Raw genomic sequence first — 57,671 nt, forward strand, 5'->3', positions numbered from 1 at the left:
CTTTTACTTTTCCTGGTGTGTAGTTATGAATTGGTTTATTGGTAGACGTGTTATTGATTACTTTTTGTGGTTCTATTTGGATGTCGACGCTTCCTGGTTGAAAGTTTACTTTGACACTCCCTTGCGACGGAATGAATTTGATACCTAATGAAGAATAGCGTTGTCTTCCTGATTGTTTTGCTTGACTAGCAATGGGATTTCCACCATTTTCTATTCGCATTAGTTCGGTGCCTTGTTGTGCACGTCTCACAGTTCCTTCAGATACAGCTTGATGTCCTTCCGCAGCGAAGTCTTCCATTCTTTTTCTAACACTTTTTAGATCTAAGTCGGCACGTGCTTGTTCCGTGTCTATGGAAAGCTGTGGTTTTGTCGTTTTCATCGTTTGGACCGCTTTTGGTTGTTGTAGATCTAGATTGGCACTTGGTTGCTCAATCTGCTGAACTGGTTTTTGTATATTTAAATCGATTTGTGCTTTTGTTGAGTTTATTTGGAGTTTTGGGATATTCATCTTTTTTCACCCTTTAAAGAAAGCGTTTGGAACAATTTGTCCAAACGCTTTTTATTATTAACGTAAAAAATCTGTAAGTGTAGGTTGAATAATTCGAGCACCTACTGATAATGCAGCACGATGGATAGATTCTTGAGTAATCATTTCCGTGATTGCTTTTTCATAGTCGATGTCTTCGTTAGAAGAAAGTTGCTTTGTCACAATAATTTCTTGTGCTCCTAGTCTGTCTTCCATCATTTCTACTCGATTTTGACGTGCACCTATATCTGCACGGGCCGCTAAAACAGTATCCTGATTTCCACTAATTTCCTCTAAGTATTTCGCAATCTCTGGTCCTGTTGCTACAGGAGTTTTTGAACTGTCAAGTACTGACTCAATATTTTCCATCATTTTATCAATATCTTCAAACATTTTTTTTCCATTTGTATTTACTTTGATTTCTACCCCATCGTATACTTCAATATTAACGGAACCATCGACTCCAGTTTCTCCTAGTAAGTTTCCGTTATTATCATACAATGGTGATAATGTCTTCGTTCCCGAGAAAATATATTTATCTCCCACTTTCGTGTTAGCTAAATCACGAATTTGTGCTTTTAGTTGAGTTATTTCAACTTTTATCTTTTCTCGATCTTCAGGAGTTTTTGTATCATTCGCAGCATCCGTTACTAGTTCTTGTACTCGCTTCAGTGCTGATCCAACTTTATCTAGTGCATCATCAGAACTGTCTAACCAATTGTTTACTTCACCTAAATTACGTTGATATTGCTCAACTTTGTTTAAATCCGTACGGTAGCCAATTCCTTTAATAGCTACTACTGGATCTTGAGAAGGACGTGTTATTTTCTTACCTGAGTTGATCTGTTCTTGTAGTGTTGCCATTTTGTTATAGCTATTTGATAAATTTCGAAGCATATTAGTAGAAAGCATTGATTGTGTTACGCGCATGTGATTGACCTCCTATTTCTTTTTCTAGCTCCAACGCCTTGCCCCTCGGGATCAAATGTGAAATTACTGTGGTGGCTGAAGAGCTGCCTCCTCTCAATTCCCCATTTGCCTGTCAGGACAGAAGTAGGCGCTTACGCTTTTCTATTTTATAGTCCTACTCGGCCCATGCCGTTAATAATTTTATCTAATGTTTCATCTACTACTGTAATCATTCGTGCAGAGGCATTGTATGCTTGTTGGAATATAATCATATTTGTCATTTCCTCGTCTAAAGAAACGGAGCTGACGGCAGCACGATTATTTTCTACTGTTAATTTAATAGTCGCTGAATTATAAGCCAACCGATTTGCCTGTTCTCCATCTACTCCAAGTTTACCGATGATAGATTGATAGAAAGATTGCACTGTAGTATTGGTTGTGGAACCTATCGTTAAAGGAGCAAATTTCATATTACTAAGTAATAATGCATTTGCCCCATTACCTTCCTCTTTTCCAGTGGATGAAGAAGCAGCCAATAGAGATGGGTCGCTTTCAAACATTGAATCCACAGAAATAGTACTTGCTGAAATTTGACCATTTGTTTTAGAAACAAAAAAGTCTTTTCCAACATCCCCGTTTAGATCAGTGCCACCTTTGTGTATCTCATTAAACTTTTCCGCGAAAGCTACAGCCATATCATCAAGGTTTTTAAGCATTTCTGGATAAAATCCTTTTGTAGTTCCATTACTTGAATAACCATAGGAATCAATTGTTGCTAACAATTTACCCTTAGTTTTTTCTAAATCACTATAACTAATCGTTCCTCCTGCTGCATTACCCTTACTTACTACTGTAAACTGGGTAAAAGGTTCAAAACTATTATCTTCATTTAAACCATCAGCCTTTAAAGTTGCAGCATCTTTTCCATCTACAACCTCAACTAATCCGCTGTTTGTTTTAATAGATACCTTCACTGCGCCTTCAGCAATTGCCAATGCATTTCCACCGGATTTAGAATATTCTATTTCAATTGGGAAATAGGTGTTTAATTCATCTAGTAAAGTATCTCGAGCGTCATATAAATCATTTGGCAAATAACCGTTCGGTTCAATTTGTTGAATTTGCTCGTTGATGGATGCAATTTGATTCAGAATAGAGTTCACATCATTTGTTGATACCCGTATTTCATTCTTTAAATTTCCTTGAATATCCGTCAGTTGTTTGTTGATATAGTTAAATGATTCTGCAACTGCAATCCCCCGTTGAACAACTACTTTTCGAGCACCAGCATTTTCTGGATTAGCACTTAAATCCTGAAGCGATTTCCAAAATTGATCTAATGAAGTATTTAGACCAAATTCGGATGGTTCTGAAAGGATATCCTCCATTTGGGAAATTGCATTAGATTTCGCTTCCCAGTACCCTAGTTTATTGGTTTCCTGACGGTATTGACGGTCAATGAACTGATCACGAATACGTTGTACAGATTGCGCTTGTACACCTGTTCCAAGATGACCTGGTATTTTCGGAGCATTTAAACCTGTTCCTGGATAACCTAGTGTCGCTTCCATGTTCACTCGTTGACGGGAGTAGCCGAGTGTGTTGGCGTTAGAGATGTTATGTCCAGTGGTATATAGTGCGGATTGTTGTGTGTATAGTCCGCGTTTACTTGTTTCTAATCCCATGAATGTTGAGCCCATTAGGTTGCCTCCTTATGCTTGTGAATCGAAGTAGGCTTTACCTTTGGAAGGGGCTTGTACTTCGGATTTTGAGTAGTTTATTTGGTCTGGCTTTGGTCGTAATGTATCTAAGGTTAAGTTGACGAATTGTAGTGATTGTAGTGTCAGCTTTTGGTTTAGGTCGTTTTGGTATTTGAGCGATTCTACTGTTAGGAGTAGCTTGTTGCGTGCTGTTCCTAGCTGCTCTTTTTCTTCGTTTGTGTTGGTATTTTCTAAGACTAGTGCAACAGTTGGTTTGTCAGTAGGAGCAATTCCTTTTGCTCGAAGGTAATCCGTTACCTCTGTTTGACGCTGTTGTTCTAGCTGAGAAATGCCTGCTACGTGTGCCTGCTCGTCCTTGAGCAGTTGGTTTAGACTGTCCATGTCGCCAGTTTTGATTGCTTCTGTTTTTTTGTATGCTATTTCTAGTAAACTTTTGTGTAGCATGTCAAGTTTCGTAAGAGATTGCAATATCTTTTCGATGGACATGTTTTAAGCTCCTTTTACAGACGGTAATAATTAAGAATATTAGTTGCTAGCTTCTTGGCGTCTACTTGGTATGTGCCCGCATCAATTTGCGCTTTGATAGCGGCAACTCGTTCTGCTTGGTTTACCTCCACTGGAGATTTTGTTTGCATGCTTTTTGCAGCAGATGAGATTTCTAGTTGATCGGTAGTAGGTTTTGCCACCTGCTGTGTTTTTTCCACTTGTTGTTGGTTGCGTTTGTATGGGTTTACTTGGTTTAATCCAATGTTCGTGATTTTCATATGGTGATGTCCTCCCTTCTTCGATAAAAGTGTCTACCGTTTATTTCGGTTTGATCTGTAAAGTGTTTAGAGTTTTTTTAAATCACGAAAAAACTCCCACATATAGTGAGAGTTATCTATAGTCCTTATGGTATGTATTTTCTTGCGTGTTTACTTTTTCTCGGAATTCTTGCGCTGCTTCGAATTGGCGAAGGCCTGTTTTTAACTCTTCCGTACAGCTAGTGCATAGTTTTCCTTGTGTTGTTAGTTTACCACAGTTGTCGCATGGGTAGCCAAGGTTTGGAAACAAGGCTGGCTGCAGGCGACCTTTTCGCACCCATTTGTGTAGCAATGATTCTTCTACACCCGTTGCTTCGACGATTCGTTCAACGGTTGCCGCACGGTTTTCTCTCTTTCGCAAGAAACGATACACCGTCTCATATAACTTTTCTTCATTCGTGGCGCAGTTATTGCACACATCTCTTATCCCTGTATAGTTAAAAAAGTCGCCGCAGGATGGGCAATTTTTTAGTTCTCCCATGAGGATCCCTCCAAGTTCAGTTGTCTCCTCTTTTATATCGGCAGATTATCCTTTTATTAAAGTAATTGCTTCGACCCTTGTTGCTCCTGCGTCTTTTAGTAGTTTGGCAGCATGGTGGAGGGTTGCGCCGGTTGTGTATATGTCATCGAATAAAATATAGTGTTGCGCTTCTACCCTATTCATAACTTCAAAAAGTGGACTCGCTTCTAAGCGTTCCTTTCGTGTCTTTTTACCTTGTTCACTAGTTGCCGTTTTAGATAGTAGATGTTGAAAAGGAATGTCTGCACTATTTAATAGCTCGTCGACTTGTGCAAATGTTCTTTGGATTAGTTTTTCTGGATGCATCGGGATTGGGACGACAATGCCTTCATTACCTTCGAATGCTTGGTGCAATGTTTTAGCAAATACTTGTGCCAGCGCTACGTCTTGTAAAAACTTATATTGATGCAAATAGCTTTTCATCGCTTCGTTGTAAGAATAAAGTGCCGTGACGGTATCCACTGCTCCCTCGTAGCAAGTGCCTTGGAAGTCACTGAAATCGATCGTTGCATCTGACTTTTTAAAGTTGCTGAAACACCTGTCACATGTAGAGGACTCTTTTTCATATAGAAATAGCTTCCTCCATGTCGGGGATGGTTGAAATGTAGTGCCACAAATTAAACAGTTCATGAACGATTCCAACCCTCTATTGCAGTTTGTGCTTTGTCCATTTCCCGGGAGATGCCGTGATGGAAAAAGACAATATCCCCGTCTGGGTATTGGAAAGAACGACCGACACGACCGCTTATTTGAATCAGTGCACTTGATGTGAAGATTTTTTGTTCTGCTCCAACTACTGCAACCTGTACATTTTCAATTGTTATGCCTCGTTCTAGGATGGTTGTTGTGAGCAAGCCAGATATTTTCTTTTCTCTTAGTTGCATGACTAACTCTTTTCTATCGGGATGTTCAGCGTGTACTCTTGGTAAATCGCCTGGGAAATTTTCGAGCATTTCGATGGTCGGTAGGAATACGAGAAATGGAGTGTTTGTTTTTGTTTTTTCCTCAATCCATTGTTGGAGTTTATGTGGGACTTTTCCTTTGTTTAGTTGCCTAGCGTAACCCCATAGACTGTCGAATCTAGGTACGGGTAGGTCATGCCCGTGATATCTTCTGGAAAGAACAGATTGGTTCGTTGTTTGGAGTGATTTTGTTGGTGTTGCGGTGACGTAATGAATGGCGGCTTCTTGTTTTGTTGCTTTTTTCACTGCTCGTTGTAGGGTCTCATCTGCGTAATACGGGAAAGCATCTGCTTCGTCGACGAATACTACATCGAAAGCTTTTTCAAATCGGTAGAGCTGATGTGTAGTGGAGAGTATTAGTTCGGCAAATCCTTCTTGGTCGGGTGCTCCGCCGTATAAAGCATGAATCGTTGTTTTTGGAAATACTTTTTGGAAACGTGGGAATAGTTCTAGGATGACATCGGTTCTTGGGGCTGCTACGCATACTCGCTTTCCCTGCTCAAGACATCGAAAGATGGATAAGAAGAGTAGCTCGGTTTTTCCAGCTCCACAAACCGCGTGCAAGAGGTGGGATTTGTTTTGTTCTACACTTGTGAGTAGTTCTTCGCTTGCTTTTTTCTGGAGAGGGGTTAGCCTACCGCTCCATGCAAATTCATGAGCGTTCGCGCCGCGGGCATGGTCTGAGTGCCAAAGCAGCAACTCGGAACAACTACTTACCCGCCCCATTCGAATGCAGTGGCGGCAATAGGTGCAATTTTGGTTACAGCGTGCGCAGTGAAATGTGTGAAATAAGTGCTGGGTTGTGTTGTGGCATCGGTTGCAGACGTACTTCTTTAATTGACCAAAAAGGGCTTGGTTTTGTTCTTGTTCTATGCCGGGTTTGAGGTGGATGTGGCCGTTTTCGATGTGGGCGTCGATGGCTTCGCGCGGGAATGGGATGTGTTCGCGAAGCCAGATGCGGCCAGTGAGAAATTGTTGTAGCTGTTTGTCCATGGGCATTCTCCTTAGTTGGTTTTTACCCATCCTAGACCCATCGAGCCTTCACCAAGATGTGTGCCGATTACAGGGCCGAAATAGCTGATCGTGAACTCAACGTTTGGTAGATTTGCTTCTAACTCGGTTTTCCATGCGATCGCTTCTTGTTCATTGTTTGCGTGGATGATGGTCGCTTGCAGTTTTGCGTATTTGTTTGCATCTTCTTGAAGCAGGTCTGCAATACGTTTCATCGCTTTTTTACGTGTTCGAACTTTTTCAAATGGAACGATGATTTTGTTTTCGAAGTGAAGGATTGGTTTTACTTGCAGTACGTTACCAATGACACGTTCGATGCCGTTTAGACGACCGCCGCGGTGCAGATGGTCGAGGTTGTCCACCATGAAGTAGGCACGAATTGTTTGTTTCATCGTGTTTAGTTCTTGTAGGATTTCTTCTGGATGTGCTCCTTTTTTAGCCATTTGTGCGGCTTTAAGCACGTAGAAGCCTTGTACCATGCAGGAAATTTCTGAGTCGAATGTATATACGTTAAGGTTGTCCACTATTTCACCGGCTTGTTTGGCACCTGCGAGTGTTCCACTAATACCGCTCGATAGGTGGATGGAAATGACTGCGTCGTAGTTTTTGGATAGTTCTTCGAAGGTACTGACAAAATCTCCAAGGGCAGGCTGTGACGTTTTCGGTAGCGTGCGCTCATTGCGAACTTTGTCGTAGAATTCGGTTGCGTTAATGTCGATTTCTTCTTTGTAAGTGTCATTTCCGATGACAACGCTTAGTGGCACCATGCGAATGTCGAGTTTTTCGCGAATTTCTTTTGGGATATAGGCGGTGCTGTCTGTTACGATTGCTGTCTTCATTTTGTGAATCACACTCCTATTGATAAGTTTACTGAATTAGGGTAGGAAATGGAAGCAAAAAAATGCCCCAGACATGATATTTGTCATATATGCCCGGGGTGTGATTTATTCTGTTGCGGTGTCTCCGATGAAGTATACGCTTGTGACAAGCCATTTGCCGTCTTCTTTGACGAAAACAGTTACTTGACGACCGTCACGATCGAGTTTTGCACCGGTATCTGGTTGTTCTAGTGCGATGTGGATGTTCGCGAATACTTGTGCATGTGTTTTGTCGTATTTGATGATCGTTGTGTTATCAGCCGTTCGGATGGTGTCGTAGTCGTTGAATGTTTGCTCAACCACTACTTTTTCATCCTCATAGTTGAAGCCTTCTGGATTTTTGGAAATAGTGTTCATGTAGCGGTTGATGTCTTCTTCGTTGAACGCTTCCATGTATTCATCGAAGGCTTTCAGTATTGCTTCTTTTTCTTTTGCTGGTACGTTGGTTGCTTCTTCGATGTTGCCACCAGCCATTTCGAAGCCGACTTCAGATTTGTCGGTTGCGCCGTGGTCGGTTGTTTTTTGGGTGTTGGTTGGTGCGATATCGTTTACGGACCCTGTGTTTGTGTTTGTATCTTCATTACTACTGCATGCTGCTAGAAGTAGTGCAATAGTTGCGATGGCTAGTGTATGGATGATTTTCATATGTACAATTCCCTCCTGCTAGTGGATATTTTGTCATACTTAAGACGAAAACTCAATTAATTGGTTTCATGTTAGATTAGGTGGAATGTTCTGTTAGTTTGTTGTATGATTTTGGGGATGGAGGTGAACTAGACAATTGGTTATAAAACAATATGCTTTATTGAAAAGATTGCGTATCCCACATGTAAAAGAGGAGGATATTCGGAAAGATATTCACCAAATAGAGTCTGGTTTGCGCGGAGAAAATCGACTATTACAGAAATTAAACGAATTACGCTTGCCTGGACCATATCGAATTTTCTCAGATTTGAGTTTACAATCTGGAGAGTGGAAAGTTCAGATTGATTGTTTAGTAGTTACTGACCGCTGTTGCATCGTGTTAGAGTCTAAAAATATTAGTGATGACTTGTATTTTAATGAGAACTCTGATGAATTTTATAAAGTAGATAGAGCCGGTCAGGAAGTAGTTTATCGCAATCCCTATTACCAGCTTTTAAAACATATTCGATTTATGAAAGAGTTCTTCCAATTATTAAATTTTCCCCAAATGAAAGTAACAGGTGCCGTGGTATTAACCGCCAAGTCCTGTAGAATCCGCCAGAAACCAACCCATTATCCCATTTTCAAATTAGAAAGTATTATCGAGAAAATCCTACACATGTATGAATCTCCCTCTTCTTTTAGCTTGAGCAATGAACAGATAGACTCTATTGAACAAACGTTATGGAAAAAGCAATCAACTTTTATCCATCGCCCCCTTTGTGAAAGCTATCAAATTTCTCCAAATGAGTTGATCCGAGGAGTGGAGTGTCCGAAATGCGGCATGCTAGGTATGAAGCGAACAGGTAAAGTATGGACATGCTCTAGTTGCAAGCAAAAGTCTCGCGATGCCCATAAACATGCTGTTGAAGAGTACTTTTGGTTGGTGAGTAAAGAAATGAGAAATAGAGATTTCCGTGTTTTTTGCAAGGTAGATTCTGTTTATGCAGCTTCTCGTATGTTGAGTAATATGGATTTACAGATTCATAGGGCCGGGCCTAAGACATTTTATACGCAGAAAAAGGATCGATGAAAATCGATCTTTTTTTTGTTGGATGGTGGCTGGTAAGGTAGTGTGTTGAAAATATATTGCAAGATTCACTGACATTTTTTGTGAGTCGCCAGATACTATGCCAGAATCACAAAATAGAGGTTGCTTATCGCAAGATAGGATTTGAGAATCGCAAGATTGACTCCAAATCGCAAGATCCCTGTCACTTTTTGTGAATCGCAAGGTAGCACCCCCGAATCGCAAAATAGAGGCTGCTTATCGCAAGATTGACTCCAAATCGCAAGATCCCCTGACATTTTTTATGAATCGCAAGGTAACGCCTCCGAATCGCAAGATACTAGGATGGAATTGCAAAATAGAGGTTGCTTATCGAAAGATTGACTCTTCATATCGCAAGATCCCCTGTCACTTTTTGTGAATCGCAAGGTACCACCTTCGAATCGCAAGATACTATACCAGAATCGCAAAATAGGATCTGAGAATCGCAAGAATGACTCTTCATATCGCAACATTCCCTGACAATTATTGAGAATCACAAAGTAGCACCTCCGAATCGCAAGATACTATGCCAGAATCGCAAAATAGAGATTGCTTATCACATGATTGACTCTCCAAATCACAAGATCCATCTTCTCGCCCAAACAAAAATCCTCTCGCCCGCGGGCAAGAGGATTTCTTATCTGTTTATCGTACTTCAACCCAGCCGTTTTTGATGCCGGTTACTACTGCTTGGGTGCGGTCGTTTACGTTCATTTTTTGTAGAATGCTTGAAACGTGGTTTTTTACTGTTTTTTCGGAGATGAATAGTGTTTCTCCGATGGTGCGGTTACTTTGACCGTCTGTTAGTAGTTGGAGTACTTCGCATTCGCGCTTTGTTAGTAAGTGGAACGGGCGGCGAATTTCGGTTTGATGGAAGTTTCCTTTGTTTTCACGTTCGCTTAGGCGACGGAATTCTGATACTAGGTTACGTGTTACTTTTGGATGTAAGTATGAGCCGCCTTTTGCTACTACTTTAATTGCAGAGACTATTGCGTTTGCATCCATTTCTTTTAGCATGTATCCAAGTGCGCCAGTTTTTAGGGCATGAGATACGTATGTTTCGTCATCGTGAATGGATAGGATGATTACTTTTGCATCAGGAAATTTTTCTAATAGCTCTGCTGTTGCTTCTACACCATTTTTGGTCGGCATATTAATATCCATAAGTACTACATCTGGAATGTATTGCTCGTAAAGGCGAAGCACGTCATTGCCGTCGTCACCTTCTGCTACTACTTCGAATGTGTCTTCGAAATCTAGAATGCGTTTTACTCCTTCACGGAATAGTTGGTGATCATCTATAATTATAATTTTTGTCATGTATATTTCCTCCTAATAAAAACCCAATAGTTATTCTTCTTTTATGGGAATGCCGAACAGAATAGTGGCGCCTTTTCCTGGGGAAGAAATGATTTTCATCGTTCCTTCCAGCAAGTCCACTCGTTCTTGCATTCCGATTAAACCAAATGATTTTTCTTTTACAACTTGTGGATCAAAGCCGACCCCATTATCTTTGACGATAATATTCAACTTTTGTTGCAACCATTCTACTTTTACCCATGCTTCCGTGAACTTTCCGTGCTTAATACTGTTCGTTAAACATTCTTGAACTAGTCGGAAAATGGCTACTTCGAAATTGGTTTGCATACGTTTTTCTTCTCCGAAAGCTTGGAAATTAATCTTTTTCGTTGGATTGTATTCCTCAATTGTAGATATGTATTTTCTAAGTGTCGGAATTAGTCCTAAATCATCGAGTGCCATTGGGCGAAGATCGTAAATGATTCGCCGAACTTCTGAAAGTGCATTTCGAACCATTGTCTTTAGTTCGATAATTTCTTTCATCGCTTCTGCTCCACCACGCTGCTCGTATGTAAGATTGATTAAATCTGTTCTAAGTAATACGTTGGCAAGCATTTGTGCAGGACCATCATGTATTTCGCGAGAAAGTCGTTTACGCTCTTCCTCTTGAGCTTCGATAATTTTTAAAGTAAAATCTTGTTTAATCTTTGCGTTTTCTAAAGCCTCTCCTACGTCCTTTAAGTCAGATGTTAAATAGTTCATCACTATATTTACTTGGTTGACTAGTTGATCGGCACGCTCAATCATTTCTAAAAGCCCTTGTAATCTGCGTTCTAATTCATCTCTTCGTAGCCTTAACTGCTTTTCTTCATTGCGCTTTATGAGGAGCTTTATTTGAATATCGTTAGCAGTTTCGTAAGCACTACGTACCTGCGGCTCATCGTATGAGTCAAAGTTTTTTGAGACTTCCGCTAATCGGTTACGAGCTATTCTAGAATTCGCTTCCAGCGTATCTCCTTCTAAAATAACGACTTCGATGTTGCTTCGAATTATTTCTAGCTCCACTTTCATTTCTTCGAAGCTTTGTCGACTTTGTTCGCTTATAATGAATATATCCCTTTTCGAATGATCCATCACTTCGACCATTCGATCGAAAATAACATCTAACGATTGAGTATTCAAATTCTTTTTCGTCATCTGTTTTTTTCTCCTTTAAGCATGTAAATGAGTCTCCATTTTTTTCTCCTTTAAGCATGTAAATGAGTCTCCATTCATAAATGCTGACAAACTTTATTATAGCACTTAATAACTAAAAATAAATTAAAATTACTTTACAAGTATATTTCAAATGATACAGGGAGGAAATTTTTATGAGAAATGATTACCATACAGTCAAAGGTTACGGGGAGAGCGAGACCATCATTCAAAAGTCACGCTTTCTCACATATGTTGAACGAGCCGAAACCGAGCAGGATGCACAGGATTTCATTAATAATATCAAACAACTGCATAGAGATGCCACTCATAACTGTTCAGCATACATAATTGGGGAGCATGATAATGTCCAAAAAGCGAACGATGATGGTGAGCCAAGCGGGACTGCCGGTGTACCTATGCTTGAAGTGCTAAAAAAACAAGGGTTAAAAGATACAGTAGTAGTCGTCACACGCTATTTTGGAGGCATCAAACTTGGTGGTGGAGGTCTTATTCGGGCATATGGAAAAGCAACAACTGAAGGGATTGCCGCAGCAAAAGTAGTAGAGCGAAAGTTGCATCATTTGATGAAAGTACAGGTAGATTATACATGGCTAGGTAAGGTAGAAAATGAAGTAAGAAATTCTTCCTATCCCCTAAAAAAAATAAATTATGCAGATTCCGTCGAATTTTTTGTTTACACAGAAGCAAATGAGGAAATCACATTTACTAACTGGATCATCGAAATGACGAACGGCCAAGCAAAAATTGAAGTTATTAACAAAGAATTTTTGGAATTTGATGTGAATTGAATTATACTTTTACATAAGAGGTGATGAAATGAAAAAGTTATCCATATTAATCCTATTGCTTTTTAGTTTAAGTGTTGCTCCTATGATTTCATCGGCAGCCTGTACCACTCCTGTGTATTGGGACGGTGTGGAGCTCAAGTCAGGTCAAATAGGGCGAGTGCTCATTCAAAAACCAACGACTATTTACAAAAATGTAAACGGAAATTTCGAGTTTTCAAGAACGGTACATCCTGGTGAAAATTATCGAGTCTATGCAAATAAGTCTACCTATTACCATCTAGGCGGTGGCTTAGTTATCAAGGATGATGCATCGATTTTGTATCAAACTCCATCCAAGCAAAAATTGAGTTGTGTAAAGAATACCTCTACATCGTTAACGATTGGAGATTCGACAACAGCTGTTTCAACAAAGCTTGGAACAGCGCAAAAAAAGGTGACCAATGAATTTGGAGCTTCCACTTCTATTTATCATCAAAACTATCAAAACTTTTATGCTATCAGTTTATTAAACAATAAAATTGCATCTCTTTATACTAAAGATAAGCAGTATAAGGTCCATGGTGTAGGAATCTCCAATACAGTTAGCGAACTAGAAAATAAATTAGGTACGAATTATCAAACGACCGGCAACACATATCCCGTCGAAATTATCACGTATCAATTACCAAAATACGAAGCTAACTTTTTTATCGATGTACATAATGACAGTAAGATTTCTGCCATTCTCTTAGTAGATTATCAATTAATGAATAAAAATCCGAATTTATATCCGAAGAAATCCGCTTCTTTGGAAGCTAGTTATGAATCGTTGTTATTTGAATTAATTAATGCAGAAAGAAAAGTTCAAGGAGTTCCTGTTTTGCAAAATGCTTCAAAAGTGGCTACGGTTGCTAGAAAGCATAGTGTAGATATGGGGACCAATGAGTATTTCAGTCATGAGAATTTACAGGGGCAATCCCCGTTTGATCGACTTGCAAATGGTGGTGTGACTTTTAGGAATGCTGGGGAAAATATAGCAACCGGATATACGAATGCTTATTTTGCTCACGAGGCGTTGATGAATTCCCTTGGACACCGTAAGAATATTGTAAGCACTGCGTATACACATGTTGGTGTGGGAGTTTTCTTTGCTAAGTGGACGTATGGGTCTATTCCATATTATACGGAGAATTTTATTAAGCCTTAACTAGATTAGTATAAAACCTATTGGAATGTTTACAGAGGTCTTTGGAGAGACTTATTGCTATATCATTACCGATTGAATTTATAAGAGAGACTGGTTCATGACTGTCGTCACGAACCAGTCTCTCTTTTTTTCGGTAATCTTATTGCGTCTGCCTATCCGTCGCCCTCCTTCAACAGTACAAGTAAGGTTAAGATCTTTTGGGATAATTAGTGAAAAGATACTTTCCAATTCATAAAGGAAGCACCTGAAGATGAAATTTCAGGTGCTTCTACGCTTCTCTATAGGATAAATAATAACTATTTTTTGGTCATATACCCTTTAACCAGTAGAAAATACTTAGCAAATTTAAGAAGGTATTCGGCATGTAGAAAGACTTATATGAAGATTTTAACAATTAAAGATTAAGTTAGTTTGAATTTTTAAGTAACACTTTATGAATTTTCTTTTGATATTTTATTTGATACCTAGTCTTACTTTTCATTTTTTCAATGTTAAATTTTCCTATAATATAACGAACATCTTTGTATTCTTAAATTAAGTTTTCAAATTTAATATCCTTAAGATAATTTTGAAACCATTGGTATTCTTGAAGAGATTTAATATTCTTCTCTATTTCTTCTTCTGTTACATCCTTTGTAAAGGAAAATAGCAGTGTACCTAGTGAACCTAATAACTCAAACAGCGGTCCCAAGAATGACACCTCCTAATATAACTTCTACTCTATTTTATACGATTGATTTTAAAAAAGGTTTCTTTCTAAATCAACTACTGAATTCCTAACCGCAAACTAAAAAGAGCATCTCCCCGTCATTAAATGACTTAGGAGATTGCTCTTTTTTAGTACTTCTCGATTGTTGTACCTTGGTAATAATGTTTCAAAATGCGGTCGTATGTCCAACCTGCGTCAGCTCGGGCTTTTGCTCCCCATTGGCTCATGCCGATGCGGTGACCGAAGCCTTTACCTTTTACGGTAACGGTATCGATACCGCCGGTTGTTCCAGTTGTTGATACGATGCCTTCATTTGTTTGAATGTTAACATTACCACTTGGAATAGTTTCTACACCAGTTGCAGTTTGTACAGATGTACCTGTTAAGGAAGAGATATCCGTTGTTCCATTTGTTTGTTGCACGGAAACTTCCGTTATGCCAGATGGTTTAGTGAAACTAATATCATACCAACTAGATTTTAAGGATGCATTGTTTGCATCTAAAAATACGTTTCTCATAACTGTTTCGTTGCCTGTGATCGTTTTTTCTCCTGAATTAGTAATAGCTGTTACAGCTGTTACTTCTCCGTTAGAGCCACCTTTTGTTAGCTTTACATCTAACAAAACATCGGTGCTGCTAAATCCGAACTTCTTCAGGATATTTGCTTTCGATATAGAAACTGTCCAGTTATCGTATGGTGACTTTTCAATGGAATCGTCTACAGATACGAATTGTGGTACTTGGGCAGTGTCCCAAACCTCGCCGATATTCGCTGTTTTACCACCACTTGCAGCGTAGTAATATGCTTGTACGAGCTTGCCGTTTGATTTCACTACTAAATCTTTTGTTGCATCAACAGCTGAATTGGTGCTTTTTTGTTCAGATGTATAGCCTTTGTACATTTGGTCTTTTGTTGTACTACTTAAAATGCCTGCTTTACTTAATGTATAGCTTCTAGCTGCAACTGTTTGTGCTTTTAATGCTTCTTGATGCCAAGATGCATACGATTCGTTTGGAATAACTCCTTTTAAATAGTTTTCCAAATCTAGTCGATTCACTATTTGCACAGTTGCACCAGATTTTACAACGTTAAAGCTTCCGCGAAACTGAGTGCCAGTTGGTGTTTTTCCAAGTGGAAGTGATGAAACTTCCGCTACCTTTGCATAAGTAGCCGGTACCCAAGAAGAAGCACCCTGTTCGTCTGTAATCGAATACCATACTTCACCATTTGCATTTGTAAATTCATTTACGAAGTTTGCACCTTGGAAAGCTTTATAGGATTTTACTGTTTCATAGTCAGCAGTTGCACCTTTTTTTCCATCGACATCTGATGTGAAGACAACCATTTTTTCATTGCCAGTTAACGCATGTAAAGCAAATCCGTTCGCTGAGAACATAGAAGCTCCAGATTGATAAATCGATACTTCGCCGTTCACTTGTGAAAAAGTAACCGGTGTGTTCGGTAATGCGAAAAACATTTCTTTTGTCGTTAGGTTTTCTAGCTTATAAATACCAGTTAGATTAAGCGAAGTGGAGGAAGCGTTGTGCACTTCGACTCGAACTTGCTTTGAATAACTTTCTTGCTTGTAGGCAAATGCAGTATTGGAAACTGCTAAACTAAGTGCAACTACTGATAGACCAGTTATTAGTTGTTTAAACAATTATTTCACCTCAGTAAGCGTACTTAGCACCCAACCTTTATTTCCTTTAGCGGTTTGTACATTGTACCATATTTCACCATTAGCATTTTTGAAGGAATCTAAATATTTTAAAGAAGTTCCTTTTGCTACTAATTCAAGTGATTTGTAGTTCGTTGTAGCACCTTTTCTAACGTTCACTGCTTGTTTAGCTACTACTTCAGAAGGCACGACATTGCTCGGTTTTGTTGTTGTAACATCACCAGAGAATACCCAGCCTTTTACGGTAGCAGATATTTCTACGCGGTACCAAATACCAGTAGCCGCTTTATGTTGATCGATTACTTTTAGTCCTTTATTTGCTCCGAAAGTTGCTAATACTTTGTAGTCACGAGTTGCACCACTATGCACTTTTACACTACTGCCAGTCGTATATACAGTTGCTGGTAGACCAGTAGAAGGATCTGGTGTAGTCGTTGGTGGTGGCGTTACAACCGTTCCACCTTCTGCAACTGCTTTTTGTAATTGTTTAATAATCGCATCTTGTTCAGCCACTTTTTTTTCTAGTGCAGTTACTTTTGTATTAATAGGATTTAGTTGGGCTTGTACCCATTCAACAGAAGCAAGTAAAAGGTTGGAATTTGCTTTTGTCGCACTAGGCACTGTAATTGTAAGCAGTAAGCTTAAACCTAGCACTGCACCAACCGTTGCTAAAAGTTTCTTTTTCATCGTATACATTTCTCCCTCTTATTGTTTGAAATAGTTTTCTAATCCTTTTCGAATTCCTGTTGCTGCTTTTTTCTGGAATGCAGCGGAAGCTAGTTGTGCTTCTTCTGTTGGGTTCGATATAAAAGCAAGCTCTACAAGAACAGAAGGAAGTTCGTTCATACGATTTACATAAAATACTTGTTCTTTTACTCCACGATTATACGTACCTATTGCTTTTACTAAATCCGATTGAATGCTCTTAGCTAGCGTTAAGCTGCGCGGTCCGTTAAAGTTAACCGTCGCATTATAATACGTCGTCGTACCTTTAGAAGAAGCATTAAATGCATCAGCATGAAGACTAATGAATGCATCATAATCCGATTTATTTGCAATATCTGTGCGTTGTTTTAACTCTAAGAAGACATCTGTACTTCTTGTTAAGACTACTTCTGCTCCAGCAGCTTCTAACTCTGCTTGTAATGCTTTAGCAGTTGCAAGCACAACGTCTTTTTCTCTCTTTCCATTTGGTCCGACTGCTCCAGGATCTTTTGCACCGTGTCCAGCATCCAAGATGATTTTCTTACCTGCTAATCCTTTTGGTACAACTTTGATCGTCAATTCTTTATCATAATCACGAATTGTATACGTGTAATTAGGATCGAATGTGATCAATAAAACAGAAGTTCCACCAGAAACTTTCTCTACTTTCATACTTTTCACACCAGTAACGGAGGATTTAATCTCGTTTATATTTGATAGATTACCAAATATGCGTAAAACATTCGCAGAAGGCGTTGAATAAGTAATATCGAATTTAGATGGTTTGGTCCATACCATATAGTTTTGACCATTTCTTACTTCTGTTCGACCATTCGATAATTGGATCGGTGAAGCATCTGAAAGCATAGAAGCTTGAATCCATCCGCGTTTTTCACTTTGTGTTTCAATATTTACCCAACCATTCAATGTACGAAGCACTCTTACTGGTGTGTTTACATAAATTGTGTCTACTTTTTTCGCAGTAGCACTTGCTCCGTTGTATACAGTAGCTGTTTTCGTCCCATATTTAGTTGGAATATTGTCATTTACTTCAAAGTCTGGGATCCAGCCTTCTTTACCACCAGCATTAATCTGAATCCAAGTAGTACCGTCTGTAGCCTTCAATTTGTTTAATACGGTAAAACTTGTGTTTTTAGCAAGACCTTGTAGAACTGCAGAATTATAATTGCTGTTTGCGTATAATAAAGCATTTGCTCTCTTAATCGTCCCTTTTTCACCTGCACCAGGTGTAACGATCGGTGTTTCTTCAACAGAATCTCCGATGGATACAACGGATTGATGCAACCAAGCTTCTCCACTTGTCGTGTTTACTTTATACCATTTTTCCGATTTAGCGTCTGTTGCATATTGACTTGAATCAAATACATCATTTTGTCTCGCTTGAGTCACCACATCGAACGTAATTGCTGGGCCTGAACGCATATTTGCTACAGGTACAGAAACTCTTAAGCTATTTTTCTCATCTACAATATTGGCATCAGTAGAAGGTGTTTCAGGTGTTGGATTTTCGGGTACAGTAGAAACAGTTTCAAATGCATCTGAAGGTATCCAACCTTTTTTCCCTACTGCATAGGTCACTTGATACCATTTTTCCTTGGAAGCGTTTGTAAACTCTTGGTGGATAGATAGTTTCGTTCCAACTTGAATTGTCGCTACCGTTTTATAGCTTTTCGTTGCTCCAGAGTGAACAGTAGATGTTTTACTCACTACTTTGCTTGCTATCGATGAATCTTCGAATGCAGAAGCAAGTACCCAGCCCTTTTTGCCAGTTGCATAAGTAACCTGCAACCATTTTTCTTTGGATGCATTTGTAAACTCTTGATGGATTACGAGAGTTGTCCCAGGTTTTACTGTGGAAACGACTGCGTAACTTTTAGTTGCCCCTTTATGAACAGTTGTTTGTTGTACAACTTTCATAGAAGTTGCTGTTTCACCAGCTGTAGCGTTTAATACAAATAAATCCGATGTTACCCAGCCTTTTTTACCGTTATATTCAACGTTAAACCATACTTCATTTTGGGCATTTGTAAATGCACTTAGTACTTTCAATGAAGTTCCTGCTGGAATTGTAGCAACTACTTTATAAGAAGTTGTTGCACCACTTCTCATATTCGACGCATTTTTCCCTATTTTTTGTGTCGTTCCCACATAAGAAATACCAGTAGATGTGGAAGCTGCTTTGACTGCAGTTTGAGCAATTGGTTTAACTGGCTCATTAATAACTACACCACTTTCACCAGCTGTAACATTTATTTCGAATAATTCGGATGTTACCCAGCCTTTTTTACCGTTATATTCTACATTAAACCAGACTTCTTTTTCCGCATTTGTAAATGCATCTAGTATTTCCAAAGAAGTGCCTGCTGGGATTGTAACAACTTTGCTATAGGAAGTTGTTGCACCACTTCGCATATTCGCAGCGTATTTCCCTATTTTTTGTGTGGTACCTGCTATTTGTTGAATTTCGTCTAAAACTAGAGATGAATTCGAAGCGGCATATGCAGTTGGTGATTCACTCGCAAGAAGATTAAGTGGCAAAAGAACAGAAGTTGCTAAGACAGATGATGCGATTACTTTTTTCATTTGTTCCTCCTTGAAACCTGTGTTTTCTCCATTTTAATGCACTAATCCCCATAAAACAATCCAACTAATGTAATTAAATCCAATGTCATAGAAATGTAATATATATAATAGAATTCTGTCATATTCTCTGCTGACTGGATTTCTAACGTAACAAGGGTCGAAATCGCTGAAATAAATTTCCAATAGCACTTGTAAAAATTAACACAAGTAAGGGTTAATCATCGTTGAATTCCTCCTAGCTCATACCAAACTTCTATTTATATACCAACTAATAGTTTTTAGTGGATATATGAGTGAATCTCTAGATAGGAGCTTCCAATTGCAAATTCCAACTTGAATCGCAAGATCTCCTTTGAATCACAAGATAAGGGCCTCTAATCACAAGATTCCCTTTGTGAATCGCAAGATAGGTTCCTCTAATCGCAAGATTCCCTTTCAGAATCGCAAGATAGGATCCTCTAATCGCAAGTTTCACTTTGAATCGCAAGATAGGATCCTCTAATCACAAGATTCCCTTTCAGAATCGCAAGATAGGGTCTTTAAATAGCAAGATCTCTCACCTCTATCGACTATTAAATTTTTTCCACAAAAAAAACAGCCTATTTCAGGCTGTTCGTTTTACTGTCCTATCGTTAAATCAGAGACAGTTTTTGATTTAATTTCACTTTGTGCGTTTTGACCGAAATCATCTAGGTTAAGCTGCAGTTGTTTCTTCACTTCTTCCAGCGACTCTTCGTCTATCAGGAAATAAGAGGTTCCTCTTATCATGGTGTCAACACCTTCTAGTTGAAGCTGCTCGATTGGTGATGATTTGATGTTTTGATAAGTCTTGATCAAACCAAAATAATCCGAAGATGGAATATTTGTTTTGACGTTATTGCCGACGTCTTTGATCATATCATCGATGTTAGCAATATTGCTTATGCTTGTTGCTTTGTTAATAATCTCTTGGATTACTTGTTTTTGTCGGATATTACGTCCGGCATCCCCTTGAGGATCTTTTTTACGCATACGGACGTAAGCAAGTGCTTCGTTCCCGTTTAAGAACATAGGACCTTCTGTATACTTCTTCCATTTTAAACTACCTGTCAGCTGAGCGCTGAAGGTAAATGGAACATCTACATCGACACCGCCTACTGTATCTACGATGTCTTCAAAACCTTGAAAGTCTGTGGAAACGTAATAATCAATTGGAATATCTAATATTTCTTCCAATGTATTGATCGTATAGTTAATCCCTCCGAAAGCATAAGAGTGATTAATTTTAGTCTGGTATCCTAAGTCAGGCACATAAACTCTAGAATCTCGTGGAATACTGACCAAGGAGATTTTTTCTGTCTTCGGATTAATTGTTGCTAAGATTAAAACGTCTGCTCGACCATATTTTGCTTTTTCTTCATTTTCGATACCTGCTAATAATATGGTAAATGCAGAGTCTTCTGCTTTGGCACTTTCGATCTTGTTTTCTGCCTCTTCTGTTGGATTTGTATCCTTTTCCAAGGGCTCGTATATTTTATTTATTGCATTTTTTGTCTGAAGCGATAGATTTGTGGCAAACACAATAACTCCAGAGAAAAGCACCATCGAAATAATAAGTATTGTATATAAAAGTTTTCTTCTCGTCTTTGTTTTTCGCTTTTTTTGACGTGAAGTAGTCATAATACTTCCCTACTTTACTGTTAAAATATAATCTCACCAATTATACATAAATTTTTACTCGATGTATATGGAAAAGACCATTACTTCTTCGTAAGGTTTTGCAAAAGATCTTTGACAATAGAAGCCCAGCTATACTCATTTAGCGCAAGTTGTCTTCCGCTTTGTTTCATTTTTTCCCGATTTTCTTCATCCATTTCGACAAAATGGAACATAGTTTCTGCTATAGAATCGACATTTTCAGGTTTTGCGACTAATCCAATGTTGTTATCGGTCACGATTCGCGCACTTTCTCCTTTTCCGCAGTAGAGCACTGGTACACCAGAAGATGCTGCTGGGAAAATTTTGGATGGGCGTGCCCCTTCAAACAAAGCGATATCGCGTAATGGCACGATACTTACATCCGTTACCGAAAATAGCTTCGGCATTTCTTTTAAAGGTAAGTGGCCTAAAAAAGTAAGATTTTGCAGACCTAATTCTTTCGCTAGCTGATGAAGTTTTTCTTCTTCTGGACCTGCTCCTGCGATTAAAAAATGGGCATGTGGAACAGTTTCTTGCATTTTTTTAGCTGCATATAATATAAACTCTAATCCTTGTGCATAACCAAGATTACCACCATAGGCAAAGACAAATTTATCTTGTAAGTCGAATTTCTCTACATACTCCGAATTTTTTTCTGCCGGTTGGAAAAAGTTTGTGTTTACGCCATTTGGTAAAACAAATACTTTATCCTCTGGTTGAGAGTGATTAATAATATACGATCTAATACCATCTGTAGCAGTAGCAATTTTCCAAGAATGTTTGTATAAAAACGACTCTAAAATTTCCGCAAGCTTAATAAAAAACTTATTTTTTACAAGTCCTAGCTTCACAGCAGACTCCGGCCAAACATCCGCCACATTGAAAACAAATTTCGCTCCTTTTAGTTTGGCACTAAGTAGGCCAGTTAACCCTAAAAAGATTGGCGGAGAATTTACAATGATAACATCTACTTTTCCTGCTTTCATTAGCCCGTAAAATGAACTGAAAGTAAAGGAAAAATAAGACACTAATCGTTTATAGAAAGTTCCCTTTTTCGAAGGGTAAATCCAAGTTCGGTGGACAGGAATTCCGTCCCATTTTTCAAATTCATATTTTTTCCCTTTATACTCATCCGGAATAATTCCATGTGGATGATGAGGAAAAGCAGTCACTACTTGAATATCATGCCCTTGAGCGAGAAGTTCTTTACTAACCTCATATACACGGATTTGTGGAGCACCTGTTTCAGGTGGGAAATGTTGACATAAATATACGATACGCATAGCTTTCACCGCTTTAATCTTTCAATTTATTCTTCAAGTACGCAAGTAACGGCTCTCTTAAATTGTCCCGTTTTAATGCGAAGTCAAAAGTTGCTTGTAAAAATCCAAATTTATCCCCAACGTCATATCGTTTTCCTTCGAATATGTAAGAGTAAATAGACTCTTTTGCTAACAATGAATCAATTGCATCCGTTAACTGGATCTCACCTTTCGCATCTGGTTGTACTTTTTCTAGTTCATCGAAAATGGCAGGTGATAAAATATAACGTCCTACAATCGCTTGGTTGGATGGTGCATTTTCAATTGAAGGCTTCTCCACTAAGCGCTTCACTGTAAACAAATCATTATCTGATTCACTATATTCAACTATTCCGTATTTATGAACGTCTTCGTCTGGAACTTCATTGACACCTAAAATACTGCTTTCTACTTCTTCGTACTTCTCAATCATTTGCTTTAAAGCAGGTACTTCAGCATCGATAATATCATCCGGTAGCAGAACCGCAAATGGTTCGTTGCCGATGAATTTTTTCGTGCATAAAATAGCATGTCCTAGTCCCAGTGGTTCTTTTTGACGCATATAATGAATGTCCACTAAGTTAGAAATATTCTCAACTGTCTCTAGTAATTCATGTTTCCCTGTATTTTTCAACAGAAGCTCTAACTCGATTGATTTGTCAAAATGGTCTTCCATCGATTTTTTGTTGCGTCCAGTTACGATAATAATATCTTCAATTCCCGAAGCAATCGCTTCTTCAATAATGTATTGTAAATTTGGTTTGTCTACGATTGGTAGCATTTCTTTTGGTAAAGCTTTCGTTGCAGGTAAGAAACGAGTTCCAAATCCTGCTGCAGGAATGACTGCCTTTTTTATCATATTCCATCACCTTTCGAATTATCAGACTGTCTTGAAAACGCTTCTCAGTCGAGGCACGCAGGACAAGGCGGAAGCGAATTGAACTAAAGTTCATGAGCTTACAACGATGTGCAAGTAACGAAGAATGAAAGCGTTTGTCAACGGTCTGATCAGTATTTTTCATACAATGAAAGCATATAATGCGCATTATCTATCCAGCTATAATGCTCTTTCACATGAGCTACCCCGGCTTTTCCCATAACAGCTCGTAAATCGCTGTTTCTTGCCAGTTTTTTAAATGCAGTTGCTAACTGGTCTGGACTATTTTTATCGACCACGATGCCAGTCACATCTTGGACGACTACTTCTGGTAAGCCGCCGACGTTCGATACGACAACCGGTACACCACAAGCCATTCCTTCCACCGCGGCAACGCCGAAGCTTTCACTGTCCTCTGTAGATGGTACAGCAAAAATCGACATTTTACGAATTATAGCAGGTACTTCTGTGTTTGGAACTTTTCCAGTAAATGTAGTAACATCTGCTATCCCTAAATCTTTTGCTAGTTGTTCATACTCGGCTCTTTGTGGACCATCACCTGTTATGAGAAGTTCAGAGTTTGGAAACTCTTTATGGAATAAAGCAAAGCCTTTTACTAAATCCGCAATTCCATATTTATCTTCTAACGCTTTAACCGTTCCGATAATAATTTTATCTTCTGTCTCTTGCCCTTCTGGCGCAGGATAAAATTGCTCAATATCTACCCCAAATGGTGTTACTTCTACTTTTTTGTTTGTATATAGATTTGTTTCTTTCGCCATTACATGGCTTGTTGAAAAAATAGCTGTTGCTTTATCTAATGTAAACTCAATCAGCTTTTGATTGAGCTTGCTCTTTCTAGGAACGACGAAAATGTCTTTGCCCCAGACGGATACGAAAAACTTTTTATAGTTAACCATCGCACCTAATAACCCGTAGCTGGATACATAATGTGCATGCAAAACATCTGGATTCCATTCTTTTAGCATTTTTTTCAAACCGGGTGCCGCTGCTAAATAGGAAGCTTTGCTTGGAAGTAATTTAGGTAAGATTTCGGTCGGAACTAGTTTAGCATTGTCCTCTGAATAATGATCTTTGAATGTATATACTTTCACTTCAATGCCTTGTGATTGATAAAACAATGCCCATTTTTGCGTATGGATCGACCTGCTTGGGGCTAATAATGCAATTTTCATTGTTGACCTCCTAAAAGCGCTTGTGCAGCTTGTTCGGCACGTTCGTTCCATGCATGCTGCTGTAAAAATGATTGCTCGATATTTCTCTTATACGATTCAAATTGTGGCTGAATATCCAGCATTCCTTGGACAAGACTTGCTGCATCGTCCTCAGTGATTACTCCGTAAGGACCTGACAGGATAAAATCTTCTTGTGCAGAACAATTTGTCGCAATAATTGGTAGTCCTGCTGTTAAGTATTCTACTAATTTGATAGGAACCGCAAAATCGTTATAAATCGATCTTTTTCGCGGTATAAACGCAAAATCTACTTCTGTATAAACTTGTTGAAGCTCTGCACCACTTACATGCTTTAAATCGATATACGGCTTCGATAACTTCTCTTTATCCGAATCACTCAGATTTGTATATTCATCTTCTCGACAAACGATGACTAACTCACCTTTTATACCGTCTTTATTTAACAACGCAAACGATTCTACTAAAGTAGGTAGCCCGTAATCATCATTATTAATACCACCAACGTATATGCCTTTAAACGGCTTTCCGATAGCATTACTATTCGTTTTTATCTCCGTGAATCGTCCTCCAGGAGGTAGCGCCATTTTTGCTGTGTTTATATTCACATATTTGCCCATTGCGTCACTCGGTAAAAAGATAGTATGCATATATTTGCCGTATAATTTTTCTTCCTTTTTATAAATAGTTTGCATGATGAATTTTTTCAAGCCCTTTAACGAATACAACTCATCGAACTTCCAATAGACATCACGATAAAAGACGCCAATCGGGACATGATGTTTCTTTAGAGTTTGAAAAACATCTTTATCGATTTTCCAGTCTTTCGGTATATGTCCGGGATCAGTTAGCCATAATGGAATCGTTTGGTTTTCTGAGTAACAGAATAATGTCTGCTCGTATTTTTTCTCTTCTACTAATTTGTTCCACTGCTGGCGACGTTCCGTACTCGTTCCAGAAATAATGAGGAGCTCTAGGTCATTTTTTTTCGCGTATGCTTCAAATGCTTTGATCATCTCCACTGGACGAATCGCGGAACCACTTTTCGGATTCGCTGCAACCGTAAAAGGATAGTAAATAATGATATTTTTCATGCCTTCACTCTTTTCTTACGTATATTCATGACGAAGCGCCAATGATGTGAAAATATCCTTCTAGGACGAACAATCCACCTAAAACAACAGTTAACATGATCCAAACCGGATTAAAGAAGAAGTCAGAAACTCCTCCAACAAGTGTTCTTGGAATATTAATTGTGAAATAAATAAACAATGCAAGGACAACTGGTGTTTTCGGTAAACGTAAAAATACAATATAAAGTAATTGGATGACGATGGCAATGTAAATTATTGCTATAATGACACCTAAGTAACCAAAAGAGGCAAACGCTTCACCTAAGAATATCGTGTTTAGCACTCCGCCAGTACCTTTGTCTATATTTTCCGGGAAGACATTTTCCATTACCATCCTTGCGGAACGAACTTGTTCTACATCAAAGATTTTTGCGATAAATGAAGGCAGACCTTTCGCTTCCAGTAAAGCAATGGAATGAGAAAAAGTATCCAAATGTAAAAAGAATGGAGAAATTTGCGCTAGAATAATTCGACCGATTGGACCAGAATTATAGGACAAGAAGCTTTTAACTTCTGTCACGCCTTGAATAGCAACATACATAACCACTAATAAGCTACTACCTGCTAATATATATCCGCTGATTCTTCTCCAGTTCAGCTTTAAACGACCCGTATACACAGCTGCGAGTAACAGCATGATGATATAAAAGAAAATAGGCGATTTAGCTAAATCGTAAACAGAAATTAACACAGAAGAAACAAACAGCATAAAAAATACAACTTTCCAATATAAAGCTTTAGACTGCGTAGCATATACAAAAGCAATAATGGATAGTACAGGAGTTAAAGCAATTCCGAATATATTACGAATATAGACAGAAATTCCGCTAAATCCTCTGGCTGCATCGATTCTCATCTGTGCAAGATCTTTCACATTTCCTTTTAACAGTTCGAAAATCGGAACCGTATTCGTTTTTAATAATGTAAAGGCAACTGCCAAAACAGAAATGGCAGCAAGTGCCGAAAATGCAAGTCTAAATATACGTTGGTTCTTATCTACACTTGTACGAACGGGTTCATGTAGGTAACGATCAAATTCTAATGATGCATTAAAACCTAAAATTCTTCCTACAACTAATTGCGTAAGTGGGAACAAAATCATTAATATCGTCAATAAAACAAATCCAATGATTCGATATTCCTCATGGTCCATTCTTTTGATCATATAGTAATCATCTATTCCTAAAGCTATTAATAATCCGCCAATATAACTGGAGATAAGGAAAGAATAATAATATATAATGGTAATCATATTTGGCTTTACAAGAGAAAGGCTTCCAGAAACCTTTTTAAAAAGGTATGTGGAAGCCACCACAGTAAAGAGCCATATGCTAAAAATTAACAATGCTCACACCTACTTTATTTTCATCAATTACGTCTCGGCGTAATTGCGCCTAGATTTTTATCCCGCATTAACGGGCAGTAAGACTCCTACTTCAAAATTTAAGAAAAGCGAAAAGATAAGTGGGAGATCAACTGCCCTAAAAGCCCGATTGGTTCAACTAACAATCAGTGGGGATGAAGAAACTCCCACTGATTGAAGTTTCACTTTATAGAGCTGGTAGCCTACACGAGGTAGGTCATGCAGTCGTTAATCCCTCAAAAAACCTGTGGCATCCGCCGGAGGCTTCAAATTAATTAGGCTGGGGTATGTCCCATACCGAATTAAATTGATTTTTCCTTCAGTAAAGCTAATACTTTCTCTGCTGTTTTTCCGTCTCCGAATACAGGTGTATAAGAAGGAGAAACTTGTTTTTGTACAGCTTCCACGATTTTATTTGTATCTGTACCTGTTAAAATATTTGCATCCTCGATCAACGTTTCAACCCATTCCGTTTGGTCACGAACAGTGACACAAGGAACTTCTGCAAAATATGCTTCTTTTTGCACTCCGCCAGAATCTGTTACGATTTTCTTTGCACTTGTTTCTAGTGAAAGCATATCTAAATATCCTACTGGTTCGATTACTTTTAAATTTGGAATTTGATCTAGCTTAAAGCCGTAGTCCTCTAATTTTTTCTTCGTACGTGGATGAATTGGCCATACTTTTGTTTCTGCAATTTGACTAAATGCATCTAAAATAGATTTCATACGATCTACATCATCTGTGTTTTCAGCACGATGAATCGTGATTAATAAATAATCTTTTGCTTTTAAGTTTTCACGTTCTAAAATAGTGGAAGTAGATTTTGCAAGTGTTTTATTGTACAAAACTGCGTCATACATAACATCTCCCACATTATAAACGCCGTCCGTGATATTTTCGTTAGTTAAGTTTTGGATAGCTGTTTCTGTTGGACAAAGAAGTAAAGTTGACACATGGTCTGTTAAAATACGGTTTACTTCTTCTGGCATTTTCTTATTAAAGCTTCTTAGCCCTGCTTCGATATGAACAATCGGGACATGTAGTTTAGCCGCGGCAAGTGCACCTGCAAGTGTAGAGTTAGTATCACCATAAACTAGTACATAATCCGGTGTTTCAGTTAAAATTATGTCTTCAATTTTAGCTAACATCTCACCTGTTTGTTTTCCGTGATTTCCAGAGCCGATTCCTAGGTGATAATCGGGTTTTGGTATATTTAACTCTTCAAAAAAGATATCCGACATGTTGGCATCATAGTGTTGCCCCGTGTGTACGATAAGCTCTGTAACTTCTTCGCGGATTACACGGGAAACTGCTGCAGCTTTTATAAATTGAGGTCTTGCTCCTAATATTGTTAAGACTTTCATTTCGCCAGCTCCTTCATCATTTGAATCATATCTTTGGCTATAAATGCATTTATATTATATGGGTGCATATACTTTGTACCATTTCTTTTAAAAGAAAGAGATTGTTTATATTGTTTATAGGTTGGATAAATTCCATACCATTCCATTGGTTCTTCGAAATATTGTCTATACAATTTTCGCTTACGATACACTTTCCGTAAAAGAGGGTATAATACACCATATTTATTTTTCAATGAATTTTCAGCACCTGGTTTTTGTGGTAACGGATAAAAATCGGGATACATTTTATGTAATGCATAATCATATAAATACTTCTTATATTTCATATCAGCCGGTATTTTACTAAAGAAGTAAATTAACCGATCATCCCATAAAGGTAAGGTCCAATCTTGATCAAAATATTCATACACTCGAACGGAGTTAATGATGAATTTAGCTTGTCTCTCTTTCCAGTTCCATTCATCTATTATAGAAGTTACTCGTTCATTCGTTAGTGTTTTGTAGGACGAGACATCTTTTGTTACCGATTTACCGATATCGCTAGTTGTATGGCTTAACCCATTTTCTAATTGCCATAACCGGAAATGCTTTGGAATAATGAAGTCCACTACTTCCTGTGAAGTAAATTCTTTATCTAGAATTGCTTCATAAGGCAAATGACTGCCTCCTAAGAAATCGAGAGAATGACCTGGTATAAATACTGCGTTTTCCAAGCCTTCTTCTTCCACCAATAATTTTGTACTTGGAAAGTCCTGCAAGTGGGCTACAGATGCTCCATTACAAGCATACACTACATAGTCTTTCCAAAGCTTTGATCGATATAACTCTTCCCACATTACCTTATCATAAGAAAAGTACTTCCACTGTAAGCCTAAACGATCTGCAATTTGTTTACTAACTGTTGCTTCTCCATTTCCTGGTCTACCGTATGTAAAGGTTATAATAGAATCGGAAAGTCCTTTATCCTTTAAGAGTAAAGCGATAATTCTAGAATCATATCCTCCGCTTAATGGGAGAATAATTTTGCGCCCTGCTAGTCTTGCTACTAAATCGTCAAAAATATTATGTAGAATATGAGCTAGCTCTTCAGCAAAATTATCTAAAGAATCCTGATCCTTTTCTGTAACGTACGAGTAATAGCAATACTTAGAGACATTTTCTTTTAAATGAACAATAGTAGCAACCTCAAGTTGATACCATCCATCGAATAATGTTTTATCACCACTCACAAAGCCAGCTAATAAAAGTTCTTCCTCCGAGTCTTTCCGAATGGACATAGATGCTTTTGGCTCTATAAAATCCTGTACAATCCAACCGTTTGTTTCACTTTTTGAATAAAACAAAGGAATGGTTCTTTTCTTATCTGTAACCAAAGTAGTCTCGTCTTCAGTTTGTAGGATTAGCGCAAATTCACCATTCCACTGTGTAATTTCTTCAGGTAACGCTTCATTAAATACATCAACAAAATTTTCATGGGTGACATATTGATTTTCATAGTAGAAATAACCTCTAAAAAAACCTTCATACCCAGCGCCTTGTATAGGATAAAATTCTTTATGCCTAAGGTTAAGTTTACATTTGTTCGCCATGTCTTTATCCCCCATTATTTTCTTTTCACAAAATATTTGTCCATTCGAACGATCAGTACTAGGATGATGAATGCAATCCACACTCCTAAGATTAGCCAACTATTTATATCATGTAATTGAATATATACGATTGACAGGGTTGCTGCTATTAGCCACACGATTGTCCAAGCCATCTTAAACCCAGAAAAGGGTACAAAATATAGCTTTTGACTTTTACGGAATACCATAAATAAGGCTAAGAAATATGCTGCAATATAAGAAATAACCGTTCCCCAAATAGTAAGATGTGGAACAAACACAAAATTCAATACGATCGATACAACTGCTGCAATTCCAAATGCTATAGAAATGTGTTTTGTCTGTTTAGAGTAAAATATCCCTGTCGAAACAATCATATAGTAAAAACTTAAAAAAGTAGCAATGGATATTGGTGCTACATATTGAAAGGCAATTCTAAAATTCTCTGGCATAACTAAAATAATCCACGGCATGCACGTTGCTAAAGCTAAAACTCCAAAACTACCAATTAATAAAAATGCCGCATATAAGGTTGCAAATAATTGAGGGCTATCTTTTTTATCCTTCAATGACATAGAGAATGGTCTCCAGGCTAGCTGTATCCCACTAGTCAATAATGTGATAAAGGTTGCAAACTTAATAGCTGTCCCATAAATACCTACATCGTCTAATGTGCCATATGCTCGTATAAAGAAGTTATTAGCATTGGCAATAATCCAAAAGGCTAAAGATGCTGGTACTAACGGAGCTGCATATACTAAGATTTTCTTTAAGATAACCTTATCAACCAATGGCTTCAAATATACTCTAACAGGTTTTATAAGGACGAAGACAATAATAGCTACACTGACTAAACGAGCTACAAGTATACCTTCTAAGGAAGTCCAAACAAACATCAAGAAAAGGACAGAAACAACTGCTATTAATAGCATTTTACCGATAGTTGTAAAGACCACTCTTTTTGTATGAAACTCATATCTTAGAATAGTTAAAACTAGTGTAACAATTGTATCTAAGGCGAGTGTACCTAAAGCAATATAAAATAGCTGAGAATAGCCCGCTGATTCTAAAATTAAAGCAGACAGCCAATCTCCACCGATTAAAAACACAACAAAAAGTAAGACAACTAAGGATAAACGGAATGTCATAACCGAACGCACATACTTTTCACGTGTTTCTTTATCTTTATACTCAAAATAATAAAAAGCTAGTGCAGAGTCAGTTCCGAATATTACTAGGAAAGTCAGCATGGATACAGTTGTATCGACCATTTGAAGCAAACCAACTAGCGATGTATCAACTAAATAATGAGCATACAATGGAAAGAGGATGAAAGCTATTAGTTTCGTGCCTACATTCATAAATGCGTAAAGGAGCGAATCCGCTCCTAAACGTTTTAGCTGAGAAAACACTTAGAGAAGTTCCTCCTCAGGTACATTTTTCATAAATTTTGCAGGGAACCCTTTAATCAATGTTTTTTCTTCTGTATCTTTAGTTACTAACGCACCAGCTGCTACAAAAGTTTCTTCTGCTACAGTAATGCCTGGAAGGATGATAGACGCCCCACCAACACGAGCTCCTCTTTTCACAGTTGCGCCTTTGATCTTATCAAAACGAGCTTCAGTTCTACCCATGAAATTATCATTTGTTGTCGTCACACAAGGTGCGATGAACACATGATCTTCTAAAGTAGAGTGTGCAGTAATATAAGAGTTCGATTGAATTTTCGTACGGTCACCAATTGTTACAAAGTTTTCTACTGTAACATTGCGTCCGATTATAACGAACGATCCAATTTCTACATCTTCACGTACAGTTGCTAGGTCAGCAATTAATGTACTTTCCCCCACTACTGCACCACGGTAGACAATCGTATTTGCGCCAATCGTACATTCTTTACCAAGCTGTAATGCTGGAATTTCCTTTGTAATTTGCATCGTACTCGTTTTTGCTGGTTTTGGTTGTTTTCCAACTACCGCTCCATCATCAATTGTTGTGCCCTCACCGATAATAGAATCAGCATGGATTGTTACTCTATTACCAATGCGAACATTGGCACCTATTTTTGCTCCTTCTTCTATTACAGAAAAATGACCAACTGTTGTATTTTCGCCAAGTTCAGCAGTTTCATGTATAAAGTTCATATTTACAGCCCCTTACAGTTTGATATAACGATTTGTCATTTCAATACCTTTGAATGCATTACGCGTATCAAAAATTACTTTGGATTTTTGTGCGATATTCGCATAGTCAAATGCAGTGTGGTCTGTCGCTAAAATAACGATATCTGCCTGTTCCAATAGTTCATCTGTTAATTCAGTAGTTTCTAATGTTTCACCATTCACTCTGAATTTATCTACATGCGGATCAACTGATTTGAAATCTGCACCTTGTTGCATTAAAAGTTCAATTAATTTTAATGATGGAGATTCACGCATATCATCGATATCTTTTTTATAAGCTACGCCTAGTAAAAGAACTTTAGCATTACGAAGTGCTTTTCCGTCATCATTTAAAATTTGCATTGCACGGTTAATAACATAGTCTGGCATTGCGTTATTAATTTCTCCAGCAAGCTCGATTAATTTTGTATGGTAGTTATATTCTCTAGCTTTCCATGTTAAGTAGAATGGATCGATTGGAATACAGTGACCGCCAAGACCAGGACCTGGATAGAATGCCATAAAGCCGTATGGTTTTGTTTTCGCTGCATCAATTACTTCCCAAACATCGATGCCCATTTTTTCACAAAGAACAGCCATTTCATTTGCAAGTGCGATATTGATATGACGGAATGTGTTTTCAAAGATTTTTTCCATTTCTGCAATTGCAGGACTTGAAACCTTATGCACGTCACCATCTAACACACTGCTGTATAATGCTGCTGCTACATTTGTACATTTTTCTGTAATACCACCAACTACTTTTGGTGTGTTTTTTGTGTTGAAGCTTTTATTACCTGGATCGATACGTTCTGGAGAGTAAGCGATGAAAATATCTTCTCCAACCGTAAATCCTTTATCTTCTAATGCTTTACGGATAATTTCTTCTGTTGTACCTGGGTAAGTAGTCGATTCAAGTACGACTAATGTTCCTGGTTTTGCGTAGTTTGCAATTTCATTTACAGAGCTTTCTACATAAGAAGTATCTGGTTGTTGGTAAATATCAAGTGGTGTAGGAACACAAATTGCAACTGCGTCCACTGAACTGATGGAACCGTAGTCAGAAGATGCTCTTAAATGACCAGAGTCTACCATATCTTTTAAGTCATTATCTACTACATCACCGATATAGTTAATACCTTTATTTACTTGCTCTACTTTTGATTCTTGTACATCGAAACCAATTACATTGTACCCAGCTTTCGCTTTTTCAACTGCAAGTGGTAAACCAACATATCCTAATCCAACCACTCCGATTACGGCTGTGTGGTTTTCAATTTTTGCTAATAATTCTTCATAGTGTGTAGACATTTTTGTCTCTCCTTTTTAGTTAAGCATATAAATTAAGTTGATCTCCGTTGCAGGCGGACGCTTTCCGCGGGCGAGGTCAAGCCTCCTCAGTCGCTACGCTCCCTGCGGGGTCTCGACTGTCTCGCTTTTCCCGCTGGAGTCGCCCCCTTCCACTACAATCAAGTAAATGTGGATTAATCAACAATTACATCAAATCAAGCCTTTAATTACGAAAACGTAATTCGTTTTCCTGTTTCGGATGATTCGATAATTGCTTCTATTAAACGTACTGGGTTATAGCCATCTAATCCGCTAACAGCTGGTTCACGGTTTTCGTTAATCGCTGCTACCATATCTGCTAGTATACAGTCATGTCCTTTTTTACCCCAAGGCTCATTTTGTATTTTCGCTTTTAATGCTTCTACTTCGTCTTCCGCATAGCCTTCTACATCCCATGTTTCGATGAATAATGCATTTTTACCGCTAACTTTCACACTAGCTGTTTCGCCAAAAATAGACAAAGACTCTTCTAAATTTTGTGGATAAACGGTAGTCGCAGCTTCTACAACTCCAAGTGCTCCACTTTCAAATTCGATTAGTGCAGTTGCAACGTCTTCTGTTTCAATATTACGGAATCTTGTTGCTACCATTCCTTGTACTGATTTTACTGGTCCCATAAACCAAAGCAGTAAGTCTAAATTATGTATTGCTTGGTTCATCAATACGCCACCATCAAACTTTTTCGTACCTCTCCATGGTGCTTGGTCGTAGTATTCTTGTCCTCTATTCCAACGAACAGTTACATTCGCATGACTTAGCTTACCGAACTTTCCTGCATCCATCAGTTCACGTACTTCCATAATAGCTGGACGATAGCGGTTTGGATGAACGATTGCAAGCTTAATACCTTGTTCTTCAGCTACTTCCATCATTTCTTTCGCATCAGCAGAGTTCAGTGCCATCGGTTTTTCTGTAATAATATGTCTTTTATGCTTTGCTACAATTTTTGTTAAGTTTGCATGCAAGCCAGATGGTACACAAATATTTACTACATCAATTTGTGGATTATCTGTTAGCATTTGTTCTAAATCTGTATACTTTAACACGTTTTCATCATCTATTACTAGTCGTTCTGGGTTTGTATCACAAACGGCAAATAGATTAGCGCCTTCTGTATTGCGAATGGCAGCTATATGCTTATCTGCGATGAAACCCATACCTACAATTGCAAATTGGATCATGCTCTTTTACTCCCTCTTGCTTCTAAGATGTATTTCCATAAAGATAAAATAAGGATTGTAAACAAAATTCCTAAGATAAGTCCAGCTACTGCCGCTTCCAGTCCATAGGATTTCGTTTTTACTACATATGCTGCTTTAGCAACTGAAGGTTTTTCATACGAGATAATATCATTGCGTACACGCTGTTCAGTTGCCATTGAATTTGTTAGATCCATCTCTGCTTGGCTAAGCAAAGTAGTATAGTTGTTTATTACTGTTAAGTTATCCGTATCTGCTAAAGCTTGTTTATACGATTCGATACCTTGTTGTAATGTTTTAATCCTCGCCGATTGCGCTAAAGCATATCTTTGAGTTCCATCAATTACTTTATCGTTTTGCTCCATTAAACTTTCCATCAGTTGTTTATCAAATTGTGCAAGTTCTTTTGTTACTTGCTCTTTATTATCCCCATAAACTTCTGCTTTAATATATTTTCTAGTAGGGACAAACACTTCGGCTTTTCCAGTAAAATGTTGTCCGTAATTCGTCATAATATGGTCAGGATTTGTTAGCGCATCCAGCGTTACCGATCCAGTGAATACTGTACTTCTCCCAACATATTCTCCGTCCTTAGGGATGAACATCGATCCTACGTATCCAAGTAAGGCAACAATTACAGGGATAATGATAAACCAAATCTTTTTCCTCCAGAAAAACTCCAATGAATCATACAATCGATATGTTTTATTTTCCGTCATTACACTTCTCCTATCAAATTCGCCTTGCCGAATTTGCTCCTGCGCAAGCTCGTCGCAGGAAACATTGCGCCCAGATTTTTATCGACTTGTTCGATAAATTCCGCTAAAAAATCTGTGGCATCCGCCGGAGGCTTTAACTTTATTCAGCAGGGGGCTTTGTCCCTTACTGAATCGAATAATTACTTTCCGTTTGTTTTCCTTACAATTACATTGCAAACAAGTACTGAATGAAGTTAATTAACTCCTAACAGGCAGTAAGAGGGAAACGTAACAATTACGTCTCCCTCTACTATTGAGCATCACATTATTTTCCAGCAAAAAATTCCGCAATTTTCTCTACAACGTATTGTTGTTGTTCTTCTTTTAGCTCTGGGAACATTGGTAAAGAAAGTGCTTGTTTTGCAGCTTTTTCCGCTTTAGGGAAATCGCCTTCTTTATACCCTAAGCTTTCAAAAACAGGTTGTAGATGCAATGGTAGTGGGTAGTAAATCATTGTAGATACACCGTTCTCTTTTAGGTACGCTTGTAATTCATCACGACGTTCTATCAAGATCGTATATTGATGGAATACATGGTGGAAACCTTCAACAACAACAGGTGTTTTTACATGGTCAGCCACTTTTTCGTTTAATAAAGCCGTATAGTAATCTGCATGTGTTTTACGTTGTTCGCTCCATGTATCTAAATGAGGGAATTTCACATTTAGTACAGCAGCTTGTAACTCATCTAAACGGCTGTTATATCCAAGTACGCTATGGTAATACTTTGGCTTACTTCCGTGTACACGAATAACACGACTTTTTTCTGCAATATCGTCATTATTCGTTACGACCATTCCACCGTCACCGTACGCACCAAGGTTTTTCGTTGGGAAGAAGCTATATGTCGCAGCGTCTCCTAGTTCACCAACTGTATATTCCCCTTGTTTTGCACCAATTGCTTGCGCAGCATCTTCTATAACGACTAAATTATGCTTATCCGCGATTTCACGAATACGAACCATATCAGCCATTTGTCCATATAGATGTACAGGAATAATAGCTTTTGTTCTTTCTGTGATATGTTTTTCGATTTCTTCTGGATCTAGGTTGAATGAAATCGGATCTATGTCTGCATATACAGGCTTAGCTCCAGCTCTTACGATTGCTCCGCCGGTAGCAAAAAACGTAAATGGTGTTGTGATAACTTCATCTCCAGCACCGATTCCTGCAGCTTGTAGTGCTATGTGAATTGCGTCACTCCCATTTCCACAGCCAATACCGTGGGCAACATGACTATACTTGGCAAGATCTGCCTCTATTTTTTTAACATTATCCCCTAGGATAAATTGCGAGCTACTCATAACGCCATCTAAGGCTTCTAATACTTCACTTTTTAAAGATGCGTACTGCTCAGATAAATCTAACATTGGTACTTTCATTTCGTTTACACCAACCTATCAATGAATTTTAATATGTAAAGCGCTAATTGCGCTTATACCCAACAACTTTACGAAATACGGATAATATTGGTCGATAGTCATCATTTACGAGACCTATTTTTTCTGCAACAATTTCAAATGCGATTAATATGAAAACTAGGATGAAAATAGCCCATCTTAACGTAAGTGTTTCAAATGTAATTGCTGCAATACTAAATATTAAACCAAATCCATATATAACTAACACAGTATCTCGATGCGATAATCCTAATGCTAACAAGCGGTGATGTAAATGAGATTTATCGGCAACGGATATTGGTTTCCTATTGACAACTCTGCGTATAATCGCAAACGATGTATCGAATATCGGTACACCTAATATCATAACCGGTACGACAAAGCTAAATAGCGTAACACTTTTAAACAAACCTAATAATGATAAAATAGCGATCGAATAACCTAAGAACATGGATCCTGTGTCACCCATGAAAATTTTCGCAGGGTAAAAATTATGAAATAGAAATCCAAGCGTACTCCCAAGTAATATTAACGATAGAGTCAGTATTAACATTTTGTCTGCAGAAAATGCTAAAAATGCAATACTTGCAAATACGATAGATGATATACCAGCGGATAATCCGTCCAGTCCATCAATTAAGTTAATCGCATTTGTAATTGCTAAAATCCAAAACAATGTTACTACGTATGAGAATATCCCAAGATCAAATACTCCGATGAAAGGAATATTTAATACTTCCACTGTTAAGCCGCTTCCCATTACTGCACATGCAGCTAAAATCTGACCTAAAAGCTTAATTTTCGCGGATATTTCATATTTGTCATCTATGATTCCCAAAACAATGATGATCAATGCACCAACCATTATTCCGGTAATTTTAGCTTCATATAACCCAGCAACAAAGTAACCAACTGTCACAGCAATAAAAATTGCAAGACCACCAAGCCGTGGCATCACATTCTGATGCACTTTTCGTTTATTCGGTTTATCTACAGCTCCGATCTTATGAGCAAGTTTTATAACAAGTGGCGTAACAGCTATTGCCGTTACCATAGAAATGATAAAAGCAAGAAGTAATTTTATGTCCAAAAATATCATCCTTGTTTTTTTTATATTTTCATTGACTATTAAGTTTCTCTTCACAGTAGACGAATTAGCAGCATGAAAGTTTCTTCGATTACTCATTATACTATAAAAATAGATTTGTAACCAAGTATATTATAAAGAAAAAAAAGACTGACTTTTCGCCTTATTATAGGCAAAAATCAGTCTTTTGATGCGTAGCTTATTAACTACTTATGAAAACTCTGGCCAATTAGTTTGATACTCATCGCCCTCGATTTTTTCAAGCGTACGGTATTTAAATGGAACCAAGTCGTTCATTTGTAATTCTTCTAACGCTCTTTCTAATGGTAATAGCTGAAAACTATCGTCTTCTTCTATAATCAAGTATGCTCCTGCAACTTTTCCGTTCTCTTTCGTATTGATGCGAATAAAAGCCGGGAAAAACAAATCATTTCTTGATTGGATAACAGAAGAAGCTAGTACTACATGTTCACCATCTTCAACGATATGATCTTGATCAATTTTATCGAATACTTTTACAGCCCATGCTTGGCGTTTATAAAAACCTATTACTTTTGGCGCATTTTCTTCCATTGATGAATTAGGTGAAGCATTCTCATTATTTTTTTCTTCCGAATACATGTACTTCCCTCCACAGTTAGCAAAAATCCATACTGATTACGTTATCACACATCAAAAAGGTTCGCAACTTCTAATACTTTTTTCCCTTCTTCAGTAGGTTTTTTGTCGCACTAGTGTGTTAGCTTAATCTTTATAAATTGCTTGGATATCATCGATGATTATTTCACCATTCGATTTGTTTGCATCCTCTGTTTGCATATAGCGTACTGGTAAGTCCATTTTAAGTGGATATGTTAGGCCTGCTGGAACTTCCGCAGTAACGAATCTCCAATCTGTCCAGTTCACATTCTTATCTAAATCTAGTTGAACTGATTTGCCAGATGCATCGATGACTTGTGTTCTGAGCCAGTTTCCTTTGCCATCACCTTTTACCCACATACCGATTTTCTTAGCAGGAGTACTAATCGTTAACTTCGTTTTAGCACTTACATATGCCCCTGAAGTACCTGTTGTGCCTGTGAAATCATAAACTAGTTTAATAGCTTTTGAACCATCACGGTCATTCGTAACAGATTGAACGGCTACAGATTTTGCTCGATCACTAGTAGCCTCATAGTTTAAGATACCTTTATTAAATGATTCTAATATAGTAGGAGAACCATTTGATACTTTTAGCTGGATATTCGCTGTTTTCCCATCATAAGTTACGACACCAGCATACGTGCCTGGTTTCGCATTGACTACTTGCTTGCCATTTGTATTTGTTAAAATAGAAGAAGTCACTTTACCATTTCCAGATATAGCTACCGGATTCATATGCTGATCGATTCCTTTTACTGGAACAGACAAATCCGTATAAGTTTCCCCTTCAAATACTTCTAATACAGTTGACTTTGGTATGATTGTTGCAAGTGCACCTGTTTTATATTGACTAATGAATAATAAAGAATTGGATACGGAACGCTCATGTCCATCGGAAGGCTTATTTTGAACAGTTACTTTGCTATCGCCTAGTTCTCTTGTAACTACTGTAGAAGAACCTCCACCATCAAATGTCATTGCGTACACTGCCCCTAAATCTTTCATTAGTTTAGCTGTATTTTGCAATGTTAGTCCTTTACTATCCGTTGATCTTCCATCAATTACTGTTGTAAAGATACTACCATCTTTTTTAATACCTACTGCTGTTCTAGGTGCAACACCAGCCACTTTAATCGTTTGTAATGTACCATTTTTCACTAAATGATAACGTCCGCTTACTGATTCTCTTACATTGTTCCATTCAGCAGGAGTAAATTTTGTCGAAATCGCAATTTGATCTCCTACTTGAACTTTTTTTAGAAACTCACTTGCAAAGTTATGTCCAGATAAAACAATTTCTCCCTTGTTTAACTTCGCGTTTCCAACACCCGTAACATTTTCTAAAACTGTTCCGACTAGTGTTTCGGAGCCGTTAAGTTTTCCTGAATCTATTTTCACTCGAACCTCTGTACCGAGTTCATTCGTTCCTGTTGTTGCATTGAAATCTCTTGTATAGATTACCAAATGGTTTGCTGATCGTTTACGATTGACAGAATCAATTGCATAAGACTCTTGCCCATTTACGGTAATATTCATTGCTACTTGAGGTGCCCCAATAATAGCTTTACCATTGGCTTTTACACCTAATACTGCCAATTCATTAAGTGGCGTTTGTGATGTAGAAACAATAGATCCGTCCATCATCATTAAATCGATAGGTTGTCCTTGTTTATCGAAGTAATCTGCATTTACCCCAGCAACTACATGATATGAATCATTTTGTTCCACGCTATTTGCTTGAGAAGATGTTGTTTCTAATCCAACTAATTGATCTTTTGCAAGCTCTGTTTTTAATCCGACATTAGAAGTTTTACCATCATATTCGATTACAAATACATTTTGAGCCCCAATTGCGCCATCGATATCAAAGTATTTTTTACGAATACCAGGAGCAAGCTGTGTAACTTTCTGACTCAAAACTTTACCACCAGTTAAAGCAGGTGTAGCTTCAGTAGGAAATAACTGAGAAGAATTATTTCCACTAGGTGCAGTTGTTCCTTCTGCATTTGCTAATTCTTTTAGTTTTGCTTTGGAAGGTGTCTTATACTCGACGTACCCTGCCATTTTCGTAATGTACATGCCTCCACCAAGACCATATTGACCGCCGTATAAATTATCATAGCGATATACACGGTATTGTTCACCTGGTTTTAGTACTCGTTCGTATACTAAACCTGCATCTGTACGCTTCCATAAGTTGATTGGTTTGATTACTTTAATTTTCCCAATTTGACCAGGAACCATTAATATGCCATCCCAATAAACTTTCGTTGCTGCTTGTGCTTGATTTGGTTGGAATAGAGCGCCCGTGACAATTGCAAAAACGATAAAAAAGTATAGCAATTTTTGTTTCATTTAGATAAATTCTCCTTCATTTCCTTGAGCAATTACTTTTGCTCTTTTTGTTGTTGCTCTCTATTTTGTTCAATTGTATATTTCCATAAATTACTTCCATCATAATAATAAAGGTTTCCATTGACATCTTTTACGAGTCCATAAACCCCTTTATCTTTCAACCACTCTACTTTTAGCGTATCTTTTGTTACTCTAAATAGTTTTCCTTCCACACTTCCGTAAATATAGCCATCTGGCCCTTCTACGATTTGTGCATTACGGAATCTTCCGGAGATTAACTCTAGTAATTCAACTGAACGAACATCTGTCCACTCATCTTTATAGACAAATAGCGTTCCATCGGCCATTCCCCAAACATTATTATCTTTATCTATTATTAAACTAGTAATCATACTTGAATCAAATGGTAGATGAATATATTTTTTGTCTTCCGGGTTACTTCTATTAAAGTAGAATAATCTAGCTCCCCTTGGGTTTACTTGCTGGTTCGCATGGATCGATGTTCCACCAAAAACTTGTGTTCCTCTACTAACTAGTGAAACAATACTTTGGTTGTAAATATAGTTTTCGTATATCTCCATCTTTTCGTTTTCTGTATTGTAGAAGGCAAGAGCTCCGCCGCCTACACTAGCATCTGGTAATGTTCCTAATACAATTTCTTTTCCGTTATTGTAAGGAGTTACTGCAGTCGATCTTTCTTGTCCATATTCGTTCATACGAATAACTTCTTTTGGATTTCCATTATCCCATGGAAGTGCGCGATCATACACAAGTAATCTAGCAAGTGGATACGCACCGATATAGAGTTTATTGTTTATATGATACATAGACTCTATTTGACTAATATTTCGGTACAATTCTTTGTTTCCAGTTGCAACGTCATACACACCAAGACCACCGGACATATATCCATTCGCAAATATTTTCTTCCCATCTTCGCTTGAAGCTAGTGTATAAAGCTCTACTGGTTGTTCCGGTAATTCAAATTGATGGTATTGAATTTCTCCCGTTTGTGGATTGTATTCGAATAATTGGCCTAGATTATCAACCATTCCGGATAGTAGAAATTCTGTTGGTTCTTCTACGATCGGTTCTTCGATAACTGTATCCTCAGTTGTTGGTGCTTCCCCTGTGGAATTTCCTTGTGATTGGCTTTCTTTTAAAGCTTTTTCACGGAACGCTTGTTCAAATAGTGCCTCAAAGTCTACCTGCTTATCTTCAGCTTTTTTCTCACCTTTTACGATAAAGTCCAAATTAATTGCTTCTGTCCCTTTTGGTAAATATAATCCAAGCTCCGTATGCGCTTTTGTATGGAAGTCATAACGGATCAGTTGTTGTGCTTTTGTATAGTATAACGATTTGCCATCTGGTGATAGTGTAGAGACAGTTTTAGAATTTAGTTCAAACTCGTCTACGATTTTCAATGTTTTTCTATCGAAAACTACCGCCACATTAGATGGGTATAATCTTGCAACGACATAATCGTCCGTTAATACTAAATCTTGCGCATATTTTTCAGACATATATTTTGCTGGTAAAAAGGATGTGAAATTTTTTGTACCAGGCTTTTTCACCAATAAATCCATATTAGAACCAATCGATACGTAAATTTCATCTCGTTCTTCATCAGCAACAATTGCTTTCACAAAATCTTTTCTTTTACGAATTTGGCCGTACTCTTCAATTTGTTTCGTTTCTGTGTCAAATGCTACAAGAGAGCCACCGTATGCTGAACCAGCATATACTTTATTGCCAGAGACGATTAAATCTTGGATAGATGTATCACTCTTATTCGAAAAAATTGCTCCGTGGTTTTCAAACACTTCCGTATTTGGGTCATAGCTATAAAGCACACTTGAAACAGATCCACCAACCCAAAGCTTTCCATTTTCATCTACGTCAAGTCCCCAAGCGCTTTTTGAATCTTCTAACGTAAATGTATGTATCGTTTCCTTAGTTTGATAATCTACCACAACTAACGCAGCTGGAGCTCCATGCATGATGTAATAAATGAAATATTCGCCTTTGTCATTTGCAGCAATTTTAGATGAAATAGCAGATGATTTGAAAATCATCGGCCCTAAGTTTTCATAACCTTCCTGAATAACTTCTTCCTCTGGCTCTTGTTCAATTGCATCCTCTAACCATTCTTCTGCACTACCTTCGACTTCAATTACTTCTTCCCCAGTCCCTACAGGCTCTACTTTTACCTCTTCTACAGTTGTTTCTGTTTTGGGTAATTCTTCTGCATTTGCCACACTATTTAAGGGTGTAGCTAACATAGCAGCCATCACTGGAATATAAATTTTCTTCATATTAAAACCCCTTTCATGTATAGTTTAACATTAACATCATTGGTAACATTTAAAACTTATAGTTGTAATATAATTGAAATATTATATCTAAATTTCCTTGTCGAATTAGTATCCAAATTAAGTGAGAAAGTGTTCATAAGAGTGTGATATCCATCCGACAACAACTAACTGAGCAACTTATGAAAGGCTGAGTTTCCTCCAAATTTAGGTATGATTTGTCCCTGTCGAATTAAGTACAGTTTGAAAATGCTTGCAACTTTGTTTCATGATATAATAGGCAATGGAATTTAAAAGTAGGGAGAATGAACATGTTACATTCTATTAAGAAAATGATTTCTGGTGAAGTCATAGAGTTAAAGCAACTCAAAAAAATAGTATCTAAGATTAATGCTTTGGAAGATTCATTTACAAATAAAACAGATTTAGAGCTTCAATCATATACAACTAGTTTTCGTGATCAATTAAATAATGGAGCAACTCCAGAAGAAATTATGTTGGAAGCTTTTGCGGTCGTTCGCGAAGCTTCAAAACGTGTGTTAGGAAAACGACATTATGATACACAGTTAATGGGCGGTGCAGTATTAACGCAATCTCAAATTGCTCAAATGCAAACCGGAGAAGGTAAAACATTAGTTGCAACACTACCTGCATATGTAATGGCATTACACGGTAAAGGAACGCATATTATTACAGCAAATGAATACTTGGCAAGCCGAGATTTTGAAGAAATGAAACCATTATTCGAGTTTTTAGGCTTAACAGTAGGATTAAATATTTCTGGAATAGAAAGTGACGAAAAACAAGCTGCCTATAACTGTGACATTACTTATGGTACGGGCACGGAATTTGGTTTCGATTATTTAAGAGACCATATGGTGCAAAGCGAAGATCAGCTTGTCCAAAGACCACTGTTTTATGCGTTAATCGATGAAGTAGATAGTATATTGATCGATGAAGCGAGAACTCCTTTGATCATTGCAGGAAAGTCTAATGCAAGCTTGAATCTATTCCCAATAATGCAGCTAGTTATCAGCTCATTCAAAGATGAAGAGGATTACAATTATTACCCAGAGACAAAACAAATCGTCTTATTGGACAATGGTGCTGATCGACTAGAAGAAGCATTTGGCATTGACAATGTATACGACCGAGAACATCGTGAGTTTATGCATATTGCAATGCAAACGCTTCGCGCAAAAGTTGTTATGCGTAAAGATGTGGACTATATCGTAAAAGACGACAAGGTTATGATTGTAGATCCATATACTGGACGTATTATGGAAGGCCGTACATTTAGCGACGGGCTTCATCAAGCGATTGAAGCGAAAGAAAAAGTATCTATTAAAGAAGAAAATAATACACAGGCTTCTATTATGATTCAACATTATTTCAGACTGTACAAGCATGTGTCTGGAATGACAGGTAGTGCCGTCCCTTCTCGTGATGAGTTTTGGGAAACATACAACTTACGTGTAACGGAAATACCGACAAACAAACCAAACAAACGTATTGATATGGAGACGCTTGTCTATTTAAAGTATGAAGATAAGATGAAAAAAATTGTGGAAGAAACTCAAAAGTACCATGAGACGGGACGTCCCGTTTTAATCGGAACGACTTCTATCGAACAATCTGAAAAACTTTCTTCCTATTTAAAAGAGCGTTCAATCGAGCATTCAATACTGAATGCAAAAACAGTGGAAGATGAAGCAGAATTAATCTCCCAAGCGGGGCAAATGAATAAAATCATGCTCGCTACGAATATGGCTGGGCGAGGAACCGATATCAATTTAGGTGAAGGCGTTGCAGAACTTGGCGGTCTTCATATTATCGGTACGGAGCTTCATAGTAGTGCTCGAATCGACATGCAGCTTCGAGGTCGTGGTGGTCGTCAAGGAGATCCAGGAAGCTCCCAATTTATCATTTCGTTAGAGGACGAGCTCTTCAACTATTACGATGAAGAAGAATTCGCTAAATACAAAAACAAGTTGAAAACAGATGGGTCTGGCTTAGTTATTTCATCTAATCCAATAAAATTTGTCTACAACGTCCAAAATGTTATCGAAGGTATGCATTTCTCCAGTCGCTCTCATTTATTGAAATTAGATGATATAAATAATGATCAACAACGCGTTATGTATAATTACCGAGAAAAAGCGTTAAAAGTAGAAAATATGCAAATGCTTATCATAGATGCGATGCATGAACGCTTAAATAATTTAATCGATGAGCTTGCAGAAAACGATGTACATGAATCTAGTATTTTAAATGAAATAATGGATGAAATTAAAATCATTTCGATGCTAACATCGTTTGAGAGTGATTCATTTACTTCCTTAGATTCGGAAAATAAAGGCCAATTGAAGAATGCGCTAGAGGCTGTTTATGAGAAAGCTTTCGAGATTGTCAATATGACAAGTAGTGATAGCGAAGATTGGAGAAATATTCAATCGTACTACACAGAGACTCTAGATCGCCTGTGGATTGGTCATTTAGACAATCTGCATCATTTAAGAGAAGGCATCAGTATCCGCGGATACGGACAAGAAGATCCGTATCGTCTCTACTCATTTGATGCACTTCACCTATTCCAAGGAATGCTTCATACATTCTTTAGAGACGTGATTCGATATAATTTGCAAGTTAATGGGGTTAAAGAGGAACAATAGTTTGAGCTTGCTCAAAAGTTTAATGGAGTGTTGGAAGTGGCTTGGTCACTTCCAACACTCCTTTTATTTGAGAGATTAACTAGCAATGAAGATTTCCTAATATTGGATTTTACAACTAAATTGCGCTTTTTTACAACTAAATCATGAAAAATTCCAACTAATACGCTCATTTTTTCAACTAAATCCGAAATCTATGAAAAATGACTGTTTTTTCTTCTCAATCTACATATTTTCTACATAAAAAAAGTCAGTGCAACGAGGAATTCCCCGTTGCACTGACTTTTTAATTTGATCAATCAAAGATCTCGCTCAATCTTTCTTCTAATTCATCCTTCAATGTCTCATACCCTGGCTTGTTCAGTAGAGCAAAAATATTATTTTTATACGACTCTACACCTGGTTGGTCGAATGGATTTACTCCCGATAAATAAGCACTCATCGCACATGCTTTTTCAAAGAAATATAGTAAATAACCTAAGTGATATTCGTCCAGTTTATCAATCTCCACTTGGATAACAGGCACTCCGCCATCATAATGCGCCAAAATCGAACTATTTTTCGCGATGGTGTTAATATCATGGAATGTTTTATCCTCCAAGAAATTTAATTGATCGAAGTTATTCTCTACAGACTGAATCGTACAATCCTCTTGTTGATTGCGCACATGTAAAATCGTTTCAAAGATTTGACGTTTTCCTGCTTGAATATACTGACCTATAGAATGTAAATCCGTTGTATATGTAACAGATACAGGGAAAATTCCTTTTTCATCTTTCCCTTCACTTTCTCCAAATAATTGCTTCCACCATTCAAATACATTACGTAAAGAAGGCTCAAAAGAAGCCATTATTTCAATAATATATCCTTTTTTCTCGAGCAAATATCTAGATAAGGCATATTCATAGGCTTCGTTTTCTTTGTAATTGGAAAACATTAAATCATTTGTTGCTTGCTTCGCACCGTCTAATAACGCTTGAATATCAATGCCACCGACAGCTAGCGGAAATAATCCGACTGGAGTTAAAACGGAAAAGCGTCCACCTACATCTGCTGGAACTTCAAAATTTCTATATCCCGCATCCGAAGCAAGCTTTCTTAATAAGCCATTCTCGGGATCAGTTGTTAAGATAATTCTATTTTTCATTTCCTCGCCATAGCGTTTTTCCATATAGGACTTAATCACACGGAATGAAATTGCAGGTTCAAGCGTCGTTCCTGATTTGGAAATAACATTTACATACACTTCTCGGTCATCTACATATTGAAGCAATTGATTAATATAAGCCCCACTCATATTCTGCCCTGCGTAAATTACTTCTGTTTCCCCTGATTTCTTCGAAAAATAAGGAGTTAACGCATCTTGAACAGCTTTGGCACCCAAATAGGAACCACCAATTCCAATAACGATGAGGACAGCAGATTGGCTTCTTATTTCATTTGCAACAGCAAGTATTTGCTCTATCTCTTCTTTATTTTGTTTTGTAGCTAGTTCTATCCACCCTAATGCATCACGGTCTTTACTTGTGGATGCATGCATTTCTTCATGTATTAGACTAATTATATTTGTATATTTATTCTTTTCATCTTCATTAATAAACTTCGATAATAAGGAAAAGTTTAATGAGAAGGCTTGTTTTGTAACAGTCAATTGGATTTCCTCCTGCGAGCTTTGTATTCATTTATCCTCCTATATTAGCATATTTCAGTAGGCTTTTCCTCTTCAAGGAATAGTTAGGTACTTTTGTTAGGTTAATATGAGTAAGAGTAATCATTCAGACCTCGAAACCTACTCCACCAAACAGTCATTAAACTAAGCTAGTGTCTGTATAAATTTCTCTAACCGATTCAATCCTTCGACCAGTACATCCATGGAATACGCATAGGAGATTCGAATATACCCCTCTCCATAAGATGTAAATGCGCTTCCCGGAACGACTGCAAGCCCGCCTTCTTGCAATAGTTTTGTAGCAAAATCAAATGAGTTCATACCATACGTTTCGATTGAAGGGAAAATATAAAAAGCCCCATTAGGTTTTTCAACAGGTAATCCTATTTCGATTAGTCGACCATATACAAAGTCCCTTCTCTTAATATATTCCACATTCATTTCTTCCGGTGTATGACTAGCATTCGTTAATGCTTCAATAGCAGCATACTGTGCTGGAAGCGAAGCACATATTGTATTAAACGCATGAACCTTTACGACATGTTGCATTACTTCAGCTGGCCCCATTAAAAATCCTATACGCCATCCTGTCATAGAATGAGACTTGGACAAACCATGAATATAAAACAATTTTTCTCTTATTTCTTTATAAGAAGCAAATGATAAATGCTTACCAGAAAAAGAGTTTTCGCTATAAATTTCATCTGTTAATACGTACACATCTTTATTTGCTATTACTGCAACCAACTCATCCATCGTTTCTTTCGTTAGAACGACACCTGTTGGGTTAGATGGATTATTAAAAAATACAGCTTTCGTTTTTTCTGTAATGAGTGCTTCTAGCTTTTCTGCAGAAGGCTGAAAATTGGTTTCTGTCGTATCTAAGTAGACAACCTTAGCACCGCATAATTCAATAACGGGCACATAACCGGAATAATTGGGTGCTGGTAAAATGACTTCGTCTCCTTCTTCTAAAATTGTTCGAAAAACTGCGTCGATTGCTTCACTGGCACCGTTTGTAATGACAATTTCATTTTGTGGATCATAAGCAAATCCATATTTATTGGAGAAAAAACTATTAACTGCTTCTCGGAGTTCGATTAATCCTGCATTATGGGAGTAGCCAGTAAGATTTTGCTCGATTGCACGCACTCCCGCTTCCTTTACTGAATTGGGTGTGGGGAAATCAGGCTGACCAATTGTTAAATTAATCGCATTTGGATAATGAATTAGTTGATTTGAAAATTGTCTAGTTCCTGGCGTTTTCAAACTTTCTGCGCGTGGATTTAATCGTAAACTCATTGTTTTATCTTCCTTTCAAATAAAAAAGCTTTGTTTTTATCTAAGTATACTGTATAGTTGAATCATTTATAATTGCAATATTTCAAATTATAACTAAGTTAGGAGAATAGTAGTGGAAAATTATCAATTGGAAATGTTTTTGGAACAGCTAGGAGAAGAAAAAATAAGTAGAAGTGAATCAGAGCTATATCGTCATAGCCGTGACGAATCTTCTCATCCTTTTGTAGAGCCAGATTTCGTTGTCTTTCCTGAAAATGTAGAAGATGTAGTGAAAGTGATTCAACTCGCAAATGAACATGTTATACCTGTAACCCCTTACGGAGCAGGATCTGGTCTAGAAGGTCAAGCCATCCCTATCAATAAAGGAATTTCCTTAAACTTCGACCGTATGAATAAAATAATTGAATTTTCACCAGAAGATTTAATGATCACGGTAGAACCCGGAATTACTCGACTTCAATTAAATGAATATGTTAATAGACATGGCCTCTTCTTCCCGATTGATCCTGGTGCAGATGCATCTATCGGTGGAATGGTGGCAACAAATGCGAGCGGGACAACTGCAGTACGCTACGGCTCAATGCGTGACCAAGTACTGGATTTAGAAGTCGTACTTGCAAATGGTACCGTTATACATACTGGGACTAAAGCAAAAAAATCTTCTTCTGGCTACCATTTGAATGGACTAATCACTGGATCGGAAGGAACACTTGGTGTCATTACCAAAATTACAGTCAAATTGCACGGCATCCCTGAGAAAGTAATTGCAGCTAGATGTACATTTCAAACTCCTGGAGAATGCGCAGAAGCAGCACAAGCTGTACTAGCAAGCGGCATTCAAGTACTGCGCATGGAACTTGTGGATGCGGAAAGCATTAAACAAGTCAATGAATACGGAAATTATTCATTCCCAGAAGAACACTCTCTGTTTTTTGAATTTGCCGGTGCACCGAACATTGTAGAAGAAGAAGCTACCATTGTAGAAGAGCTTATGAAAGAATTAGGTTGTAGTAATTGGAAACGTGCAAACTCTTCAAATGAACGAGCAGATTTATGGAAAGCACGACACGAAATGGCTTATGCATTTAAACATATAAAAGGAAAAGTATCGACCGGTTCGGATTCATGTGTGCCTATTTCGAAACTAGCAGAAATGGTTGTCTTTGGTCGTGAGCTGTTAGAACAAAGCAGACTTATTGGTGGTGTATTCGGTCACGTAGGTGACGGTAATTTCCATACAATGGTCATGTACGATCCGAATGATCCAGCGGAAGTAGAAAAAGCAGAATATACAAATGAACAAATCGCAACCAAAGCTATTAGCCTCGGCGGCACTTGTACAGGTGAACACGGTGTTGGATTAGGTAAAAGGAAATACCAAGTTACTGAGCACGGAAATGCGGTTGAATTAATGAAATCCATGAAAACATTGATGGATCCGAAGGGAATATTAAATCCTGGGAAGATATTTTATTAATCTGGCATTTGTTTGCGTAGAGTTTTAGATTCTCGCAATGTTAGGGAGCTTTCTCGCAACGTTTGACCTGGCTCTCGCAACATTCGGGAGCGGTTGCGCAACGTTTTGACTCATACTCGCAACGTATTGGGTTCTCGCACCGTTCGGAGGCTTTCTCGCAACGTTTGACCCGGCTCTCGCAACATTCGGGAGCGGTTGCGCAACATTTCAACTCATACTCGCGACGTATTGGATTCTCGCAATGTTCGGAGGCTTTCTCGCAACGTTAGACCTGATTCTCGCAACATTGGTGAGCAGTTGCGCAACGTTTAACCCGATTCACGCAACATTAAAGGCTGTCCAACATTTTTTGTTGAACAGCCTTTTTAATTTCGCTTGATTATTGTTTTAATTCTTCGCCTTCGTGGCTAAATTGCCATTCGATGCCGAACTTGTCCTTTAGCGCTCCGTAGCATTTACTCCAAAATGTTTCTTGTAACTCCATTGTTACGGTTCCATTAGCTTTAAGTGCGTCAAAAGCAGAGCGGATTTCTTCTTCATTTTTACTAACAAACGCTAAGCTAATATTGTTTCCTAAGATAAAAGGAGAGCCTGGAAATGTATCAGAAAACATGACATTGCTTCCATTAATATTTAAACGAGTATGCATGACTAAATCTTTTGCTTCCTCTGGTAACTGGTAATCTGGATGTTGAGGTGCCTCACCGAAAGTCATAATTTGTGGTTTTTCTGTTTTAAAAACTTCTGCATAAAACTCCGCAGCCTCGCGACAATTTCCATTAAAATTAAGATAAACGTCTATAGCCATTTGATACACTCCTCTTTTTTATCCTTATATTCATCCCTCATGGATGACTATATTATTGTAACATTCCATTAATAAAAATACTTCCCCAAATAAAAAAGAGCGAGAAAAATAATCTCGCTCCCCTACTTAATATACTTTATCTCCGTTGAAAATGGAGTTTTTCACTATAACATAATCTACATTACGAATTGCTTCTAATTTAGTTCCGCCAGCATAAGAAATAGAAGATTGAAGATCTTGTTCCATTTCAGTAAGCGTGTCTTGTAACGCTCCTTTATGCTCTACGTACATTTTTTTACCTTCTACGTTTTTCTTTTCCCCTTTTTGAAATTCAGAAGCGGAACCGAAATATTCTTTAAATTGTTTTCCGTCTTTTTCAATTGTATTTCCTGGAGATTCTTCGTGTCCAGCAAATAATGAACCGATCATTACCATCGATGCACCAAAGCGAACAGATTTAGCGATATCACCGTGTGTACGAATTCCACCATCAGCGATAATCGGCTTACTTGCAGCTTTTGCACACCAACGTAGAGCAGCTAATTGCCACCCGCCAGTTCCAAATCCTGTTTTAATCTTCGTGATACATACTTTACCTGGCCCAATCCCTACTTTTGTAGCGTCAGCTCCAGCGTTTTCTAATTCTCTTACCGCTTCTGGAGTTCCAACATTTCCAGCAATAACAAAGCTTTCTGGCAAATGCTTTTTAATATGTTGAATCATTGCGATTACTGCATTAGAATGACCATGTGCAATATCAATTGTAATGAACTCCGGTGTAAGTTTCTCGGCCGCTAATTGCTCAACAAACCCATACTCTTCCTCTTTAACACCAACACTAATTGATGCGATTAATCCACGTGACTGCATATCCTTTGTAAATGCGATACGCTTTTCTGGTTCAAAGCGATGCATTATATAGAAGTAACCATTTTCAGCTAAGTAATTTGCAATTTTCTCGTCGATAATTGTTTGCATATTGGCAGGTACTACAGGCAGTTTAAAAGTATGCCCACCTAATGTTACAGTTGTATCACATTCTGAACGGCTATTTACGATACATTTTGCCGGAATTAATTGAATATCTTCATAATCGAATACGTTTTCCATATTATCCACTCCAAAACACGAATATTGTTTTTGGGAAAAACAAAATTGTTCGTCCATTGGGTAATTTACAGCATTTTCGAGCATATGTCAATTGATAAAGGACTAATAAACAAAAAAATTCTAAAAGAGCTCTTGAAATGCTAATAGAAAAGCATCTCCTCGAGCTATTCATCTAAAGTATTAATTTCCTTAACTAAAAAGGCAGATGTAGAAAATGAAAAGCTTTTTCTACATCTGCTTATATGAAAGTCCTATTTATTGATCATTTTGACATGGGTTTCAATTAACTTAATTCTATCTGCCAATTCCAATACTGCTTGCATAAGTTGAAGTTGTTCTGTTTTTGTAATGGTTGTATGACGCTCCATTTGTTCTACTGATTTCTCAACTCTTTGTATACTGTGATTCATAACATTTACAAAATGTTCGGCTGACAGTTTTTTTCATCTCCTTTCATTATTTTTATTGTAATATACTTTTAAGTTATTTCAATTGACAGAATTAAACATAAATTAACACAATACATTTAGGAGGTAAAACAGTAGTTCAAAAATATATTTAAAGCGTTTTCATATGGCTGAAATTAATTTTTATTTTTTTCTATTTCAAACAACTTTGCATTTAAAGGACCAACTTAAACAAAAAAAATTTGTGCATAATAGAATGCATTTCATCATATATTATCTACCTTCATTAATATACTAGCTAGTAAAGTATGATAAGGAGGAGAGTATCATGTATTCAAATCCAGTTGATCCAGAGGAAATGGCTATGCGAAAAAATTGGGATGTCATTGCTTCTCTGAATATGATTGGTGAAGGCGGTCCCGTCTATAACTTCGAAGAAAAAGAAGAAACTACAGATACAACTAACGAATCCTAATAATCTATCATGCTAGTCCCCACTCGAGTGGGGATTTTTTAATTTTTAGGAATTAATATATTGCATTCAGCTGAATATTGTGATAAATTAAACAATATTAAAATGAAGTTAATACTTCAATTTTCTTCAATAATGATGAATTTCCTTCAAAAAGGAGTTTGAGCTTTGTTATTACGAGATTTGATACGTGAACATTTTACCAAAATGTCGAAAAGTCAGAAGAAAGTTGCGAATTACGTATTGGACCATCCCAATGATATCGCATTATATTCGGCAGCAGAGTTTGGTTCTAAAATCGGGATAAGTGAATCCACCGTTATTCGTTTTTCGAATTCCCTTGGTTTTTCCGGCTATACAGAACTGCAAAAATTAGTTCGAGAGCAATTTTTTAAGGAAAGTAGTTTAACGAGTTATCAGCAATCTAAAATGGATATCCCTAAAGATATGAGTTTCCATAAGCAAGTAATGGAACAGGATCGGGAATCCATCTTAGCTACGATGAATCAAATAGATGAGCTCGCATATCAAGCTACTGTCCAACGTTTATCCAACGCGAAATCTGTCTATGTACTCGGACTTCGTTCTTCTTATTCGGCTGCTAACTGGCTTTCCTTTTCTTTAGGTTTAGTAAAAGAAAATGTCCATTTTATACGGCCTGATACGGAGGATGTAATCCGCACCATTATGAAAATGGACGAGCATTCTGTTGTCATCATCATTTCTTTCCACCGTTATTTAAAAGAAACGATTGAAATAGCCGGGCTTATACGCAATCAAAAATCATATATTATAGGAATAAGTGACTCGATTTTAGCGCCGATTCATGCGTATAGTGATGTATTGTTCCCTATTTATGCAGCAAACAAGTCAACTTTAGATGCTGTCTCCCCCCTCTTTTCGTTTATGAATGCCATTGTTGCTGGTTTAATCGTGGAGCAAAAAGAGGATTTCATGAAGAGGCAAGCACTATATGAAACGATTCCGAGTCATTTTCTATTCGAGGAAGGAAAGGACCCAATATGAAACAAGCATTATTAGATATAAAACCTACTGTGAAAGCAGTGTTTCAACATCTTCATGCCAATCCTGAAATTAGCTGGAAAGAGTTTCTAACGACCGAGTATTTGAAAGATTTTCTTATCCGAGAAGGATTCCAAGTCACTACTTTTGAAGATTCAACTGGATTAGTTGTAACCATTGGAAGTGGAAAACCTTGTGTCGGACTTCGAACAGATATGGATGCCTTATGGCAAGAAGTGGACGGAGAGTTCAAAGCCAACCATTCATGTGGACATGATGCACATATGACGATGGCTGTCGGTACACTCCTTTTACTGAAAAAATTAGGTATTCCGAAACAAGGTACGCTAAAAGTATTATTTCAGCCAGCAGAGGAAAAAGGTACAGGTGCTCTTTCTTATATTGATAAAGGACTAGTCGACGAGATTGACTATTTGTACGGTGTACATCTTCGTCCAATTCAAGAAATTCGAAATGGCTATGCTGCTCCAGCTATTTTACATGGTGCTGCAAAACTAATTAGCGGAAAAATTCATGGCGTGGAAGCACATGGTGCAAGACCACATCTAGGAGTAAATGCAATTGAAGTCGGTGCGCAAATGGTGCAAGCCATACAAGCGATTTACCTGGACCCGATGATTTCCTATTCTGCTAAAATCACAAAATTCCAAGCTGGCGGTGAATCTGCTAATATTATTCCTGGTAATGCTGAGTTTAGTATCGATGTCCGGGCACAATCAAATACCGTGATGAATGAATTAATTGGCAAAGTAGAGCATGCGATTAGTTCTGTTGCCTCCCTAAATAATATAACTATCGATTTTCATATAGAGACAGAAATTGCAGCTGCAGAAGTGGACGATTCAGCAGTGGAACTGATGAAAACAGCAATCATCGACACGATCGGTAAACCATATTATGTGCCGCCAATCGTTACACCAGGCGGGGAAGATTTTCATTTTTATACATTGAAAAGGCCTTCCATTAAGGCGACAATGCTTGGTTTAGGCTGCGATCTTAGTCCTGGATTACATCATCCGGAAATGCGGTTTAACGAGGAGAGCATTATAACTGGCATCGAAATTTTAGCTCGTACGATCATCGGTACTTTTCGAACAAAGGAGTAAATAATATGAACCAAATAACGATGCGCGTTTTAAAAACTGTCGAGGAAATGCAACTAGTTCAGCAATTAGAACAGACAGTTTGGGGCATGGAAGCAATTCCTGTCCACCAAACACTTACGGCTGTTAAAAATGGTGGATTGATCATCGGTGCATTTGATGAGGAGAAATTAGTCGGCTTTTCTTATGGTTTTGCTGGCTATCAAAACAACGAAGCATACCTATGCTCCCACATGCTTGGTATACATCCAGATTACCAACTACAAGGCATCGGCAAAAAACTAAAAGAAGAACAGCTTGTCGTAGCAAAAGAGATGGGTTACAAGCTAATTACCTGGACATTCGATCCCCTAGAAAGCCGCAATGCTTATTTAAATGTTTCCAAGCTATACGGAATCGTTGATACGTACATTGAAAATTGCTACGGGGAAATGACAGGCGGGATTAACGCCGGCTTACCAACGGATCGTTTACAAATTGAATGGTGGATTACAAGTGATCGTGTCGAGAAGAAATGGATGCCAAGCAATATAATTTTCGATAATCCTTTTCAAACTGCATTGACGGAGCAAAATTTACCTATTCTAGAGGAACCTGAGTCGTTTGACCCAACTCACAAAGGATATGAAGTGCCTGTTCCCCAGCAATTTCAAGTGATGAAAAAAATAAGTCCCGAGACTGCCCTACAATGGCGTTTACAAATACGAAAAATTATTCAAACCCTATTTTCAAAAGGCTATGCACTCGTTGCCGTCCGTAAAACAGATGAACCAGTGAACTATTATCAATTTGTACAAAGATCCACTATACCAATACAAACAGAGGAGAACTAATATGCAAATTAAAGAAATTAATATACGCAAAATGAAAATGAAGATGAAATCCCCTTTTTCAACAAGCTTTGGAACCTTCCAAGATAAAGAGTTCCTTCTATTAGAGGTTACAGATGAACTCGGAAATACAGGCTGGGGAGAATCTACTGCCTTTCACTCTCCTTGGTATAACGAGGAAACACTTGAAACCAATTTACATATGATCCGAGATTTTCTAATCCCACTTGTATTAGATAAAGAGTTTGCTCACCCAGATGAAGTGAATGAACTCTTCGCTCCCCTTCGCAAAAACAATATGGCGAAAGCAACAGTGGAAGGTGCTATTTGGGACTTATATGCAAAACGCAATCAAATGACTTTGGCACAAGCACTTGGTGGAACCGCTGAAAAAATTGAAGTCGGTATTAGTATCGGTATTCAAAAAAGCACAGAAGATTTAATCGAATTAGTTCGTGGATATGTAGCAGAAGGCTATAAACGGATGAAAGTAAAAATAAAGCCTGGCTTTGATGTAGATGTAATAAAAGCACTTCGAGAAGCCTATCCGAATGTCCCATTAATGGCTGACGCGAACTCGGCCTATACATTAGATGATATCGATGTTTTAAAGCAATTAGATGAATACAATCTGACAATGATTGAACAACCTTTAGCTTCCGACGATATTATCGACCATGCTAAATTACAAAAAGAGTTAAAAACACCTATCTGTTTAGACGAAAGCATTCATTCCTTGGAAGATGCTCGCAAGGCGGTTGAGCTAGGCAGCACAAAGATTATTAATATTAAAATCGGCCGTGTGGGCGGCTTAACGGAATCGAAAAAAATCCATGACTACTGTATGGAACATAATATTCCTGTATGGTGTGGTGGTATGTTAGAGTCAGGAATTGGACGTGCTCATAATGTAGCGCTAACAACTCTTCCGAACTTTATCTTACCTGGTGATACAGCTGGATCTTCTCGCTATTGGGAGGAAGATGTTATTACACCGGAAGTAGTAGCAGCGGATGGCTATATTACGGTTCCTACAAGCTACGGCATTGGATACGAGCCAAACTTTGCAGCAATGGATCGTTATACAGTAGATACATTCAACTTTAAAGCTTAACAGAATAAGCGCCCTATTCCTTTTATATATAGGGCGCATTCCACTTTTAATTTTCGGAATATTTTAATAATGAGGAGTAAAAGATATGAAAAAAAGTTTTCAAATTGGTTCCGCTTTTATCGGAATCATTGTCGGTGCAGGATTTGCTTCGGGGCAAGAGATTTTACAGTTTTTTTCTAGCTTCGGTTACATAGGAATGGCGGGTTCCATACTCGCTACAATTCTTTTTGCTTTTCTTGGGATGAACTTAACCCAACTAGGAAGTAGGCTTCAAACGACTTCTCATAAGGACGTAATTTATCATATTTGTGGTCGCTATTTAGGTGCTTTTGTAGATATTATCATCACGTTCTTCTTGTTCGGCGTAACGGTAGTTATGTTCTCAGGAGCTGGCGCGATTTTTGAAGAACAATTCGGATTACCTGCAGTTGCTGGAAGTCTTTTTATGACTGTAATCACCATTGCAACTGTCACATTAAATGTTCAAAAAGTGATTAGTTTAATAAGTGCGGTTACCCCATTCTTGTTAGTAATGGTAGTAGTAATTGCGGGATATTCTTTATTTCATTTCAATCCTGATTCAATCGATATGGACGCGGCTGTTGCGAAA

General features: G+C 37.8%; 51 protein-coding genes (2 of these 51 only partly in view). 12 read left to right on the forward strand and 39 right to left on the reverse strand.

The annotated features are described in order from the left end of the window. The 8 genes from OR571_RS22385 to OR571_RS22420 all read right to left on the reverse strand — a co-directional run. Positions 1-508: the 5' portion of a DUF6470 family protein gene (locus tag OR571_RS22385; protein ID WP_282246157.1), read on the reverse strand. Its footprint begins 47 nt before the window's first position; 508 of the gene's 555 nt are visible here — the first part of the coding sequence; its start codon is at positions 506-508; its stop codon lies beyond the left edge, outside the window. A 57-nt stretch (positions 509-565) separates the two neighbouring features. Next, the gene (gene flgL, locus OR571_RS22390) at positions 566-1,456 is read right to left on the reverse strand and encodes a flagellar hook-associated protein FlgL (RefSeq protein WP_282246159.1); all 891 of its coding nucleotides are present in this window, start codon (positions 1,454-1,456) and stop codon (positions 566-568) included. 146 nt (positions 1,457-1,602) lie between these two features. Then, a complete protein-coding gene (gene flgK / locus OR571_RS22395) occupies positions 1,603-3,135 on the reverse strand; it encodes a flagellar hook-associated protein FlgK (protein ID WP_282246160.1) in 1,533 nt (510 codons plus the stop codon). Positions 3,136-3,147: 12 nt separating this feature from the next. Continuing rightward, the gene (locus OR571_RS22400) at positions 3,148-3,642 is read right to left on the reverse strand and encodes a flagellar protein FlgN (protein ID WP_282246162.1); all 495 of its coding nucleotides are present in this window, start codon (positions 3,640-3,642) and stop codon (positions 3,148-3,150) included. Between the two features lie 14 nt (positions 3,643-3,656). Next, positions 3,657-3,920, reverse strand: coding sequence for a flagellar biosynthesis anti-sigma factor FlgM (flgM, locus tag OR571_RS22405; protein WP_282246164.1), 264 nt, complete (start codon positions 3,918-3,920; stop codon positions 3,657-3,659). Between the two features lie 112 nt (positions 3,921-4,032). Further along, positions 4,033-4,440, reverse strand: a complete 408-nt coding sequence (locus OR571_RS22410; RefSeq protein WP_282246166.1) for a TIGR03826 family flagellar region protein — start codon at positions 4,438-4,440, stop codon at positions 4,033-4,035. 45 nt (positions 4,441-4,485) lie between these two features. After that, complete coding sequence (locus OR571_RS22415; RefSeq protein ID WP_282246170.1) at positions 4,486-5,109, reverse strand: ComF family protein; 624 nt, start codon at positions 5,107-5,109, stop codon at positions 4,486-4,488. Then, complete coding sequence (locus OR571_RS22420) at positions 5,106-6,167, reverse strand: ATP-dependent helicase ComFA (protein WP_348775080.1); 1,062 nt, start codon at positions 6,165-6,167, stop codon at positions 5,106-5,108. Before OR571_RS22420 ends, OR571_RS22415 begins: the two co-directional genes overlap by 4 nt. Positions 6,168-6,278: 111 nt before the next feature. On the opposite strand from OR571_RS22420, the gene OR571_RS22880 reads away from it, so the two are divergent. Beyond that, complete coding sequence (locus OR571_RS22880) at positions 6,279-6,422, forward strand: hypothetical protein (RefSeq protein WP_348775081.1); 144 nt, start codon at positions 6,279-6,281, stop codon at positions 6,420-6,422. Positions 6,423-6,445: 23 nt separating this feature from the next. On the opposite strand, the gene OR571_RS22425 is transcribed toward OR571_RS22880, so the two are convergent. Both OR571_RS22425 and OR571_RS22430 read right to left on the reverse strand, forming a co-directional pair. Further along, positions 6,446-7,291, reverse strand: coding sequence for a DegV family protein (locus tag OR571_RS22425; RefSeq protein ID WP_282246174.1), 846 nt, complete (start codon positions 7,289-7,291; stop codon positions 6,446-6,448). A gap of 105 nt (positions 7,292-7,396) precedes the next feature. Continuing rightward, on the reverse strand, positions 7,397-7,975 hold the full coding sequence (locus tag OR571_RS22430) for a Cif family virulence factor (protein ID WP_282246176.1): 579 nt from the start codon (positions 7,973-7,975) through the stop codon (positions 7,397-7,399). A gap of 136 nt (positions 7,976-8,111) precedes the next feature. On the opposite strand from OR571_RS22430, the gene OR571_RS22435 reads away from it, so the two are divergent. Further along, a complete protein-coding gene (locus OR571_RS22435; RefSeq protein WP_282246178.1) occupies positions 8,112-9,047 on the forward strand; it encodes an NERD domain-containing protein in 936 nt (311 codons plus the stop codon). A gap of 663 nt (positions 9,048-9,710) precedes the next feature. Here OR571_RS22435 and OR571_RS22440 read toward each other — a convergent pair. Together OR571_RS22440 and OR571_RS22445 are read right to left on the reverse strand one after the other, a co-directional pair. Next, positions 9,711-10,385 (reverse strand): response regulator, encoded by a 675-nt coding sequence (locus OR571_RS22440; protein ID WP_282246179.1) that lies wholly within the window; start codon positions 10,383-10,385, stop codon positions 9,711-9,713. A 30-nt stretch (positions 10,386-10,415) separates the two neighbouring features. Beyond that, positions 10,416-11,561, reverse strand: a complete 1,146-nt coding sequence (locus OR571_RS22445) for a sensor histidine kinase (RefSeq protein WP_282246181.1) — start codon at positions 11,559-11,561, stop codon at positions 10,416-10,418. 173 nt (positions 11,562-11,734) lie between these two features. Here OR571_RS22445 and OR571_RS22450 point away from each other — a divergent pair, with 173 nt between their 5' ends. After that, a complete protein-coding gene (locus tag OR571_RS22450) occupies positions 11,735-12,370 on the forward strand; it encodes a YigZ family protein (protein ID WP_282246183.1) in 636 nt (211 codons plus the stop codon). 28 nt (positions 12,371-12,398) lie between these two features. Then, the gene (locus OR571_RS22455) at positions 12,399-13,556 is read left to right on the forward strand and encodes a CAP domain-containing protein (protein ID WP_282246185.1); all 1,158 of its coding nucleotides are present in this window, start codon (positions 12,399-12,401) and stop codon (positions 13,554-13,556) included. A 529-nt stretch (positions 13,557-14,085) separates the two neighbouring features. Here the strand turns inward: OR571_RS22455 and OR571_RS22460 are convergent. The 22 genes from OR571_RS22460 to OR571_RS22565 form a co-directional block, all read right to left on the reverse strand. Next, positions 14,086-14,247, reverse strand: a complete 162-nt coding sequence (locus OR571_RS22460; RefSeq protein WP_282246186.1) for a hypothetical protein — start codon at positions 14,245-14,247, stop codon at positions 14,086-14,088. Positions 14,248-14,393: 146 nt separating this feature from the next. Next, entirely contained in the window at positions 14,394-15,926 is a 1,533-nt protein-coding gene (locus OR571_RS22465) for a SpoIID/LytB domain-containing protein (protein WP_282246187.1), read from the reverse strand. Further along, on the reverse strand, positions 15,927-16,631 hold the full coding sequence (locus OR571_RS22470; RefSeq protein ID WP_282246188.1) for an SH3 domain-containing protein: 705 nt from the start codon (positions 16,629-16,631) through the stop codon (positions 15,927-15,929). An 18-nt stretch (positions 16,632-16,649) separates the two neighbouring features. Continuing rightward, a complete protein-coding gene (locus OR571_RS22475) occupies positions 16,650-19,253 on the reverse strand; it encodes an SH3 domain-containing protein (protein WP_282246189.1) in 2,604 nt (867 codons plus the stop codon). Positions 19,254-19,871: 618 nt separating this feature from the next. Beyond that, positions 19,872-20,912, reverse strand: a complete 1,041-nt coding sequence (locus tag OR571_RS22480) for an LCP family protein (RefSeq protein ID WP_282246190.1) — start codon at positions 20,910-20,912, stop codon at positions 19,872-19,874. A gap of 80 nt (positions 20,913-20,992) precedes the next feature. Then, positions 20,993-22,213, reverse strand: a complete 1,221-nt coding sequence (locus OR571_RS22485; protein ID WP_282246191.1) for a glycosyltransferase family 4 protein — start codon at positions 22,211-22,213, stop codon at positions 20,993-20,995. A gap of 13 nt (positions 22,214-22,226) precedes the next feature. Then, positions 22,227-23,090, reverse strand: a complete 864-nt coding sequence (gene galU, locus OR571_RS22490; protein ID WP_282246192.1) for a UTP--glucose-1-phosphate uridylyltransferase GalU — start codon at positions 23,088-23,090, stop codon at positions 22,227-22,229. A gap of 149 nt (positions 23,091-23,239) precedes the next feature. After that, positions 23,240-24,304, reverse strand: coding sequence for a glycosyltransferase (locus OR571_RS22495; RefSeq protein WP_282246193.1), 1,065 nt, complete (start codon positions 24,302-24,304; stop codon positions 23,240-23,242). After that, the gene (locus OR571_RS22500) at positions 24,301-25,416 is read right to left on the reverse strand and encodes a glycosyltransferase (RefSeq protein ID WP_282246194.1); all 1,116 of its coding nucleotides are present in this window, start codon (positions 25,414-25,416) and stop codon (positions 24,301-24,303) included. Before OR571_RS22500 ends, OR571_RS22495 begins: the two co-directional genes overlap by 4 nt. Positions 25,417-25,441: 25 nt before the next feature. After that, the gene (locus OR571_RS22505; protein ID WP_282246196.1) at positions 25,442-26,707 is read right to left on the reverse strand and encodes an oligosaccharide repeat unit polymerase; all 1,266 of its coding nucleotides are present in this window, start codon (positions 26,705-26,707) and stop codon (positions 25,442-25,444) included. Between the two features lie 413 nt (positions 26,708-27,120). Next, complete coding sequence (gene wecB, locus OR571_RS22510) at positions 27,121-28,185, reverse strand: non-hydrolyzing UDP-N-acetylglucosamine 2-epimerase (protein ID WP_282246198.1); 1,065 nt, start codon at positions 28,183-28,185, stop codon at positions 27,121-27,123. Beyond that, the gene (locus OR571_RS22515; RefSeq protein ID WP_282246199.1) at positions 28,182-29,774 is read right to left on the reverse strand and encodes an asparagine synthetase B family protein; all 1,593 of its coding nucleotides are present in this window, start codon (positions 29,772-29,774) and stop codon (positions 28,182-28,184) included. Before OR571_RS22515 ends, wecB begins: the two co-directional genes overlap by 4 nt. A 14-nt stretch (positions 29,775-29,788) precedes the next feature. After that, entirely contained in the window at positions 29,789-31,204 is a 1,416-nt protein-coding gene (locus OR571_RS22520) for a lipopolysaccharide biosynthesis protein (RefSeq protein ID WP_282246201.1), read from the reverse strand. Next, positions 31,205-31,936 (reverse strand): acyltransferase, encoded by a 732-nt coding sequence (locus OR571_RS22525; RefSeq protein WP_282246202.1) that lies wholly within the window; start codon positions 31,934-31,936, stop codon positions 31,205-31,207. 12 nt (positions 31,937-31,948) lie between these two features. Next, positions 31,949-33,265: a nucleotide sugar dehydrogenase gene (locus OR571_RS22530; protein WP_282246204.1), complete on the reverse strand. Its 1,317-nt coding sequence runs from the start codon at positions 33,263-33,265 to the stop codon at positions 31,949-31,951. A 206-nt stretch (positions 33,266-33,471) separates the two neighbouring features. Further along, positions 33,472-34,485 (reverse strand): Gfo/Idh/MocA family protein, encoded by a 1,014-nt coding sequence (locus OR571_RS22535; RefSeq protein WP_282246206.1) that lies wholly within the window; start codon positions 34,483-34,485, stop codon positions 33,472-33,474. Beyond that, on the reverse strand, positions 34,482-35,222 hold the full coding sequence (locus OR571_RS22540) for a hypothetical protein (RefSeq protein ID WP_282246208.1): 741 nt from the start codon (positions 35,220-35,222) through the stop codon (positions 34,482-34,484). The genes OR571_RS22535 and OR571_RS22540 overlap by 4 nt, the downstream gene beginning before the upstream one ends. 304 nt (positions 35,223-35,526) lie before the next feature. Continuing rightward, entirely contained in the window at positions 35,527-36,642 is a 1,116-nt protein-coding gene (locus OR571_RS22545) for a DegT/DnrJ/EryC1/StrS family aminotransferase (RefSeq protein WP_282246210.1), read from the reverse strand. 43 nt (positions 36,643-36,685) lie between these two features. Next, positions 36,686-37,750, reverse strand: a complete 1,065-nt coding sequence (locus tag OR571_RS22550; protein WP_142539482.1) for a glycosyltransferase family 4 protein — start codon at positions 37,748-37,750, stop codon at positions 36,686-36,688. A 207-nt stretch (positions 37,751-37,957) separates the two neighbouring features. After that, entirely contained in the window at positions 37,958-38,368 is a 411-nt protein-coding gene (locus tag OR571_RS22555) for a hypothetical protein (RefSeq protein WP_282246213.1), read from the reverse strand. Between the two features lie 123 nt (positions 38,369-38,491). Further along, positions 38,492-40,744 carry a phosphodiester glycosidase family protein gene (locus OR571_RS22560; RefSeq protein WP_282246215.1) on the reverse strand — a complete coding sequence of 751 codons (2,253 nt, stop codon included), beginning with the start codon at positions 40,742-40,744 and terminating at the stop codon, positions 38,492-38,494. Between the two features lie 32 nt (positions 40,745-40,776). Beyond that, entirely contained in the window at positions 40,777-43,059 is a 2,283-nt protein-coding gene (locus OR571_RS22565; protein ID WP_282246217.1) for a ligand-binding sensor domain-containing protein, read from the reverse strand. 308 nt (positions 43,060-43,367) lie between these two features. On the opposite strand from OR571_RS22565, the gene secA reads away from it, so the two are divergent. Continuing rightward, positions 43,368-45,728 carry a preprotein translocase subunit SecA gene (gene secA / locus OR571_RS22570; protein ID WP_282246219.1) on the forward strand — a complete coding sequence of 787 codons (2,361 nt, stop codon included), beginning with the start codon at positions 43,368-43,370 and terminating at the stop codon, positions 45,726-45,728. Positions 45,729-46,020: 292 nt separating this feature from the next. On the opposite strand, the gene OR571_RS22575 is transcribed toward secA, so the two are convergent. Both OR571_RS22575 and OR571_RS22580 read right to left on the reverse strand, forming a co-directional pair. Then, the gene (locus OR571_RS22575) at positions 46,021-47,376 is read right to left on the reverse strand and encodes a glucose-6-phosphate isomerase (protein ID WP_282246221.1); all 1,356 of its coding nucleotides are present in this window, start codon (positions 47,374-47,376) and stop codon (positions 46,021-46,023) included. 162 nt (positions 47,377-47,538) lie between these two features. Continuing rightward, positions 47,539-48,696, reverse strand: a complete 1,158-nt coding sequence (locus OR571_RS22580; RefSeq protein WP_282246223.1) for an aminotransferase class I/II-fold pyridoxal phosphate-dependent enzyme — start codon at positions 48,694-48,696, stop codon at positions 47,539-47,541. 133 nt (positions 48,697-48,829) lie between these two features. On the opposite strand from OR571_RS22580, the gene OR571_RS22585 reads away from it, so the two are divergent. Next, positions 48,830-50,173: an FAD-binding oxidoreductase gene (locus tag OR571_RS22585; protein WP_282246344.1), complete on the forward strand. Its 1,344-nt coding sequence runs from the start codon at positions 48,830-48,832 to the stop codon at positions 50,171-50,173. Between the two features lie 379 nt (positions 50,174-50,552). Here the strand turns inward: OR571_RS22585 and OR571_RS22590 are convergent, their stop codons facing one another. From OR571_RS22590 to OR571_RS22600, 3 genes are all read right to left on the reverse strand, one after another. Continuing rightward, positions 50,553-50,981 (reverse strand): VOC family protein, encoded by a 429-nt coding sequence (locus tag OR571_RS22590; RefSeq protein WP_282246226.1) that lies wholly within the window; start codon positions 50,979-50,981, stop codon positions 50,553-50,555. A 126-nt stretch (positions 50,982-51,107) separates the two neighbouring features. Further along, positions 51,108-52,091, reverse strand: coding sequence for a GMP reductase (gene guaC, locus OR571_RS22595; RefSeq protein ID WP_282246228.1), 984 nt, complete (start codon positions 52,089-52,091; stop codon positions 51,108-51,110). Positions 52,092-52,342: 251 nt separating this feature from the next. Continuing rightward, the gene (locus tag OR571_RS22600) at positions 52,343-52,501 is read right to left on the reverse strand and encodes a hypothetical protein (protein WP_282246230.1); all 159 of its coding nucleotides are present in this window, start codon (positions 52,499-52,501) and stop codon (positions 52,343-52,345) included. Positions 52,502-52,826: 325 nt separating this feature from the next. Here OR571_RS22600 and OR571_RS22605 point away from each other — a divergent pair, with 325 nt between their 5' ends. From OR571_RS22605 to OR571_RS22630, 6 genes are all read left to right on the forward strand, one after another. Then, on the forward strand, positions 52,827-52,973 hold the full coding sequence (locus OR571_RS22605) for a hypothetical protein (protein ID WP_282246232.1): 147 nt from the start codon (positions 52,827-52,829) through the stop codon (positions 52,971-52,973). Positions 52,974-53,138: 165 nt separating this feature from the next. Beyond that, the gene (locus tag OR571_RS22610; protein WP_282246234.1) at positions 53,139-53,996 is read left to right on the forward strand and encodes a MurR/RpiR family transcriptional regulator; all 858 of its coding nucleotides are present in this window, start codon (positions 53,139-53,141) and stop codon (positions 53,994-53,996) included. Continuing rightward, positions 53,993-55,120, forward strand: coding sequence for a M20 peptidase aminoacylase family protein (locus tag OR571_RS22615; RefSeq protein ID WP_282246236.1), 1,128 nt, complete (start codon positions 53,993-53,995; stop codon positions 55,118-55,120). The genes OR571_RS22610 and OR571_RS22615 overlap by 4 nt, the downstream gene beginning before the upstream one ends. Positions 55,121-55,125: 5 nt before the next feature. Further along, on the forward strand, positions 55,126-55,950 hold the full coding sequence (locus OR571_RS22620) for a GNAT family N-acetyltransferase (RefSeq protein ID WP_282246238.1): 825 nt from the start codon (positions 55,126-55,128) through the stop codon (positions 55,948-55,950). 1 nt (position 55,951) lies between these two features. Then, entirely contained in the window at positions 55,952-57,061 is a 1,110-nt protein-coding gene (menC, locus tag OR571_RS22625; protein ID WP_282246239.1) for an o-succinylbenzoate synthase, read from the forward strand. Between the two features lie 85 nt (positions 57,062-57,146). Next, positions 57,147-57,671 carry the beginning of a YkvI family membrane protein gene (locus tag OR571_RS22630; protein WP_282246241.1) on the forward strand. It continues 534 nt past the right edge of the window, so only the first 525 of its 1,059 coding nucleotides appear in the window; its start codon is at positions 57,147-57,149; its stop codon lies off the right edge, out of view.

This window comes from Psychrobacillus sp. NEAU-3TGS (assembly GCF_029955155.1).
Lineage (GTDB): Bacteria > Bacillota > Bacilli > Bacillales_A > Planococcaceae > Psychrobacillus.

Excerpts from the sequence above, each read along its gene's own strand:
- menC (WP_282246239.1), top strand. The coding sequence starts at position 55,952 with ATGCAAATTAAAGAAATTAATATACGCAAAATGAAAATGAAGATGAAA.
- OR571_RS22590 (WP_282246226.1), bottom strand. The coding sequence starts at position 50,981 with ATGGCTATAGACGTTTATCTTAATTTTAATGGAAATTGTCGCGAGGCT.
- OR571_RS22540 (WP_282246208.1), bottom strand. The coding sequence starts at position 35,222 with ATGACGGAAAATAAAACATATCGATTGTATGATTCATTGGAGTTTTTC.
- wecB (WP_282246198.1), bottom strand. The coding sequence starts at position 28,185 with ATGAAAGTCTTAACAATATTAGGAGCAAGACCTCAATTTATAAAAGCT.
- OR571_RS22600 (WP_282246230.1), bottom strand. The coding sequence starts at position 52,501 with ATGAATCACAGTATACAAAGAGTTGAGAAATCAGTAGAACAAATGGAG.
- OR571_RS22430 (WP_282246176.1), bottom strand. The coding sequence starts at position 7,975 with ATGAAAATCATCCATACACTAGCCATCGCAACTATTGCACTACTTCTA.
- OR571_RS22485 (WP_282246191.1), bottom strand. The coding sequence starts at position 22,213 with ATGCGTATCGTATATTTATGTCAACATTTCCCACCTGAAACAGGTGCT.
- OR571_RS22440 (WP_282246179.1), bottom strand. The coding sequence starts at position 10,385 with ATGACAAAAATTATAATTATAGATGATCACCAACTATTCCGTGAAGGA.
- guaC (WP_282246228.1), bottom strand. The coding sequence starts at position 52,091 with ATGGAAAACGTATTCGATTATGAAGATATTCAATTAATTCCGGCAAAA.
- OR571_RS22450 (WP_282246183.1), top strand. The coding sequence starts at position 11,735 with ATGAGAAATGATTACCATACAGTCAAAGGTTACGGGGAGAGCGAGACC.
- OR571_RS22420 (WP_348775080.1), bottom strand. The coding sequence starts at position 6,167 with ATGGGGCGGGTAAGTAGTTGTTCCGAGTTGCTGCTTTGGCACTCAGAC.
- OR571_RS22545 (WP_282246210.1), bottom strand. The coding sequence starts at position 36,642 with ATGAAAGTACCAATGTTAGATTTATCTGAGCAGTACGCATCTTTAAAA.
- OR571_RS22580 (WP_282246223.1), bottom strand. The coding sequence starts at position 48,696 with ATGAGTTTACGATTAAATCCACGCGCAGAAAGTTTGAAAACGCCAGGA.
- OR571_RS22515 (WP_282246199.1), bottom strand. The coding sequence starts at position 29,774 with ATGGCGAACAAATGTAAACTTAACCTTAGGCATAAAGAATTTTATCCT.
- flgM (WP_282246164.1), bottom strand. The coding sequence starts at position 3,920 with ATGAAAATCACGAACATTGGATTAAACCAAGTAAACCCATACAAACGC.
- OR571_RS22475 (WP_282246189.1), bottom strand. The coding sequence starts at position 19,253 with ATGAAAAAAGTAATCGCATCATCTGTCTTAGCAACTTCTGTTCTTTTG.
- OR571_RS22500 (WP_282246194.1), bottom strand. The coding sequence starts at position 25,416 with ATGAAAAATATCATTATTTACTATCCTTTTACGGTTGCAGCGAATCCG.
- OR571_RS22560 (WP_282246215.1), bottom strand. The coding sequence starts at position 40,744 with ATGAAACAAAAATTGCTATACTTTTTTATCGTTTTTGCAATTGTCACG.
- secA (WP_282246219.1), top strand. The coding sequence starts at position 43,368 with ATGTTACATTCTATTAAGAAAATGATTTCTGGTGAAGTCATAGAGTTA.
- OR571_RS22400 (WP_282246162.1), bottom strand. The coding sequence starts at position 3,642 with ATGTCCATCGAAAAGATATTGCAATCTCTTACGAAACTTGACATGCTA.
- OR571_RS22565 (WP_282246217.1), bottom strand. The coding sequence starts at position 43,059 with ATGAAGAAAATTTATATTCCAGTGATGGCTGCTATGTTAGCTACACCC.
- OR571_RS22555 (WP_282246213.1), bottom strand. The coding sequence starts at position 38,368 with ATGTATTCGGAAGAAAAAAATAATGAGAATGCTTCACCTAATTCATCA.
- OR571_RS22605 (WP_282246232.1), top strand. The coding sequence starts at position 52,827 with ATGTATTCAAATCCAGTTGATCCAGAGGAAATGGCTATGCGAAAAAAT.
- flgK (WP_282246160.1), bottom strand. The coding sequence starts at position 3,135 with ATGGGCTCAACATTCATGGGATTAGAAACAAGTAAACGCGGACTATAC.
- OR571_RS22410 (WP_282246166.1), bottom strand. The coding sequence starts at position 4,440 with ATGGGAGAACTAAAAAATTGCCCATCCTGCGGCGACTTTTTTAACTAT.
- OR571_RS22495 (WP_282246193.1), bottom strand. The coding sequence starts at position 24,304 with ATGAAAATTGCATTATTAGCCCCAAGCAGGTCGATCCATACGCAAAAA.
- OR571_RS22530 (WP_282246204.1), bottom strand. The coding sequence starts at position 33,265 with ATGTCTACACACTATGAAGAATTATTAGCAAAAATTGAAAACCACACA.
- galU (WP_282246192.1), bottom strand. The coding sequence starts at position 23,090 with ATGATAAAAAAGGCAGTCATTCCTGCAGCAGGATTTGGAACTCGTTTC.
- flgL (WP_282246159.1), bottom strand. The coding sequence starts at position 1,456 with ATGCGCGTAACACAATCAATGCTTTCTACTAATATGCTTCGAAATTTA.
- OR571_RS22480 (WP_282246190.1), bottom strand. The coding sequence starts at position 20,912 with ATGACTACTTCACGTCAAAAAAAGCGAAAAACAAAGACGAGAAGAAAA.
- OR571_RS22505 (WP_282246196.1), bottom strand. The coding sequence starts at position 26,707 with ATGATTACCATTATATATTATTATTCTTTCCTTATCTCCAGTTATATT.
- OR571_RS22470 (WP_282246188.1), bottom strand. The coding sequence starts at position 16,631 with ATGAAAAAGAAACTTTTAGCAACGGTTGGTGCAGTGCTAGGTTTAAGC.
- OR571_RS22425 (WP_282246174.1), bottom strand. The coding sequence starts at position 7,291 with ATGAAGACAGCAATCGTAACAGACAGCACCGCCTATATCCCAAAAGAA.
- OR571_RS22535 (WP_282246206.1), bottom strand. The coding sequence starts at position 34,485 with ATGATCCAATTTGCAATTGTAGGTATGGGTTTCATCGCAGATAAGCAT.
- OR571_RS22525 (WP_282246202.1), bottom strand. The coding sequence starts at position 31,936 with ATGAACTTTATACATGAAACTGCTGAACTTGGCGAAAATACAACAGTT.
- OR571_RS22620 (WP_282246238.1), top strand. The coding sequence starts at position 55,126 with ATGAACCAAATAACGATGCGCGTTTTAAAAACTGTCGAGGAAATGCAA.
- OR571_RS22455 (WP_282246185.1), top strand. The coding sequence starts at position 12,399 with ATGAAAAAGTTATCCATATTAATCCTATTGCTTTTTAGTTTAAGTGTT.
- OR571_RS22585 (WP_282246344.1), top strand. The coding sequence starts at position 48,830 with ATGTTTTTGGAACAGCTAGGAGAAGAAAAAATAAGTAGAAGTGAATCA.
- OR571_RS22415 (WP_282246170.1), bottom strand. The coding sequence starts at position 5,109 with ATGAACTGTTTAATTTGTGGCACTACATTTCAACCATCCCCGACATGG.
- OR571_RS22445 (WP_282246181.1), bottom strand. The coding sequence starts at position 11,561 with ATGACGAAAAAGAATTTGAATACTCAATCGTTAGATGTTATTTTCGAT.
- OR571_RS22615 (WP_282246236.1), top strand. The coding sequence starts at position 53,993 with ATGAAACAAGCATTATTAGATATAAAACCTACTGTGAAAGCAGTGTTT.